Here is a 57,671-nt window from a genome sequence, read left to right on the forward strand (position 1 = left end):
TTAAAAGGAGATCAGGGTGACCAGGGAATCCAAGGAGAAAAAGGAGACCAAGGAGATCAGGGAATTCAAGGTATTCAAGGAGAAACTGGAGCACAAGGATTAAAAGGAGATCAGGGTGATCAGGGAATCCAAGGAGAAAAAGGAGATCAAGGAGATCAGGGAATTCAAGGTATTCAAGGACCACAGGGTCAAAAAGGAGACAAGGGAGATCAAGGTGATAGAGGAGTAACAGGAGCACAAGGCCCGCAAGGTCCACAAGGACCTCAAGGTCAACCTGGACAAAATGGTCAAAATGGTCAAAAAGGAGACAAAGGTGATCAAGGTGATAGAGGAGCAACTGGAGCACAGGGGCCTCAAGGTCCAGCAGGAGCAAAAGGTGATGCAGGTGACCCAGCAACTGATGATCAGACTTTAAGTTTATCTGGTACAGATTTAACTATTTCAGGTGGTAATACTATAGATATTAGTAGTATTGATACAGATAATCAAAGTATACGTAATTTGGGTTTTTCAGGAACAACGTTAACTGTAGGTATAGAAGATGGTTCTTCACAAACAGTTAGTTTGGCAGCATTAGCAGATAACCAAAGTATACGTAATTTAGGCTTATCAGGAACAACGTTAACCGTAGGTATAGAAGATGGTTCCTCTCAAACAGTTAGTTTAGCATCATTAGCAAATACAGATGATCAGTTTGATGATGAAGTTGATTTGCGTACACCAATTGATGTTGATGAAGGTGGTGAAGCATCTCCAACAGCAGAAACTAATGTGCAAGAAGTAATACAAGCAATTGCACCTATTACATCTAAAGCAGCACGTATATTTTACCCGCCTTCTGTAGAAGTAGATGTTGCAACAAATGGTACTAAGACATTAGATTTATATGACGAGTATATTAAGCAATATGGTACACCAACTATTGGTAGTGCAGGTGCACCATCAGCTTTACCAACATATACTAGAACAGAATTATACTACTATGTAACTTATGCAGATCCTACAGTATTTAATACAGGCACAATGTCTATTAATGCTAACGGAGTGTTAACATACACAGTAACTAATCAACCTACAGACTATAATACGTTAATTAACGTTGTATTTGTAGTAAAGTAAGCTAAAGCGAATAAAAACTTATCCTAGAAATTTGAAATCAATTAAAACATATAAATTTTTATTCGTTCTGCTACTTGGCTTGTTTTGCGCTAATGTAGTTAGTGCTCAATTTTTATTGCAAGCACCTAATAGTACAGACGAGAATAATTATAAATGGTATAACGCGGCAGATACAAGTACTGTTTTGGGTACAGACTTCTTCTATGAGGTGAGTCAGCCTGGAGTATATTTTGCAACATATGACGGCACATTGTGCGGTAAAAATGCAACTACCTACTTTATATTAACCGACTGTAACACTCCAGATAATGAGGTTACATTAGACGTGTCACCTAATGTGCCTCCGGGAGCAACAGTTAGTTGGTCTCCAATTTTAACAGGAGATCAAACAGCACCACAAGTAACAGCGACTAAAGATGTTATAAAATATGTGGCAACATTATTAAAAGCAGGTAACTCTGTTAAATTACCAAGTTTTACGGTAGTTTGTATGAGCGAAGCTAGTGATTTGCAAGACGATATTGTTTCTGTAGATGAAGACGATTCTATAGTTATAGATATCTTTGATAACGACAATGGGCTGCCTAATCCGGGAACCTTAACAACGTCAGACCCGGTAAATGGAACTGTTACCATTGATGATAACGGTACTCCAAACGACCCATCTGATGATATTGTTACGTATGTGCCAAACCCAGATTATAATGGTCCAGATTCTTTTACATACACTGTATGTAATACCTATGGAGATTGTAGTACGGCAACAGTAGATATTACAGTAGTACCTATTTTAGATACACAAGATGATGTTGTTGCAACTAATGAAGATGAGACAATTGTAATAGATAATTGGGATTTAAATGATAACGATTTACCAACAGATGGCACGTTTACAGTAACAGACCCAACTAATGGTACAATTATAGTAGATGATAATGGTACACCTAACGATCCGTCTGATGACGTAATAACATATACACCTAACCCAGGTTATATAGGTCAAGATACTTTTACATATACTATTTGTGATACACTTAGTAACTGTAGCACGTCTACAATAACAGTGATTGTTAATGAAGCAGCAATGACAGATTTAGATGCAGATAATGATGGTATTCTAGATAGTTTTGAAGATCTTAATTTAGATGGAGATAATGATCCAGCAACAGATGCAACAGATACAGACGGTGATGGTATTCCAGATTATTTAGATATTGATTCTGATGATGACGGTATTCCAGATAATGTAGAAGCACAAACAACAAACGATTACATACAACCAAGTGGTTTAGATGAAAACGGTAACGGTTTAGATGATGCATATGAAACAGATGGTAATTTAGGAATATTCCCTGTAGATACAGATGGTGATAGCTTACCAGATTATTTAGATGAGGATAGTGACAATGATGGTGTTCCAGATGTAATAGAAGCTAACGATACAGATAGTAATGGTATTCCAGATGATATATTTGTAGGCTCTGATAAGGATAACGATGGTCTAGATGATGGCTTTGAAGGAGCAACTACTATTGATGATGATAAAAACGATGAGATAGATGATCCTATAAATGACTTACCAAACTCAGATGGTGATGGAGAGTTAGATTATAGAGATACCGATGATGATGGTGATGGTATACCAACCATTGATGAAGATATTAATAAAGATGATGATTTTGCAAATGATGATGCAGATGGTGACGGAATTCCAGATTATTTAGATTTTCCAGAATCAGAAGAAGATGGTATAGAAATATTTAATGTAGTAACTCCAAATGGAGATGGTATACATGATGTACTTAAAATAACAGGACTAGAAAGATTCCCTAACAACACTCTTAGAATATATAACAGATGGGGAGTTCAAGTATTTGTAACCAAGTCTTATGATACTCAAAATAATAATTTTGATGGTACATCTCACGGTAGAGTTACCATAAATAAAGACAAAAAACTTCCGGTTGGTACGTATTTCTATGTGTTAGATTATACTACCCCAGCAGGTAAAACTAAACAGCTTAGCGGCTACATATATTTAAACAAATAGCATTAAGTTTATGAGCGCAAAAACAAAACAGTACAAACTAATAGTAGCAACTATGCTACTGTTAGCTCTTGGTACATTATCAGGTTGGGCACAGCAAGATGCACAATACACACAGTATATGTACAACACTATAAGTATAAATCCGGCTTATGCAGGTTCTCGTGGTCATATGAGTGTTGGTTTATTGCATAGATCTCAGTGGGTTGGCTTAGACGGTGCACCAAAAACGCAAACTTTTAATTTTCACACACCTTTAGGATATAGAGGTGTTGGAGTAGGTTTTTCTGTAGTTAACGATGTTATTGGTCCAACTTCAGAAACATATTTTGATGGTGATTTTTCATACACAATATATACTTCTTTAGAAGGTAAGTTGTCATTTGGTTTAAAAGCAAGTGCACATTTATTAGATGTTCGTTTTTCAGAATTAAACCAGGATAATAGTAATGGTGTAGATCCTACTCTACAAGAAGATATTAACAATAAATTTTCTCCTAATGTAGGAGCGGGTATCTATTACCATACAGAAAAATTTTATGTTGGTTTGTCTGCGCCAAGAATTTTACAGACGAAACATTTTGATGAGTCTTCTTTTTCTACTGCTAATGAGCAAATGAATATTTACTTAATGACAGGTTATGTTTTTGACCTTAATCCCAACTTAAAATTTAAACCAACAATATTAACTAAAGGAGTAAAAGGAGCGCCGTTACAGGTAGATGTTTCTGCTAACTTTATGCTTAATGATAAGTTTATTATAGGAGGAGCTTACCGTTGGAGTGCAGCATTTAGTGGTATGTTTGGTTTTCAGGTGTCTGAAGATTTTATGATTGGTTTGGCTTATGATAAAGAAACTACAGAGCTAGGAAGTACATCTTTTAATGATGGTTCTTTTGAAATAATGCTACGTTACGACTTTATAAAAACAAAGAAAAATTTAAAATCACCTAGATTCTTTTAACACATAATCTTAGTTTAAAACATACGAAAAACACTTTTACTTGTAAAGGTGTTTTTTCTTTTTTATAGTGCTCATAAATAACATAAAGGTCTTATTTTTGTAAGACTATGATTGAAGAACAGGTAATATTAGTTAACGAGCAAGACGAGCAGGTTGGTACTATGGGTAAAATGGAAGCGCATGAAAAAGCACTTCTTCATAGAGCATTTTCTGTTTTTGTTATGAATGATAAAGGGGAAACAATGCTGCAACAACGTGCATCAGAAAAATACCATTCACCATTATTATGGACAAACACTTGTTGTAGTCACCAAAGAGTAGGTGAGTCTAACCTAGAAGCTGGAAAAAGAAGGCTACAAGAAGAAATGGGTTTTGTTACAGAGCTTAAAGAGTTATTTTCATTTATATATAAAGCTCCTTTTGATAATGGTTTAACAGAACATGAACTAGATCATGTAATGATTGGTAAGTTTAATGCAGAACCCAATATTAATAAGGAAGAGGTACAAGACTGGAAATGGATGGCTCTTGATGATATTAAAAAAGATATCAGTAATAATCCAAAAAACTATACAGAATGGTTTAAGATAATTTTTGACCGTTTTCATAAATACACCCTGCAAAACCAATACTAGTATGAAAGTAAAAGTAAGTAGAAAAGCACATTTTAATGCAGCTCACAGGTTGCATAACAAAAAATGGGATGCAGATAAAAACAAAGCTGTTTTTGGTTTGTGTAGCAATCCTAATTACCATGGCCACAACTATGAGCTTATAGTTAGTGTAGAAGGAGAAATAGATCCAGAAACTGGTTTTGTTATGGATATGAAGGTTTTAAAAGACCTTATTAAAGAGAAAGTAGAAAACGCTTTAGATCATAAAAACTTAAATGTTGAAGTGTCAGATTTTAAAGAGCTTAATCCTACAGCAGAAAACATAGCTGTGGTTATTTGGAACAAGCTTAGACCAGAGATTGATGCCTCAAAAAATTTAGAAGTAGTATTGTATGAGACACCACGTAATTACGTAACATACTCAGGACAGTAAAAAATAATAAACCAAAACAACACATATATGTATCCGTTAAAATTTAATCCTATTTTAAAAGAAAGACTTTGGGGTGGTACCAAGTTAAGAGATGTTTTAAATAAATCTATAGAAAATGATATTACTGGAGAAAGCTGGGAGCTGTCTACGGTAAAAGGAGATGTTTCTGTGGTTTCTAACGGAGATTTAGCAGGTGCATCTTTACAAGAATTGATAAATACAAAAACTAATGACCTTTTAGGAAAAAGTGTTGCAGAACGTTTTGGAACAGAATTTCCTATACTAATTAAGTTTATAGACGCAAAACAAGACCTATCTATACAGCTACATCCTAATGATGAGTTAGCTAAAAAAAGACATAACTCTTTTGGTAAAACGGAGATGTGGTACGTTATGGATGCAGACCAAGACGCTGAGCTTATTGTGGGTTTTAATAAAGATGTAGCTAAAGAAGAGTACGCTGCAAGTATTAAAAATGATACGTTACTAGATTTATTAAATTACGAAAAGGTAAAAGAAGGCGATACTTTTTTTATTAATACAGGAAAAATACACGCAATTGGTGCAGGGGTTCTATTAGCTGAAATTCAGCAAACCTCAGATGTTACTTATAGAGTATTTGATTTTAACCGTAAAGATAAAAACGGCAATCTAAGAGAGCTACATACAGAACAAGCTTTAGATGCTATAGATTATACTAAAAAGGACGATTTTAAAGTGGCATACAATACACAGTCAAACGCTGTAAATACAATGGTAGATTGCCCTTACTTTAAAACTAATTTTATAGAGTTAACAGATAATATTAAGCAAGATGTAATAAATAGAGATTCTTTTACTATTTATATGTGTGTTGGAGGTTCTGCAACTGTAAAAAACGAATTTGGAGAAGCTGATTTAGTAAAAGGGGAAACTATTTTAGTCCCAGCACTTTCAAAATCTATAGAAATAATTTCTAGTGGGGCTAAGTTATTAGAAGTTACAATTTAATACTTAATCTAATATATTAAGGGTAAGAAACTCTTTGTATAAGTTAAATATGTATTTTTGCATAAAAATAAATACAAATGGCAAGCATTAAAGATTTAAAAAAAGATATCAATTTTGTTTTAGGAGATATTATTGAAGCAGTTTACTTTTGGGAAGCAACTTCAAACTCTAAAGATTCTAAAGAAGGTTCTAAAGTTATAGATTCTGCAATTGCTACTTTTGATGAGTTAATCGCAAAGGTAAATAAGAAAGACGTAGATAACAGAAGTAAGCATTTAAATGCTGTACGTAAAGAACTAGAAACTAAAGCTACAGAGTTAGTAGCAGAGGTTAACAAATTAGGTTAATTTTTACGATACTTATAGAATAAAAAACATCCGCCATTGGCGGATGTTTTTTTATGTTTATTTGTTAGCAGCTTTTACTTTGCTAATATGTTCCTTTAGCTCTTTACCGTATTTGGATACAGACACACTATCTGGTAGTGAATTGTAAATAGAGTCTAAATATTTTACGTTAACATCTGGTACTTCTGTTAATGCTAAATATGGTGCTACGTAAGACTCTTTATGGTTTAATGAGTAGTTTAAAGCATATAAATAACCACGCAAATTATTTTTAGATAACATTTTGTTTAAAGAATCTATAGCTTGTTCATTACCTTGTATACCTGGTAATTGTGCAGTTTGTGCTAAACGTAAAGCCTCAGCATTAAACTTAGATGCATTTTTTCTAAACTCTTCTAATTTTTCTTGTGACTTAGATCCTTCTATTTTAGCTTTTAAAGCAAAAGTATTCCAAGCAGTATTTATTGTAATATTTCCTGGTTCTCCAAAAAATGTAATTCTATCATTAAATTCAGAGTTGTCAGACTTGTCTAAATACAAGTAAAATATTTCAGGACTTTCTAACTCAGTTGTAAGCGTATAATTACCGTCGCCTTTAATTTGTAAAGAATCAACTGTAACTAAAACAGTATCATTCACTTTTTGCAAATACAATGTTCCTTTCTTAAGGCCTTTTACATTACCAGAAACAGTCATAGTGTTTTTAGTTGTAGAATTACAAGCAACAATGCTTATGCCAAGAAGAAACAGAAGAAAAAATCTATTCATTTTATAATTATTTAAGTGCAGCAAATATCACTAATTTTTCTTAAAAAAAGGTTAATGCTTTTTGTTTTGTGTATAACTTTTTAATTATAGGGCAGAGGCAACTTCCATAAGGTATGCACATAATAATGCACCTCCAGTACCAACTACATAACCAAAAACAGCAAGTAATACGCCAACAGATGTTAAAGATGGGTGAAACTCTGCAGCTACAATTGGTGCAGAAGCAGCACCACCAACATTTGCTTGGCTACCCACTGCCAAAAAGAAGTAAGGAGCTCTAATAAGTTTAGCTACTAAAATTAATAAACCAGCGTGTATGGCAATCCATATTAGGCCAATAACAATAAGTCCTGGGTTCTCTAATACTTTACCTAAATCCATTTTCATACCAATAGTGGCAACTAAAATATATATAAAAACACCACCTATTTTACTAGCGCCAGCACCTTCTAAATTTTTAGCTTTTGTAAAAGATAGTGCTATACCTGCTATTGTTGCCAATACTACCATCCAGAAAAAGCTAGAACCTAAAAAGGATAAAAAACTTTTTTTATCTGCTACAGCAGCAACATTATTTTCTAAATAAGAACTTATGTTACCACCTAAAAAATGAGCTAAACCTACTGCAGTAAATGCAAAGAAAAGCAACATCATATAATCTTGTGTGGTTGGCGTTCTTGTTATTTTTTCTGTAAAAGCAGTCACTTTTACTTTTAGTGTTTCTATGGCAGATGCATCTGCCTTTAACCATTTGTCAATTTTTGTGGTTTTGCCTACACCTAATAAAATAATGGCCATCCAAATGTTAGCTACTACAACATCTATAAGCACCATACCACCGTATTTTTCTGGGTTATACTGAAAAATTTCTAGCATAGCAGCTTGGTTTGCACCACCACCTATCCAACTACCAGCAATAGTAGATAGTCCTCTCCAAATGGCATCAAAATCGTTGCCGCCAACAGTTTCTGGAGAAAAAACTGATACAATTAATATAGCTATTGGCCCGCCAATAATAATGCCAACAGAACCTGTTAAAAACATAATTAAAGCTTTAGAACCTAGGTTAGTAATAGCTTTTAAATCTATACTCAATGTCATTAAAACTAAAGCTGCAGGTAACAAATACCTACTTGCCATATGGTAAAGTCCAGACTCGTGTTCTGTTATAACACCAGCATCATCTACTGTTTTCCAAGTTTCTGCAATAATACCTGTAGAAGTTAAAATTGCAGGTAGTAAATAACAAAGTAAAATACCAGGAACAATGGTGTAAAATTTACTCCAAAAGCCTGTTTTTTTAGCTGAGGTGTAAAAAACAAAACCTAAGCAAAGAGTTAATAATCCAAAAACAACTTTATCATCTGTAATAAGTGGTTCTAACATAAATAGTCTAGTTCTAAAAGGTGAGTTTTCTCAAATATACTTAAATTAAGATGTTTTGCTTTATAAAATGCGCAACTCCGTTCTCTGTGTTTTTAAGCGTTACGTGCTTAGCAATTGCCTTAACTTCTGATCTTCCGTTTTCTACAGCAACACCACAGCCTACGTGGGTTAGCATTTCCATATCATTATAATTATCACCAAAAGCAATTACCTCTTCTAAAGTTTCATTCTGTAATAACAATTCTATAGCAGATAGTTTAGATATAGTTTTAGGAGCAACTTCTATTAAAGTATCATTAGATCTGTAAAAATGTAGACTTTCTCCTAAGGTAGACGTTAAAACACTAAAAATAGCATCTGTAGTCTCTTTAGTACCCATTAGCATAATTTTATGTGCGCCAACTTTTCTTTTACTCCAGTTGCTTAAGGTTACTTTTGTATCTTCAAAAATAGGTTCTGCTTTGGTATGGTGAATTTCTTTTTGCACACGTTCAGAGTCTTCTGGTACGTACCATTCATCCATATAATACAAGCCCATTTTTACAGTGTGTTCTTCTGCAATTTTGTGTATGGTTTGCAATTCTTTGCTACTTATAAAGGTAGAAAACAGTTGTTTGTCATTATCTAGAACCAAAGCACCATTATAGCAAATAATAGGCAAGTTTTGTATGCCTAATCTTTCTTGTAAATAGCGCATAGATTTTGGCATTCTGGCAGAAACTAAAATTACTTTAAGGTGGTTTTTTATTCTGTTTATTTCTGATATGGTTACGTCAGAAACATCATTTTTTGTGGTAAGTAAGGTTCCGTCTAAATCAGAACACAAAATTTTATAAGTCATTATTATTGGTTCTCAAGTTTTTATTTAGATACAAATTTATCTATGGTATTAATAAGTTCGTTAGATATTTTATAGTCTTTTGATGTATAAGCTTCTTGGTTTTCAACTATAGAATTTACAACTTTTAAAACGTGATTCATTTTAGGAATAATTTTTAAAGTAGCTTTAGGGTGTGCGTCTTTTAATAATTGTGCATCGTCTGTACTAACTTGAAGGTCCGAATCGCCATTTAAAAGTAATACAGGAATCTGTAATTTTTTAATTTCAGTAGCAGGGTTTACTGTAGCCCATTCTTTTATAAATTTTTGATAAACTGGTTGAAAAACACTCATTAAAAGCGGGTTAACCTCTTTAATAGTATCAGTTTGTACTAACTCTTCAAATTGTTCTTTTGCTGCTTGGCCTAAACTTGGGTTTTGTGCTGTTAATTGTTCTACAATTGTTTTGTCAAAAGTTTTTCCTGGTCCGGCTAATGATATGTAAGAAGTAACAGCTTTATCATTACGAGCATTAATGGCTAATATACCAACCAAAGAACCTTGGCTATGCCCAATTATAGTAATGCCACTAAAGCGTTTGTCGTTTTTAAAATAATCTATAGCTACGTTAGCATCATCTACAAAACCTTTAAAGCTAATATCTTTTATGCTTTTTAAATTGTTAATGTTAGCAGATCTCTTGTCATAACTATAAAAAGAAATACCTTTAGTGTTTAAACTATCTCTAAGAGTTTTTATGTAACCAATTTGCATTGCTGTACCCACTTGGTTACCATTGCGATCTCCATTACCAGAACCTTGAATAAAAATTACAAGAGGTGTTTTCTTTTTAGAAGGAGCAACAGTTAAGGTGCCAGGTAAGCTAATGTCTCCGTTTTTTAAACCTAGTTCTTCAGTTTTTACTTCTTGAGCAAAAATTAGAATTGGGAATACTAGACACAGTATTAGTAGTTTTTTCATAATTACCTGTTTTTATCGCGCTCTAAAATTACCTTAAATAAACTTGAGCTATTCATAACAATAGAAGATTTTACTACCCAACCTTGTTTAGCTAATGTGTTTAATTCATTTTCAAAATCACTATCTGTATTGCGAAATTTGGTTCTTTGTCTAATAATTTTGTATTCCTTCATTTTCTTGTTGGCGTTTTGTTAGAGTTGGCTAAATATATTAATAAGCAGTTAACTACGTTTAAAATCCTTTCTTTTTTTCTTGTTAGGATTTTTAAATAGACGTTTAAAAAAACCATCTTTTTTGGTAGGATCACAGTCCAACAACTGTAAAACGGCATCTGTAGGTTTTTTAAATTTTGCTTTTGTTATGTGGTTAAAATCAGAATCTTTATTCATTTTTTGCAGAAATAAGGCAAAAGCAGGTAGTGCAGCATTTGCACCTTGACCAAGAGCTGTACTTTTAAACCCTATTTCATGGTTGTCTAATCCAACCCAAGTAACACTTACCAATTTTGGAGTTACACCTACAAACCAAGCATCTTTATTGTTTTGTGTAGTACCCGTTTTACCAGCAATATCATTAGTTAATTTGTAACTATTGCGTATTCTAGAAGCGGTACCAGAGTTAATTGTTGCTTTCATTAACTCTAACATAATCATATTAGTTTCATTAGAAAACGCAGCTTGCTTAGCAATTTTAGGTTCAAAGGTTTCTATAATAGAGTCTTTGCTAGTAGTAATTTGTTTAATTAAAAACGGAGTGCTGTGTTTGCCATTATTTGCAAAAGTGGTGTATGCTTTTGCAAGCTCGTTAATTTTAACTTCTGCTGTACCTAAAGCCAAAGAAGGTTGGTTAGGTAGTTCTGTAGAAATACCCATTTTTTTAGCTTGTTCAATTGTATTTTTTATTCCTGCTTTTTCTAAAACTTTTACAGCAACTGTGTTTACAGAGTTACTTAAAGCCTCTTCCATAGAGTAGTTAAGGAAAGTCTCATCTTTAGAGCCAGAGTTAGACGGGCTCCATTGTTTTAAATTTTTATATTCTACTTCTTGAGCAGAAAAGTAGGTGCAAGGGCCAATACCTTGTTCTAATGCTGTAGTGTATACAATTGGTTTAAAAGTAGAACCAACTTGCCTTTTACTTTGCGATATATGATCGTACTTAAAGTGTTTAAAGTTAACACCGCCAATCCAAACTTTTACTTCTCCGGTAGCAGGGTCTACAGCCAAAGAGCCAATATTTAAAAACTTACTATAATGTTTAATACTATCTATAGTACTTGCTTGTATTGTAATGTCTTTATCCCAAGTGGCTAAAGTCATTGTCTTTTTTTTATTTAAAGAGTCTAATATTTGTTTTTTAGGTAAGTCTAATGCTATTAATTTTTTATAGGGTAATGATTGCTTTACGGCCTTATTAATACTATTTTTATTGGTTAGCCAAGGAGCATTTTTGCCATAACTTTTTTCAAAGTCAGACTGTAATTTTTTCATATGCTCTTGCATTGCTTCTTCGGCCAATACCTGCATTTTATAATTTAAAGTAGTGTATATTTTTAACCCAGATGTATAAATATTTAAATCGCTACCAGCATTATTCTTTTCTTTTGCCCATTTTAACAATTGTTTTCTAACTTCCTCTCTAAAGTAAGGGGCAATACCATCATTATAATTATAGTCTCTATAGTTTAACTTTAAAGGTGTATTAATAAGACTATCTTTTTGTTTTTCCTTTAAAAAACTATTATTGTACATAGTTTGCATAACTAAATTTCTACGGTTAGTACTTTTTTTAGGAAAAACTCTTGGGTTGTAACCATATGTTGCTTTTAGCATACCAATTAAAGTTGCTGCCTCTGCAATACTCAGTTCTTTAGTATGTTTATTAAAAAATTTTAATGATGCACTTTCAATGCCGTGTGTATTATCTCCAAAAGAAACCTGATTTAAATAATGGTACAGTATTTCTTCTTTACTGTAAATACTCTCTAATCTACGAGCAACAAACATTTCTTTAAGTTTAGCAACAACTAAATTAAGCTTGCCACGTTTGGTTCTTGGATATAAGTTTTTTGCTAATTGCTGACTTATAGTGCTACCACCACCAGAAGATTTATCTTGCAATAGAATACTTTTAAAAGCTACCCTAAGCATACTTTTATAGTCTATACCGCTATGACTGTAAAAACGCTCGTCTTCAATAGAAACTAATGCTTCTGTTAAGTGTTTTGGAAAATCAGTAAAAGGAATTGGTTGCCTGTCTTGTAAATAATATTTGCCAATTAAAACACTGTCTGCAGAATAAACTTCTGATGCTTGTTGGTATTTTAAAGATGTTAACTCTTTTTTACTTGGTATTTTGCCCCAAACACCAATATAAACACTTGTTATAAATAGTAGAATAACTACTGTAAAAGCAAGTAATGCTATAATAGTATACCTTAAATATGGACTCTTTATTTTCTTTAATATCAAAATAGGATGTTTTTGTGTATAAGGATAAGTTAAAAAATTAAATGGAACTAAAAAATAACATTACTTTAAGTTACATTTTTTACTTTTGCCAAAAATTTAGAAGAATGAAAAAGATATGTATTTTGCTTTTTTTAGCAGTTCAGGTTTCCTTTGCTAACAATGTATTTTGGGGCAAAACAGGACATAGAACAGTGGGTGAGGTAGCACAAAAAGAATTGAGTAGAAAAGCTAAAAAAGCAATAAAAGAATTGCTAGAAGGTCAGGATTTGGCCTTTGTATCTAACTATGCAGATGAAATAAAATCTGACCGTGAGTTTAGAGCATATTTTCCTTGGCATTATGTAAATTTTCCTGCAGATAAAAAATACTCAGACATTACTCCGCCAGAGGAAGGAGACTTAATGGTTGGTATAGAAAAATGTGTATCGGTTTTAAAGGATGAAAAAAGTTCTAAAAAAGATAAATCTTTTCATTTAAGAATGTTGGTACATTTAATAGGAGATATGCACCAACCATTGCACGCAGGTCATGCAGAAGATAAAGGAGGTAATGATATACAAGTACGTTGGTTTAATGAAGGATCTAATTTACATCGTGTTTGGGATTCTGATATGATAGACTCTTACGGTATGAGTTATACTGAACTGGCTAATGCTTTACCTAAGTTAGATAAAAAACAAAAAGCAAAAGTACAAGAAGGTACTATTTATGATTGGATAGAGGAAACTCAAGATTTAGCTGAAGAAGTATATAAAACAGCTGAAGTTGGAGAAAAATTAGGATACAGGTATAGTTACCTTCATATGGCTACATTACGCAGTCAGTTAAATAAAGGTGGACTACGTTTGGCTAAGGTGTTAAACGAAATTTATAAATAATTTTAACGATTATTTAGTAGATATAACTATCTTTTTTTGACTTTTGGCATAACTGTTGCATTTTACTTATTGTAGTTGTATATGAGGACATTAGTAAGATCATCCAAACTTAGTAAAGGCAGTATGTAACTTAGATTAAACAAGGATAACCATAAAAAAAATCGGTTTTAATATATTTAAAACCGATTTTTTTTGTGCCTTATATATAAGGTATAAGCATATAATTATTTTAAGCTACAACCGTTTTAAGCTCATTTCTATATTCAGACGGATTTTGACCTGTGAATTTTTTAAATGATTTATTAAAGTGAGAAAAATTATTAAACCCGCATTCAAAACAAACCTCTGTAATACTCATCTTTTGTTCGGCTAGTAATTTAGATGCGTGTACCAACCTATATTCATTAGTAAATTGAATAAACGTTTTATTGGTAATTTTTTTAAAGTACCTGCAGAATGATGGTACCGTCATATTAACTAAATCTGCAATGCTATCTAAAGTAATTTCTTCTCTAAAGTTTGTTTTTACATAATTAAATATAACATTTATTCGGTCGTTGTCTTTTACCTCTGTCTTCATAGAAAAGCCCTCGGCATTTAAAAGAGTGTATTCTTTAGACTTGCCAAGTTCGTTTAATATGTTTAAAATGGATATTAAACGCTGAAAATCTGTTTGGTACTCTAGTACCTCAATCTTATCTCCAATTTTTAATTTAGTATTGCCATGAAAAGCAATACCACCTTTACAGGTATCTAATAAAGATTTAATGTTTCTAAGCTCTGGTAAGTTAAAAAAGTTATCTCCTAAAAAATTGGGTAGCATTTGTACAACAGTTTCGCTCTTGTTTTTTGTAAGTACATCTGTAAGTCCACAATGTGGTAAATTACCATCTATTAAAATTAAATCACCATCTGTGTAATAAGATATATGACTACCTATTTGTCTTTTGCCAGAACCACCATTTACATATACTAATTCTATTTCTGGGTGGTAATGCCACGTATTGTTCTTATTATTAGTTGCTTCATCAAACTTTTGGTATGTAAAAGAATGCCCAAAATCTGGTGCAATAGATTCAAAAATAGGTTTCTGGTTAGTCATATGTAAAAGTTTAAATGCAAAAATAGAATATCTATTTGTTTAAAAACACCTTTTAATTAAGTTTTAAGTGTTCTTGTATGTTAAATTAACGTCAATATACGGTTTATTTTTTATTATGGTTAAAATAGCATAGATATTGGAGAAAATAGAGGTAAAATAAACGGAATACCGCACATATATTTGCAGTGTAATTAATTACCAATCAAAACAAAAAGAATAATCCTAAAAAAGTAAACCTATGAAAACAATTTTTAAAATTTCCGCGTTAGTTCTGTTTTTGTTTGTGTCAACAGCAAGTTTTGCAGCAGAAGAATCTTCACTAGAATTAGTGACAAGAAAAGACTCTAAAGATTTAGTATTCAAATTTGAAGCAAGAAATCTTCAAACAGTTATAAAATTTGTAGATCAGAATTCTGCAGTATTTTATTCTGAACAAATAAGCGATAAGCCGGTTTACTCTAAAAAGTTTAATGTAGAGAGTTTAGAAGATGGAAATTACTTTTTAAATGTAGAGAATATGTTAAAAAAGGTTTCATACGCTATACACATCAAAAACGGAGAAGTTGTAGTAGATGATAAAAAAGAAGTTACTAAGCCAATTTTTCAGAAAAGAGGAGATTTAGTAGTAATGAGCTTTTTAAATAAAAATAAAGGTAAAGTTTTAGTTTCTGTATTTGATTTAGAAGGAAACGAAGTTTATACAGAAGTTTTTAATAACAAATTAAGAGTTGAAAAAGCTTTTAGATTTACTAATTTTTCTGAAGATGAATTTAGATTTGTTGTAGAAGTAAACAAAGATAGATACAGTAAATTAGTTAGCTTAGACTAGTTATAATTAAGTATTGTTGTGATAGATTAGGAGGCCTTGGAGCCTCCTTTTTTTTTGTTTATAGTTTTAAGTAGCAATATGCCCAATACATTAAAACAAATTGTAAAGGTATGCGCAATAATAATATATACCTTGGTATACCTGCAGCAGCTTTTTTGCTAGATAGCATATAAAAGTGTACCAACAAAAAAACACTAAGCATTGCAATTAAAGCATAAATAGCTATGTTTTTTGTAACATTATAAAAGAGACCTACGCCAATTAAAAATTCTATTATACCACTAATATATACTAGTTGTAAATGCTTTGGTAAATACCTGGGCATTATACGCATATACATTTTAGGTTTTATAAAATGCATAAAACCCGCAAGTATGTATAGGAGTCCCATTAAGTACAAATGCCAAGGATAAATCATAAATTTTAAAGGTATTTAGATAAATGTATTCTTTTTTTCTCTGGCAAAGCCATATTGCTAACGGCTAGTTTAATGGTTTCTTTGTTTTTTTCTTTAGCATACAGTAGCTTATAAAAATCTTGTATGGTAAGTTTGTTTGTAGACTGTTCTATTAACTTAAAAACATCACCAGTTTGCACACTACCTTCTTTTAAAATTCTAATGTAGGTGCCAGGTCTATTATGGTCTATAAATTGTTTTAAAATTTGTTGATTTCCAAAACGTATTCCTAATTTATAACAAGGTTCTCTAGGTTGTGATACTTGTACAAGTGCAGTGCCAATTTTATATATATCACCAATTCTAAGTGTAGTTTCATCTAAACCTTCTACACTAAGGTTTTCACCAAACATTCCCCAGTTCCAGTCTAAATTAGGGTATATGTTTTTCCAATAATCGTAAACATCTGCAGAAAATAAATAACAAGCCTTGTCTATACCACCGTGGTGTTTGCGGTCTATTACAGTGTCGTTAATAACATCTGTACTCAGTAATTGCAAGGGCGTAGTAGTTGGGTATTTATAAATTCCGGTTACTTCTTCTTTACCGTTCCATTGTATTTTGGTTGGTTTACCAAGGTTGGTTGCTACTACTTTCATCCTATAAAGATAAAAAACCATTGCATATAAATACTATGGTTTTTGTTAAGTAGTTGTAGTTGATGTAAAATTGAAGCTTATAAAAATTATTACAAAAATAAATTTCGGGTATAAATACTTTAAAACTTACTTATTTTTAAACCATCACTTAATAATAGTGATGTTTTTTTTGTTAAAAATGAAACCCTTTAAAAAGACAATCGTTTTTAAGATAGAATACTTACAAACATTTATGCAACAAACCACAAACCAATTAATTGCCGGCTGTAAAAAAAGAGATAGAAAATCTCAACTACAGTTATATACAAATTATTGTGATGCAATGTTTGCTATTGCTTGTAGGTATTTAAAGAACCAAGAAGATGCAAAAGATGCAATGCAAGAAAGTTTTATAAAAGCCTTTAAAAATATTAACAGTTACGAGTCAACATACACAATAGGAGCTTGGTTAAAACGAATTGTAATTAACCAATGTTTAGATGTGTTAAAAAAGCAAAAGTTAATTTTTGAAGATATAGATGATGTAGTATATGAGTTTGAAGAAGAATCTGATTGGTATTTTAATGATGAAATAACAAAAAAAGACGTGCTTAAAGCAATAGAGTCTTTAACAGTTAAATACAAGCTTGTAGTGCAGTTGTATTTAATAGAGGGTTATGATCATGAAGAAATATCACAAATTTTACAATTGCCAATAAAAACATCTAGAACACATTTGCGTAGAGGAAGATTGCAGTTGCAAGAATTGTTAAGTGAGACAAAAATAAAAACGAATAAAGAAATTATTCAGCAAAAATAAAGGAGATGAAAAATTTAAGAAACAGTTTTACTGAAGATGATTTTCCTAAAAAAGAATTACCAGTAACACATAGAGACGAGTTTTTAGAGAAGTTAGGTAATATGCCATCTGCAAAAAAGTATAATTATAGGTTTATGAAGATTGCGGCAGTATTTGTTTTACTTGTAGGATTGGCATTTGTGTTTGTGAAACAGAATGCTACAGATGATGAAGAAGAGGTAAATACAATACAAATTACGAAAGAACTTAAAAAAGTAGAAACAGAGTATTTAGCAAATATAGATACGGAATGGAAGAATTTTTTAGCTGTGGCCACAGATGAAAAACTAATACGCAGGTATAAACAAAAGTTGACACAGTTAGATGTGGATTACAAACAAATTTCCAAAGAATTTAAAGCCGATAAAAATAACCTTTTTGTGGTAGAAGATTTAATTAGAAATCTGCAAACGCGTCTAAGTCTGCTTAAAGACATACAAGAACATATAAAAATATTAAACGCAAAAAAAGATCAAAATGAAACAGCCATATAAAATTTTACTATTATTAATTTTAATTACAACAGGAGTAGTTAGTGCACAAGAGGTAGTTGTGTATAAAAAGGATTTTAATGCAGACAAGATTATGGATGTTATTGTGAACCTAACTGGCTCTGGAATTAAAATACAACAATCTGACGATGATTTAATACATATTAAATACTCTATTTACTTTGTAAATTATAGTAAAAGATTACAGAATAAAATTTTAGAAATGGGAAATTTCAAAATAAATGTAGAAGAAAAAAACTATCGCTTACTGATTAACAATAGAGGGAAAATAGGTGGTTGGGGGGGCTTTGCTTTTTATGATTTAGAAAGTTTTGTGAAAAGAGATACGAATAACAAGGACTTAAATATTTCTCGGAAGACAAAAGAAGATATTGTATCAGAAATTAAAATGAGGAATTCAAGAATAAGTCATTACTTTAATCAAGACGGTACTTTAACAAAAAATATAAAGAGAGCTAAATTTTTTAAGGCATCATTGGTATTACATTTACCTAAAAAAGTAATCTTAAGATTAACAACAGAATCTTCTGGTGTTTTTATAGATGGAATAAGTAACGTAGTAAAAATGAGAGTAAAAAGAGGAGATTTTAGGATGAGTTCTTTTGTAGATTCTGAAAGTAATTTAGAGATTGACGACGCTAATCTTTTTATAAATGAAGTTGTTGGAGGTAAGTATACATTTAATAATATAAGAAGGGGATTAATAGGTTCTATTGCTGAAGCAACTATTATATCTGAGTTTTCTAATTTAGAAATAGGGGAGTTGCAAAAAGGAAATACAATTAAAGATTTTAGTAGTGAGTTTAAATTTTACCATATATCTCCTAATAATAACAACTTTAATCTAGATTCAGATTACTCTAAATTAAACATATATGGTAAAAACGAGAATAATAATCTTATAAATGCTTTTAAAACTAAGGTTAAGGACGGTTTAAGTCCTGCAGCAAACTTTACGTTAAAGGACCAGAATATAAATTTAAAAGTGGCTAACGGTTTAATTTACTACCATAACTAAAAATAGAGTAGTAGTATAAAAAAATCCGCATTAAGTAATTAATGCGGATTTTTTATTTTTAAGCTTAGTGGTACATATTACTTTACCATCTCATAACTTCTTTTAATAAAGTTAGTAAGCTCTTCACCTTTTAATAATCCTTTAGACAAACGTGCTAAGTCTAAAGATTGGTTTATTAAACGTGTTTTTGTTTCTGGAGCGTCTGCAGTTAAAATTTCAGAAACCAATGCGTGGTTTGTGTTTACAATAAGGTTGTACATTTCTGGCATATTACCCATACCAAACATACCACCGCCACCACCGGTTTGTTGCATTTCTTTCATTCTACGCATAAACTCTGGCTCTGTAATTGTAAAAGGAGCAGCGTTGCTATCCATAGCTTCTAACTGTACAGTAAAGCTTTTATTGGTAATAGTTTCTTCTAACTCTTTTTTAAGCGTTTCTTTTTCTTCTTCAGATAGTTTAGAGATTTGCTCTTCATCTTTCTTAATAAGATTGTCTATGTGGTCTGCATCTACTCTTGCAAAAGAAATATTCTCTTTAGAAGTTTCTAATTTTTGCATTAAGTGGCTAATAATAGGAGAATCTAGTAATAAAACCTCGTAACCTTTAGCTTTTGCAGCTTCAATATAACTGTGTTGTGCTTCTTTATCAGATGCGTAAAGAACAACAAGTTTGTTGTCTTTATCAGTCTGTGTAGCTTTTAATTTTTCTTGTAATTCTTCAAACGTATAAAAAGAACCATCTACCGTTGGGTACAATGCAAATTTGTCAGCCTTGTCAAAGAATTTATCATCAGAAAGCATTCCGTATTCAATAACAATTTTAATGTCATTCCATTTAGCTTCAAAATCTTCTCTATTATTTTTAAATAAAGACGATAGTTTATCTGCTACTTTTCTAGAAATGTAAGACGATATTTTTTTAACAGCACCATCAGCCTGTAAGTAAGATCTAGAAACATTTAACGGAATGTCTGGTGAGTCTATAACACCACGTAACATTGTTAAAAATTCTGGTACAATACCTTCTACATTATCGGTAACAAAAACTTGGTTTTGGTACAGTTGTATACGGTCTTTTTGTACGTTTAAATCGTTTGTTAATTTAGGGAAATATAAAATACCTGTTAAGTTAAACGGGTAATCTACATTAAGGTGTATGTGAAACAAAGGCTCCTCAAACTGCATTGGGTAAAGCTCTCTGTAAAACCCTTTATAATCCTCTTCTTGTAAATCTGCCGGGGCTTTTGTCCAAGCTGGGTTTGGGTTGTTTATAATATTGTCTACCTCTTGTGTTGGTGCAGCATCTTCTTCCTTAGCATCTTCTGGCTTAGGTAAAGTTTCTGTACGCATACCAAACTTAATTGGTACAGGCATAAATTTGTTGTACTTAGTTAAAAGTTCACTAATCTTATTGTCTTCTAAAAACTCTGTAGAGTCATCTGCAACGTGTAAAATAATTTCTGTACCACGTTCTGTTTTATCTGCAGCCTCTAAAGTAAAGTTAGGAGAACCATCACAAGTCCAATGTGCAGCTGGCTCGTCTTTAAAACTTTTAGTTATAATTTCTACTTTATCTGCAACCATAAAGGCAGAGTAAAAACCAAGACCAAAATGACCAATAATACCAGAATCTTTAGCAGAGTCTTTGTATTTGTCTAAAAACTCTTCAGCACCAGAAAAAGCAACTTGGTTAATATATTTTTCAACCTCGTCTGCTGTCATACCAAGACCTTGGTCTATAATATGTATTTTTTTTCCTTCTTTATCAACCTTAATTTCTATAACAGGGTTGCCATATTCTACTGTAGCTTCACCTATAGAAGTTAAGTGCTTAAGTTTTAAAGTTGCATCTGTAGCATTAGATATTAACTCACGTAAAAATATCTCGTGGTCGCTATATAAGAACTTTTTAATAAGCGGAAAAATATTCTCAACGGATACATTAATTTTACCTGTCGCCATAATTAAATTGTATTTTTTATCCCTTTAAGGAAAACTGATTATTAATTTTTTATTCTGATAATGGTATGGCAAATAAAATACCAATTAGGTTAATTATGACAAACTGACACACTAGCTGTTAGATTTCAGTTTTTTTGGTTATCTTCAATTATTGCAAGTATAAATTATCATTATTTATATATTGCAGCCTTAAATATGGGTTTTACCCCTAAAAACTAGTTTTAAAGTAAAAATTATGTACAATTCAAAAATAATTGGCCTAGGTCATTATGTGCCAGAAAATGTAGTTACCAATGATGATTTATCTAAGGTAATGGATACTAATGATGCTTGGATACAAGAGCGTACTGGTATAAAAGAAAGAAGACATGTAGTTAAAGGAGACGGAGATACAACTACAACAATGGGCGTAAAGGCTGCTAAAGTAGCTATAGAACGTGCAGGTATAGATAAAGATGATATAGATTTTATAGTTTTTGCTACACTAAGTCCAGATTACTATTTTCCAGGACCTGGAGTTTTAGTACAAAGAGACTTGGGTATTAAAACTGTTGGGGCTTTAGATGTTAGGAACCAATGTTCTGGTTTTGTTTACGGTATTTCTGTTGCAGATCAATATATTAAGAGCGGAATGTATAAAAATGTTCTTGTAATTGGCTCTGAGTTACATTCTCACGGTTTAGATATGACAACACGTGGTAGAAGTGTTTCTGTAATTTTTGGTGATGGTGCAGGTGCGGCAGTACTAAGTAGAGCAGAGGATAACGATACAGGTATATTATCTACTCATTTACATTCTGAAGGGCAACATGCAGAGGAGTTATCTTTAATAGCACCAGGTATGGGTAAACGTTGGGTAACAGATATTATTGAAGATGCAGATCCTAATGATGAGTCTTACTACCCATATATGAACGGGCAATTTGTATTTAAAAATGCTGTAGTTCGTTTTAGTGAGGTTATAATGGAAGGCTTACAAGCTAATAATTTAGAAGTTTCTGATATTGATATGTTGGTGCCACACCAAGCAAATCTTAGAATATCTCAATTTATACAGAAAAAGTTTAAGTTGAATGATGACCAAGTGTTTAATAATATTATGAAATATGGTAACACAACGGCAGCATCTATTCCTATTGCATTAACTGAAGCTTGGGAACAAGGCAAAGTTGAAAAAGGAGATTTGGTGGTGTTAGCAGCTTTTGGTAGTGGATTTACTTGGGGTAGTGTAATTATTAAATGGTAATAATTACGTTAAGTATATAAAAACATAAAGCCCAGAGCAGAACTCTGGGCTTCTTTGTCATCGATAGGCTATACTAAACACTAACCATTAACTATAAAAATACAGCGTTATCAATGACCTTATCTTAAATGTCTTTTAATAACTATTTAGTTATAAGACGTTTATTTTACAATAAAGTTACATTCGTTAACAATATTTAACATTAAATTTTCAAAAAATGTCTAAAACCCTTGTTTTTGGTGCTTCGTTGAATCCGAATCGGTACAGTTTTCTTGCAGTGAAGAAATTAGTAGAAAAGAACATAACAACAGTAGCTTTTGGTAAAAATTTAGGGACTATTTTACGTGTTCAAATTAAAGATAATTTAACGGATTTTCAAAATGTTTTTACAGTTACTTTATATTTAAATCCATCTAGACAGGTAGAATATTACAACGATATCGTAAAATTACAACCAAAACGTGTCATATTTAACCCTGGAACAGAGAATCCTGAGTTTTATAAAACACTGAAAATGAATAACATAGAGGTTATTGAAGGGTGTACTTTAGTAATGCTGGCTACAAATCAGTATTAATTTATTAATTTTTATTTTTTTGTAAATAAAAATTACAAATAATATAAAATAGTTACTCTTCTCTATGATGGTTTTTTTTAATATCTATTTTTTACGTATTAACCATAGTCCAAAAAAGGTAAGTAGACCATTTAGTGGAAGCATTTCATAACCAACAACATACCCTCCAAATTGCTCTGCAGGAATGTTAGAAATTACTAAAATTAGTAAAACAGGTACAATTGCAACTAGCCAAGACCATTTATCTTTGATTTTGTGCTTTGTAAAGATCCCAAATGCAAATAAGCCTAATAAAGGACCATAAGTATATGTTGCTACAGTAAGTAAGCTATCTATTACATTACGGTCTAATATGTTTTTAAATATTATAATTACTATAATAAGTAAAACACTCATACCTACGTGTGTAACTTTACGTAGCTTTTTTTGTTGCAATTCTGGTTTTTTATCAATTCCTAAGAAATCTACGCAAAAAGATGTTGTTAAAGAGGTTAGTGCACTATCTGCACTACTATATGCAGCAGCTATTAAACCAAGCATAAAGGTAACAGCTATTGTAATTCCAAGTCCACTGTTTAAGGCTATTTCGGGGAAAAGTAAATCTGTTTTAGGAGCGCCAACACCACCAAGAGCAGGAGTTGTAATATTAAATTTATTGGCATATATAAATAAAAGAGCTCCTAGTAATAAAAAAATAAAGTTTACAACTACTAGTACCAGGCTAAAAGAAATCATATTTTTTTGTGCATCTTTTAGTGTTTTGCAACTTAAATTTTTTTGCATCATATCTTGGTCTAAACCAGTCATACAAATAGCAATAAACATACCGCCAAAGAACGATTTTACAAAGTGACTTTTAGCTAAAAAACTATCTGTAAAAAATATCTTATTGTACTGTTGTAGTTCGTCCGAGGATAATAAACTGCCAATGCTCATATCTAATTTATCAGTAATAAAATAAATAGATAAACCAACCGATGTTAGCATAAACAATGTCTGCAAGGTGTCTGTCCAAACAATAGTCTTTATTCCTCCTTTAAAAGTATAGATCCATATAAGTAGTATAGACAGTATTACGGTAACCTCAAAAGGAATATTTAAATCATCAAAAACAAATTGTTGCAATACTAAAGCAACTAAAAATAACCTAAATGAAGCACCTAATACTCTAGATACAAAGAAAAAGAAAGCACCGGTTTTGTAACTAACCATACCAAAACGTTCTTTTAAATACTCGTAAATAGAGGTTACATTAAGTTTATAATAAATGGGCATTAATAGGTATGCTATAACAAAGTAGCCAACTAAATAACCAAAAACTACTTGCATATAGCTAAACTGTGAGCCTTGTACCCAGCCAGGAACAGATATAAAAGTTACACCAGATAAAGATGCACCTACCATACCAAAAGCTACAACATACCAAGGGGATTGTTTGCCTGCTTTAAAAAAGTCTTCATTAGAATCGTTTTTACCGGTTAAGTAAGATATAAGTAGTAAAACTAAAAAGTAGCAACCTATTAGTAGCAATATGTGCGTAGATGTCATAAGTAGTAATTTGTGATTGCAAAGTACAAAAAGAAAAAATATCATCATAGCTATTAATGACACCTGAAAAACAAGAATAAATTGTAAATTTGTGTAGAAAAATAACAGTATGGAATTCTCTTCTAAATTGCTAGAAAATGCAGTGTATGAAATATCTCAGTTGCCAGGAATAGGCAAACGTACTGCTTTGCGCTTAGCTTTACATTTATTAAAGCAGCCTAAAGATCAAACTAGTGCCTTGTCTAGCAGTTTATTAAAATTAAGAGAAGAAATCAAGTTTTGTTCTAATTGCCACAATATATCTGATGTTGAGTTGTGTGAAATTTGTGCAAACCCAAAACGAGACGAATCTATTGTATGTGTTGTAGAGGATATTAGAGATGTAATGGCTATAGAGAATACAGGGCAATACAGAGGCTTGTATCACGTTTTAGGAGGTAGGATATCTCCAATGGAAGGTGTGGGGCCGCAAAATTTAACAATTGGTTCTTTGGTTAATAAATCTAAAGATGGTGTTATAAAAGAGTTAATTTTTGCTTTAAGTTCTACTATGGAAGGTGATACTACAAACTTTTATATTTACAAACAAATAGAAGGTATGGGCTTAAAAACTTCTACTATAGCACGTGGTATTGCGGTTGGTGATGAGCTAGAATACGCAGATGAAGTTACCTTGGGTAGAAGTATATTAAACAGGGTTCCTTTTGAGAATTCTTTAAAATTGGGATAGTTTAAATTAAAATAAATGCACAAAATTTAATTAAATGACGTTTTAATTAGTATTTTTGCAAAATTAAGTATATAAATTGCTTTTAAAATAGTAATATGTCAAAATTTGAATTAAAATTACCTCAAATGGGTGAAAGTGTTGCAGAAGCAACATTAACTACTTGGTTAAAAGAAGTAGGAGATACCATAGAGATGGATGAGGCTGTTTTTGAAATTGCCACAGATAAAGTAGATTCTGAAGTTCCTTCTGAAGTAGAGGGTGTCTTAGTTGAAAAACTTTTTAACGTAGATGATATAGTGCAAGTTGGACAAACTGTAGCTATTATAGAAATTTCTGGAGAAGCAGAAGTTACTACTACAACAGAAACTAGTGCAGCTGCGGTTGAAGAAAAAGTTGAAGATACACCAGAGGTTGCGGCTATAGAGAGTTCTATTGCTGTAGCTAAAGAAACTGTTGCAACATCACAAGATTTTAGCGATTCAGATAAATTTTATTCTCCTTTAGTTAAAAACATAGCAAAAGAAGAGGGTATTGCTATTGCAGAGTTAGATGCAATTACTGGTACAGGTAAAGAAGGTAGAGTTACCAAAACTGACATATTAAATTATGTAGAAAACAGAACAGCACCTAGTAGTAATGGTAGTGCTGCTCCAAAAAGTACGCCAGCACCACAGGCTACTCCAGCAAAGGCTCCGGCAGCAAAAGCAGCACCAGTTGTTGCATCTGCAGGAGATGAGGTTGTTCCTTTATCTCGTATGGGTAAATTAATTGCACAGCATATGACGGCTAGTATTGCTACATCTGCACACGTGCAAAGTTTTATAGAGGTAGATGTTACTAACCTAGTAAACTGGAGAAACAAAAATAAAAACGCTTTTCAGCAAAGAGAAGGGGAGAAACTAACGTTTACTCCAATATTTATGGAAGCAGTAGCATTTGCTATTAAAAAGTTTCCATTAATAAATATTTCTTTTGATGGTGAATCTGTAATAAAAAAGAAAAACATAAATATAGGTATGGCAGCAGCTTTACCAGATGGTAATTTAATTGTACCTGTAATTAAAAATGCAGATCAATTAAACCTAGTTGGTATGGCAAAAGTTGTAAATGATTTGGCAAACAGATCTAGAAGCAATGCTTTAAAGCCAGACGATATTCAAGGTGGTACATATACGGTAACAAATGTTGGTACATTTGGTAGTGTATTTGGAACACCAATTATTAACCAGCCACAAGTAGCTATTTTAGCTTTAGGAGCCATACGTAAAGTGCCATCTGTAATAGAAACTCCAGAAGGAGATTTTATAGGCATACGTTCTAAAATGTTCTTATCTCATAGTTATGATCACCGTGTTGTAAATGGTGCGTTAGGTGGTATGTTTATAAAAGCAGTAGCAGATTACCTAGAGGCTTGGGATGTAAATAGAGAAATCTAAAACAGCCACAAGCAATATAATACTATAAAATGCCCTGTTTTTTACAGGGCATTTTTTTTATACCTATTTTATTTTTTGTAAAAGTAGCTATTCATTTATCTTTGTGTTAAAACACAGTAAAATGGATTTAAAGTTAACACGCCCAATTTGTTTTTTCGATTTAGAAACAACAGGAATAAACGTGGCTAAAGATAGAGTGGTAGAGATTTCCATTTTAAAAATATATCCTAACGGAAATAAGGAAAGTAAAACGTGGTTGGTTAATCCAGAAATGGTAATTCCAGATGAGGTAATAGCAGTACACGGTATTTCTAATGAAAAAGTGGCAAACGAGCCTACTTTTGCAGCATTGTCTAAAGAAATTTATGCAATGATAAAAGATTGTGATTTAGGAGGATATAATTCAGACAGGTTTGATATACCTCTTTTAGCGGAGGAAATGTTGCGTGCAGGTGTAGATTTTGATATGAAAAATACAGTTTCTGTAGATGTGCAAACTATTTTCTTTAAAATGGAGAAAAGAACTCTAGAGGCGGCTTATAAATTTTATTGCGATAAAGAACTTACTAATGCTCATAGTGCAGCGGCAGATACCAATGCTACTTTTGAGGTTTTAAAATCGCAATTAGACCGTTATCCAGAATTGGAAAACGATATCAAAAAATTATCAGAATTTACAACACGTAAAAAGTTTGCAGATTTTGCAGGCTTTATTATTATCGACCAAGATGGTGATGCTGCTTTTTCTTTTGGTAAACATAAAGGTAAAAAGGTAGATGAGGTTTTAGAAAAAGAACCAGGTTATTTTGGTTGGATATTAAATGCAGATTTTCCATTGTATACAAAAAAGGTACTTACTCAAATTAAACTTAGTAAGTTAAATAATAAGTTAAGTTAAATAATGAGATTATTTTTTTTGCTCTTTTTTAGTGTTGTTAGCTTATCTGCACAAGAAATTTTAATAGATGGCACCATTTACAATGCTAAAACACAAGAGCCAATTCCTTATGTAAATGTTAGTTTTTTAAATACCTTAAAAGGTGCCTCTACAGATGAAAAAGGGTATTTTTTTGTTGATGTTCCTAACTCTTTTTTAGAAAAGCAAGTACACTTATCTTCATTAGGTTTTAAAGATACTATTGTAGCTGTTAAACAACTTGTAGCAGATAAAAAGTTTGGTATGGTAGAAGAGTCTTTTGAATTAGATGAGGTCGTTGTTGCTAAATCAATTGGAGATTCTTTTGTGTTAAACCCTATTGGTAGTTATGACTTAAAAAGTGGGTTTGCATCTTCTTCTACACCTTGGGTATTGGCAACTTACTACCCAAATATTGGAGCTTCAAAAAAATATATAAACAAGGTTACTGTATTTTTTCAGCAAGACGAGGGCTTTAAAAGAAGAGCATCTAAATTTAGAATTCGTGTTTATGCTGTAGACCCAGAGGCTAAAAAGCCAACTAACGATTTATTGCATAAAAGCATTATTTTAGAAACTTTTGCAGAAAACGATTTTGTTTCTATAGATTTATCAGCCTTTACTATAAAAATGCCAAGAGAAGGTGTTTATATTGGTTTAGAGTGGTTGTTTGTGCCATATAATTGGTATGCTATAAAGGGTAAAGATGCAATTAGTAATGAGTTAACTATAGAAGATAGGTTTGCTCCTACCTTTGGAGGTGTTTACAATAAAAACCAAAATTTTAAAGTTATGGTATATGGTATGGGTGAGTGGACAGATTTTAAAGTGAAGTCTAAAGATAATACTAAGCATTTAATACCAGCTGTAAGTCTAAAACTCTCTAAAGAGAAGCAATAAAAAAAGAAATTAAAATGAAGATAATTTGCATTGGTCGTAATTACACAGATCATATAAAAGAGTTGGCTAATGAAAAGCCTACAGATCCTGTCGTTTTTATTAAGCCAGACTCAGCCGTATTGCCTAAGGAACAAGATTTTTATATTCCAGAATTTTCTAATAATATTCATTATGAAGTAGAGGTTTTGGTTAAAATTAAAAAGGTAGGTAAGCATATAGAGCCTCAATTTGCACCCAACTATTATGATGAAATTGGGCTAGGAATAGATTTTACGGCTCGTGATCTTCAATCTAAGTTAAAGGAAAAAGGATTACCTTGGGAAAAAGCAAAGGGTTTTGATGGTGCAGCTGTAATAGGTAAATGGCTTCCAAAAAGTAAGTTTTCTTCCGTGGATGATATAAATTTTTCTTTACTAAAAAATGATAAAATCGTACAAAAAGGAAATACAAATTTAATGTTGTGGAAAGTAGATGAGTTAATCTCTTATGTTTCTCAATATTTTATGTTAAAAAAAGGAGATATCATATTTACGGGTACACCAGCAGGTGTAGGAAGAGTAGATGCTAATGATTATCTTTGTGGCACGTTGGAAGGAGAAGAAATGTTTACATTAAATATTAAATAAATGATTTATAGTCTTGATAAGTTGAATGAAATGGCGGAAGGTGATATGGATTTTATCAATTCTGTAGTATCTGTTTTTTTAGAAGAAGTGCCTGAAGATTTGGGTCTTCTTGAAAAAGCAATTGAAAGTAGAGACTATGAGCCAACCTACCAGTTGGCACATAAAATTAAACCTAATGTAGATTTGTTAGGTATGGAGCAGACTAGAGCTGCTGCTTTTGAAATAGAATCATTAGGGAAGCAACAAGGCGATTTTAATAAAATTGAAGAAGTTTTTAAAACGTTAAAGATTGATGTTTTGCAAGTTGTAACAGAATTAAAAAACGACTTTAGTTTGTAATGCTTGCCGAAATAATAACCATAGGAGATGAGCTACTTATTGGTCAGGTTATAGATACTAATTCGGCCTTTATAGGTAAAGAATTAAATAAAATTGGTGTTACAGTTTATCAAATAACGTCAATACAAGATAATAAGGAGCAAATTCTTTCTGCTTTAAAAGATGCTTCAAAAAGAGTAGATATTGTCTTAATTACAGGAGGTTTAGGTCCTACTAAAGATGATATTACCAAACATACATTGTGCGAGTATTTTAATGATACTTTGGTTCAAAATAACCAAGTATTGGCACACGTTGAAGAGTTGTTTAAGAAATTTTCTGACAAGCCAATTTTAGAAGTAAATAAACAACAGGCAAAAGTACTGTCTAAAGCTACGGTATTACACAATTTAAAAGGTACAGCGCCTGGAATGTGGATAAAAGACAATGATACTGTTTTTGTGTCTATGCCTGGTGTTCCTTTTGAAATGAGATATCTTATTACAGAAGAAGTTGTGCCGCGCATCATAAAAGAGTATAAAAGGCCGCATATAATACATAAAACATTTATAACCTACGGTGTAGGGGAAAGTGCTTTGGCAGAGCAAATAGAGGCTTGGGAAGACCAGTTACCTGTATTTATAAAGCTCGCATATTTGCCAAGTTTGGGTTCTGTACGCTTGCGTTTGTCTGGTACTGGAAAAAATAAAGATATTTTAGAACATGCAATAAAAGATGAGAGTCAAAAATTAATAGCTTTAATTGGCGATATAGTTTATGGCGAAGAAGGAGAGGATGTTTTAGAGGTTGCTACAGCAAAACTACTAACAGAAAAAGGAAAAACTTTAGCTACTGCAGAGAGTTTTACGGGAGGCAAAATATCAGAAATATTTACTTCTATACCAGGGGCATCAGCTTATTTTAAGGGAAGTGTGGTTTGTTATGCAACAGAAGTTAAAATTAATGTTTTAGGAGTTTCAGAAGCTTTAATTAAAGAGTATTCTGTGGTTAGTGAGCAAGTTGCAATAGCTATGGCTACAAATGTGCAAAAAGCGCTTAAAACCGATTTTGCAATTGCAACAACAGGTAATGCAGGACCAACAAAGGGAGATTCTAATGCAGAGGTGGGTACTGTTTATATTGGTATAGCAACTCCAACAAAAATATTTGCTATTAAAGAGCAATTAGGAGGTCAAAGAGAAAGAGTGGTAAATAAGGCTATTAATAAGGCTTTAGAGCTATTATATAAAGAAATATTAGGTTGTTAAATAGCAACATTTTAAGAGGTGGTAAAATAATTTTAAAAATTTGATGAAAAGAATTTTGTCTACCCAAAAAAAAGCTATAAATTTGCAGCCTGTTTAAAATAACACAAAATCTAGCATAATGTCAAAAGTTTGTGAAATCACTGGAAAGAAAGCAATGTTTGGAAATAACGTGTCTTTCTCTATTAATAAGACAAGAAGAAGGTTTGATGTAAATCTTTCCAAAAAACGTTTTTACATTCCAGAGGAAGATCGTTGGATAACTTTAAAAGTATCTACAAGAGCTCTTAAGAGTATCAACAAAAAAGGAATCTCTGAAGTATTAAAAGAGGCTAAAGCACAGGGGGTTATTAAATAATCTCTTTAAAAAATAATAAAGATGGCAAAGAAAGGTAACAGAATACAAGTTATTTTAGAGTGTACAGAGCACAAAGAGTCTGGGCAACCAGGTACTTCTAGGTACATTACCACTAAAAACAAAAAGAACACTCCGGATAGAATTGAGTTAAAGAAATTTAACCCAATTTTAAAGAAGATGACTGTTCATAAAGAAATAAAATAATTTAGATTTCCTTTAGTAAGGAAGTTGTTAAACTATAAAGTTATGGCAAAGAAAACAGTAGCAAGTTTACAGACCAGCTCAAAGAGATTAACTAAAGCCATTAAAATGGTAAAGTCTCCTAAATCAGGAGCTTACACTTTTGTGGAATCAGTTATGGCTCCAGAATTAGTAAGCGAGTGGTTAGCTAAAAAATAATATCAATATACAGTATTGATAATAAAGCTACTTTCATTAGAAAGTGGCTTTTTTTATTTTTATATCTTTGGTAAAATTACAGGATAAAAAATGAGTCTATTTAAAAATATATTTTCTTCAAAAAAGAAGGAAAGCCTTGATAAAGGTTTAGAGAAAAGTAAAAGTAGCTTTTTTTCTAAGTTAAGTAAAGCTGTAGCTGGTAAAACTAAGGTAGATGATGATGTATTAGATAATCTAGAAGAAATTCTAGTAACTTCTGATGTTGGAGTAGAGACTACCTTGAAAATTATAGATCGTATAGAGGCACGTGTTTCTAAAGATAAATATTTAGGTACAGATGAGCTTAATGTAATTTTGCGAGAAGAAATTGCATCACTTTTATCAGAAACTAATACTGGTAATGATACAGAGTTTACGGTTCCTAAAGGTGTAAAACCATATGTAATAATGGTTGTTGGTGTTAATGGTGTTGGTAAAACTACAACCATTGGTAAAATGGCTTATCAGTTTAAAAAACAAGGATTAAAAGTTGTTTTAGGTGCGGCAGATACTTTTAGAGCTGCTGCTATAGATCAACTACAGGTTTGGGCAGATCGTGTAGATATTCCTATTGTAAAGCAAAAAATGGGGAGTGATCCTGCTTCTGTTGCTTTTGATACGCTAAGCTCTGCTGTAACACAAAATGCAGATGTCGTAATTATAGATACAGCAGGGCGTTTACATAATAAGGTAAATTTAATGAATGAACTTACCAAAGTAAAACGTGTAATGCACAAGGTGGTAGAAGATACTCCGCATGATGTAATGTTGGTTTTAGATGGTTCTACAGGGCAAAACGCTTTTGAGCAAGCTAAACAGTTTACTAAGGCAACAGAGGTTACATCATTAGCAGTTACTAAGCTAGATGGTACTGCAAAAGGTGGTGTGGTAATTGGTATTTCAGATCAGTTTCAAATCCCAGTGAAGTATATTGGAGTAGGGGAAGGTATAGAGGACTTGCAAGTTTTTAATAAGTTCGAGTTTGTAGATTCTTTCTTCAATTTAAAAAAGTAATGTAAAAACCTCCATTTGGAGGTTTTTTTATTTTAAAACTGTTTGTAATGAAAAAGTATGTTTTAGTTGTTTTAGTACTGCTGGTTATTTCTTGTAAAAATAAAGTAGAAGATGCTAAAAAGGAGCTTGTTTTATGGCAGCCTTATAATGATTCTTTAGAAGTTGCAGAAAATGCAGAGCATACTAATCCTAGAATGCGTTACAAATTAATACAGTCTAAAGTAATAGACAAGAATGAAATATTTCTTCCTCTTTATCCTGAGGTTCAAAAATTATCCAACGAAGAATATAAAGCCTTAAAACCGCTTATTTTAGAACAAAATATCTACACGCTACGCAAGCATATAGATAATGGTGAGTTAACTTATGAGAAATTGGTTCTCTTTTATTTGTATCGTATATATAAGTATGAGTTGGATAATGCTACAACATTAAACACTATTGTAGCTTTAAATAAAGATGTAGTAATGCAAGCTCGCAAATTAGATGAGCTAAAGAAGAAAGGTGGTGAGTCTAATGTTGTGCACCCTATTTATGGTATGCCTATTTTGTTAAAAGATAATATAAATACTAAAGGAATGCTAACTACAGCTGGTTCTATAGCTTTGAAAAATAATGTCACAGATGATGCCTTTGTGGTAAAAAGATTAAAAGAAAACGGAGCTTTAATTTTAGGCAAGGTTAATTTAAGTGAGTGGGCTTATTTTTTATGTACAGGCTGTCCGGTAGGGTATAGTGCTGTAGGTGGACAAACATTAAATCCTTACGGTAGAAAAATTTTTGAAACAGGTGGATCTAGTGCTGGTAGCGGCACGGCAGTGGCGGCAAATTACGCTGTGGCTGCTGTAGGTACAGAAACATCGGGCTCTATATTGTCTCCTTCTAGTCAAAACTCGGTTGTTGGTTTAAAGCCTACAATAGGTTTTTTAAGTAGAACTGGTATTGTGCCAATTTCTAGTACCTTAGATACTCCTGGTCCAATGACTAAAAATGTGCCTGATGCTGCTATTTTATTAGATGCAATGAAGGGTAAAGATGCTGCAGATAGTAAATCTGTTAAAAAAGAATTAGGAGTGCTTTCTGCGCCTTTAACGGATAATAGCTTAAAAGGGAAGCGTTTTGGGGTGATTAAAAACTTGTTGTCTACAGATTCTATTTACAGAGCATCGGTAGATAAACTAAGAGAGCACGGAAGTATTATTGTCGAAATTACGCCTCCAGAAGTTTCAATGAGTGGTTTTTTAAGTATTTTGAATATTGATATGAAGCACGATTTGCCAACTTACATAAAAAATCAAACTAAAAATAAACTACCAATACAGGATATAAAATCAGCAGTAGCGTTTAATGCTAAAGACTCTGTTATAAAAATACCTTATGGGCAATCCTTATTTAGAGGTATTTTAGCAGATACCACTACAGTTGAAGAATTGGCTGTTATTGTAAGTAATTTAGAGCAAAGCGGAAGGCGTTATTTTAATGAGGCTATGGATGCTCATAATTTAAATGCAATTTTATCTATTAATAATTACCACGCTGGTTATGCGGCAGTAGCTAAATACCCTGCAATTACAGTGCCAATGGGGTATAAAAAAACAGGAGAGCCAATTAGTTTAACTTTTATAGCTAAACAATTTAATGAGGCAGAATTGTTAAGATATGCTGCTGGTTTTGAGTCAGCTTTTAAGGCGAGGCAAATACCAGAAAATTACAATTAGTTAATTAAATTATTTATTTTCTCCCACAGTATATTATCAAAACTAGATGGACCAAGTAATTCGTCATTAGCGGCATCACCCATACGTACAATAACTAAGTTTTTGCTTGGTATAACATATAATTTTTGATCGTCTTTGCCTAAACCGGCAATTAAATCATTTGGTGCATTAGGAATTAGTTTGCCAGTATACTCTTGTTCAGATGTTGGTAGTCTGTAAGAATCTTTTCCGTTTAACCACCAAAAATAGCCATAGGCTTTATTTAAGTTTTGAGATGTACTAGTCATTTCGTTAAAATATGTTTCAGATTTTAAAACAGAAGTTCCATTCCAATTTCCTTTATTTAGATTTAAAAGACCAAATCTGGCCATACTTCTGGCGTTGCTATAGTATAATTTAAAATAACCAAAAGGTAGCCAAGAGCCTTGCAAACCAGTCATATTTTTTAGTTTGTTATTAAAATAAGTATTAAAATTTTGCTGTGTGGCTCCTTCTATAATATTATGTGTAATAGTGTATGCTCCATTATGATAGTACCAAAATGTGCCTGGTAAATTTTTAAAAGTAAAACACTCTGGGTCTGTGCAGTTGTTGTTAGTTACAGTATAATCTAAACCAGTAGTCATTGTTAAATGATTTTTAACTGTAATGCTTTGTTCTTGAGTAGTTGTTAAAGAAGACCAGCCTGTACCTAAATAATTGCTAGATGGCAAATTAACATCTAAAAAACCTTCTTCAATAGCAATTCCGGCAGTAAAAGAAACTAATGTTTTTGCAGCAGAGTTCCATGCTAAATTAGAGTTTGCATCGGTATTATTACCATACCATTCAACTACAATTTTTCCATTTTCAAGTATTAAAAAAGCTTTAGTCTTATTGGTTTCTATAAAATCTAAAAGAGGTTGTAAGGCGTCTTCATTCCAATTTAAATTAGAAATAGAATTTGTTTGCCATTCATCAGAATTTATAGGAGGAAAGTATAGTTTATTAGAATCTATATTTTCAATAGCGGTGTCACTGTCTGTAGAACAGCCAAAAAGAAAACAAAATAATATTACTGTAACAAAGTATTTGCTGTTTTTCATTTACTGTATTTTTTGTTTTAGATAACATTAAAGGCTAATGGTTTAACGTAAAAATCATAAAATTAGTTCTATATAGGTGTCATTCCTTAAGCAAGTTGTATTTTTGCAGCCAATTTTAATAGATTATGCGCACAAAATCACTCAAAACAAATAAAATTAACGTAGTTACTTTAGGTTGCTCTAAAAACGTGTACGATTCTGAAGTACTAATGGGGCAGTTAAAAGCTAACGGTAAAGAGGTGGCTCATGAAGATGAAGGTAATATTGTTGTAATTAATACGTGTGGCTTTATTGATAATGCAAAAGAAGAGAGTGTTAACACTATTTTAGATTTTGTACAGAAAAAAGAAGCAGGTGAAGTAGATAAGGTTTTTGTAACAGGATGTTTAAGTGAGCGTTACAAGCCAGATCTAGTAAAAGAAATTCCTAATGTAGATGAGTATTTTGGAACTAGTCAGTTGCCTAGTTTATTAAAAGCTTTAGGTGCAGATTATAAGCATGAGTTAATAGGTGAGCGTATAACTACAACACCAAAAAACTATGCATATTTAAAAATTGCAGAAGGTTGTGATAGACCTTGTTCTTTTTGTGCAATACCGTTAATGCGTGGTAAGCATAAGAGTACGCCTATTGAAGATTTAGTTACTGAAGCAGAAAAATTGGCGGCTAAAGGTGTTAAGGAGTTGATACTTATAGCACAAGATTTAACATACTACGGTTTAGATTTATATAAGAAAAGAAACTTGGCAGAGCTTTTAGAGGCTTTGGTAAAAGTAGAAGGTATAGAGTGGATACGCTTGCACTATGCGTTTCCTACTGGTTTTCCAATGGATGTGTTAGATTTAATGAATAAGGAGCCTAAAATTTGTAATTATTTAGATATTCCTTTACAGCATATTTCTGATGCTATTTTAAAAAGTATGCGTCGTGGAACCACGCAGGCAAAAACAACAAAATTACTAAAAGATTTTAGGGCTACAGTTCCTAATATGACTATTAGAACTACTTTAATTGTTGGTTATCCTGGAGAAACAGAAGAGGATTTTGAAACCTTAAAACAGTGGGTAATAGATATGCGTTTTGAGCGCTTAGGTTGTTTTACTTATAGTCATGAGGAAAATACACATGCTTACAATTTGGAAGATAATGTGCCAGAAGAGGTAAAGCAAGATAGAGCTAACCAGATAATGGAAATACAGTCACAGATTTCTTGGGAGCTAAATCAGGAAAAGATAGGAGAAACTTTTAAGTGTATTATTGATAGAAAAGAGGGGAATTACTTTGTTGGTAGAACAGAATTTGATTCGCCAGACGTAGATAACGAGGTTTTAATTGATGCTACAAAGCACTATTTGAAACAAGGTGAATATGCAAATATAAAAATTACGGAAGCGGCAGATTTTGATTTATACGGAGAGCCAGCTTAATTTTAGCTTTATAGTATAAAAAAAGCCCTAGAAAATTAATTTTCTAGGGCTTTTGCTTTTTTTTAAGTCTTATTTTTCTTCAGGAGAGATTAATTTGTAAACCAAGCCTGCTAAAATAGCCCCTATTATAGGAGCTACCCAAAATAGCCATAATTGTGGTAAAGCACCATCTGTTTGTGCAAATAATGCCTGACTGGTACTACGTGCAGGGTTTACAGATGTGTTAGTCACAGGAATGCTAATTAAGTGTATTAGTGTAAGTCCAAGCCCAATAGCTAAACCAGCCATACCTTTAGGAGCTTTAGAGTGCGTTGCGCCAAGTATAATTATTAGAAACATAAACGTCATTGCAATTTCTGTAATTAATGCTGATGTCATATTGTACCCGCCAGGAGAAAACTCCCCAAAACCATTAGAGGCAAAGCCACCAATATTAAAGCCTTCTTTACCGCTAACAATAGCGTATAAAATTGCTGCTCCTGCAATACCGCCCATTACTTGAGCAATTATGTATGGGAAGAGATCTTTTTTATCAAACCTGCCGCCAACACATAACCCAATAGAAACTGCTGGATTTAAGTGGCAACCAGATATATGGCCAATTGCATATGCCATAGTTACTACTGTTAATCCAAAAGCAAGTGCAACACCTGCAAATCCAATTCCTAATTCTGTGTATGCAGCTGCTAATACAGCGCTACCACATCCGCCAAGGACAAGCCAAAGCGTACCAATAAATTCTGCTACTAATTTTTTCATTTTTGTTTGTTAATGGTTAATAAGTGTTTAATACCATAACAAAGCGTAAGAAAGTAAGTTGTAAAATATGGGGGGATTCACAAGTTACAAAAAAACGGAGCTAGTTGTATGTTAAGTTTTTATTCTGGTTTTTTACTTAACATTTTATAAGAAAACCAGCCAATTACAAGCATAACTATTCCCATAATAAGCCAAAGCCATATTTTATTTGTAAATAATGGTTCTTGAATTTTTTCTTCTTTTTTTGCAATTTCTGTTACTGAGCCAAGAGTTAAGCCTTTAATGTCTTCTGGCATTTTTATGTTTAGCTGTGCAATATCGTAATTTGGTGCGTAGGCACTTTTGTTACCATAGGTTAAATAATACGTAGCTGGTTCGGTAAACCTAGCTGTTAGTTGGTATTTGTAACCTTTGGCGTTTATATTATCTATTTTTAAAGGTTGATTATCAAAATTTAAAATAGTAACTCTTATTTTTTTTGAAAAAGTATTATCAAAAGTAAATGCGTTATTTTCAATAGATGATAATGTGCCAATTCTTAGAGTATTGTAGTTGTAAACGTACCCTTTTTCTGTTTTAACACTGTCTATTAGTTCCTCAATTTTTATAGGTCTGTAGTAGTCTATTTTATTGTTAACCTTTACGGTAATTTGATGTGTAGGTGCTTTTCTATCAAACGCAATATTTACTATTGTTTTTTTATTTTTTTTATCTTCAACTACATTAAAAGATTTTACTGTTCTGTCTGTAATATTAGCTGCTGTCTGTTGTTGGTGTTCTAATGTAGCTTTTTCTAATATTGGTTCTTCATCACTCTTAATGCCTATTCTAAAATAACTGAATTCCGCAGCAGGAAATGTAATGTCTGTAAAGCTGTAATTGGTTTGACTATTTTTTATGGCAACAATTCTATAGTCATCATATATTTTAAACCATTTTTTTTGGTGATGACTAGCTTCTACCAAAACTTTCCAATCAAAATTAGAATTCTCAAAATTTAGTTTTATGTGGTTAATAGCATCTTTAGAAGGTACTTTAAGTGTAAAATAATATACGCCATCTTTAGTGCTAGCATTTAGTAATTTATAATCTACCGTTTTTGTTTTTAGCTTAGGAGATGTGTAGTTTAACAGGTAGGGCGCTTCAATAGTATCATTTTTGGCTGTTATACCATAAATACGAATATCACTTAAGCGTTCCTGTGTATTAGAGAAAACAACGTCTGGCAGTGTAATTGTATGCCAGGTGTCTTTAATATTTTTAAGCTCAATTTTAGCATCATAATTTTGCATTTGACCGTAAAATGCAACTGTGATCAGTAAAAAAAATAGTGTGAATTTATTCTGCTTTTGTCTCATCAAAAATTTTGTTTTTGTACTTATTGTATAAAAATGAAACTCCTAAAATTAATAGCCCTAATATAACTAGGACAAGAGTTTTTGATATAGTGTTTAAAGATGCCAAATCTAAAAAGAATAGCTTAATTATGGTGATTCCAAATAAAATAATACCTCCAATACGTAAGTATTTAATTTTTTTCCAGATGCCTTTAGCTACCAAGAAGAAAGAATATAGCCCCCATAAAATGGTTAGCTCTAGTCCGTATGTTTGTTCTGCACCAGACAAATCTATCCAATTAATAAGTTCACTACTTAAAATCCAAAGTACAGTAATGTTAAGTAGTATAGAAAACGCAATTTTAAAGTTTATGCGCATAAAACTTTGCTTAGTGTAGCTGTAAGTACAGTGTACTATTAGTGCTATAAACGCATAAAGTATATACCTTACTGCAAGGTGCATACTTCCAGAGTTGTAATATTCAGACGGATCTAAATAGCTATCTCTTAAGTCACTTACAATAAGTAGACCAATTGTTAAAGAAATAAATAAAACAAGACTGTTAATACTAATGTTTGCAATACCTAATGCTCTGTTTTTTATCTTTTTAATATTTATGATACTTAGTATAGAAAAGAATAACAAGGTGTAGCATACAAGTGTTAGTATGCTAAAGCTATTAATGTCATAATTAATAGGGTTGCTATAAATGTCTGTTTTGTCTATTATAATTTTAGACTTATCTAGAGCTAAATTAAAGTAGTGTATTATTTCTACAAAGAAACTACTAAATGTTACTAACATTAATACTATTGGGGCAATGTAAGATAAAACGTTGTTTTTGGTATTGTGTTTTTTATTGGTTGTATAAATGAAATACAAAGAAGCAATGCTAAGTAAAGATCCTAATAAATTTACGTTTAATAGTGGAGTAACATTACCTACGTAATCACTATAATAACTATGATCTAAGTAGTAAGTGCCCCAATCTTGAAATAAGCTTAGTAGAGATAATATTATTAATGGATAAGAGATTTTCTTTAATATAGGAGCGCCTTTTGATGAGCCAATCCAGAAAAGTAAAGCGGCAATAGTAATCCACAAAATAGTAACGTAATTACCGTCTAGTTGTACAGGTACAGCAATGGTGATAAAAACAAACACCATACCTAATATAAAATATAAAAGCTTACTATCTGCTAATTTTTGTTTGTATAAAATAGTGCCAGCAATAAAATGCAACAACGCATTTGCAACCGTAAATAAGCCTAAATAACCGTTGTAATCTTGATTATAACTTAGTAGGTAAAAACCATAACCAAAAAAGATAAATGAGTTTACTAAAAGTATTAAAATAGAGCTAGGGTTAAAAGCATGGTTCTTTTTTATTTTATTAACTATAAATGTTGTGTAAAATATCAGGAAAAATATAAATAAGAATAAAAAGGCTTTTGTAAAGTAGTCATAATTATAGCTGAATAAAAACCACGAACCGTATATAAACCAGGTAAATATAAAAGCAGAGTAGAATAAGCTCTTCCAATCTTTTTTAAATGACAATGTTAAAATGCCTATGTTAATTATAGACATATATGTAAATAAAATTCCAACTTGTCCAGATCCACTACTAAGTAAAAAAGGAACAGCGTATGCCCCAACCAAGCCAATATGTGCAATTGCCTGTTTGTTGTAGTTAATAGCGGCAATAACTGTAAATACGGTGAGTAATACCATTATTGCAAAAGCGGGTATTTGCGAAAATATATCGTAAAAACTATAGGCAGCAAACGTTATAAAGTAGAGTATGGCAATAGAGCCACTTACTAAAACAGCACTGTAACTAGTGTATTTTTCTTTTAATTTAATTCCAAGACCAAGTAAACCTAGACCGGTTAAGTATCCTAAAATTATTCTTGTTAACGGACTAATTAAATTGTTTTCTATAGAGTATTTAGCACCAATTGCAACGCCTATAACAACTATTAGAATACCTATTTTGTTTAAAAGGTTTTCTCCAATAAATTTTTCAATATTAGATTTACCTTTAGATTTAGAGATTCTTTTTTCTCTAGGTTTTATATTTTGTTTAGGTTGTTTAGTTGCATTTTGCGGGGCAGTAATAGGGTCTTTATAAACATCTTTCGTCACTTCTATAACAGGTTCTTTTACTGTAGGCTTTTCTACTGTAGGTTCTGTAATAGGGGTAACTTCTGGTGTTGTAATAGTTGCAGGCTTTTCACTACTTTTTTGTTTAGGAATACCATCTTTTTTAAGTCGCTCTATTTCTTTGTGTAGGACCATTAGTTCTTTAGCAAAGTGTTCTTGCTTGCTTAAAAGAATTTCAAACTGCTTGGTTAGGTTATTTAAATATTCTTGGTCGTTTGCCATAAGCTGGTTCCTAAAAATTACGTGTTGTTATAGTAGCACGCAATGTAGCGATAACTATAGGTTGGTTTGTACCCCGTAAACAGTGAAATATAACAGTTTACAAATTTAATTGGTTATATACTATAACAAGTTTAAGTGTTAAATAGTATAATAGGTTATTTTTAGTTCTGCTTTTTTTGCAGGTTGTAATTGTAAAATTCTCTACCTAATTCTGCTAAAAATGGAATTCCCACAGTTTCATACTCGTAGTTATTGTCATTAAAAACGCCATTTTTATTTACTAGAATAGTTGCTGTTAGCATAAAACTAATATCGTTTTCTGTGTCTTCAATAAAAGCACAATCTGTTAGTGTACCATATGCGTAACCAACCTTATTGTATATCTTTATATTGTTTGGTATAGGGTCTTTTGTGTTACCAAACATAAAAAACTTTACATAACTGTCATAATAAGAATCACTAGTATAGCCAGCGTCTTTAGGAGTATTGCTCATTGCGTTTTTTAAAAATGCTATATCATCCAAGTACAAATTAAACTGTTGTTCTTTTGTAAATGATTCTGGGTAAATAACGCGTTGCAAAACTTGTTGCTGAGCTTCAATACTGTAAAAATTCTTCAAACTAAAATCAAAAGCCTCTTTTTGTAATATATTTTCTTTATCAATATAACCAATGCCTTTTTTAATCTTATTGAGGTTTAAAGGTAAAATAGGGCTGTTAATTATGGCTTTGCTGTTTGTTGTAGTGCTATCATTTAAATAAACAACCAAAGGTTTTGTGGTAACATTATCAGCATCTTCTGTAGCTAATCTATGAGCTATTCTAACATTTTCAATGCCCTTTTTTTTTAATTTTTTATTAATGTAATCCTGACCTAAAAACTCAAATAACCTGTTATAGGCTTCATTATCGCTAACAGCAAATATTTTAATTATTTCTTTGGCAAATGTTGTTTTAATAGAGTCTCCTTCAATAAAAAATTCGGTATCCTTAGTAAGATTGTCACTCTCAAATATTTTTTCTAAAGTTAAAATGGCAACCGGTAATTTAACAGAGCTAGCAGGGTAAAAATAGTTTTTAGGATTAGTATTAAAATCATAGTTTTTGGCTATATACAATCCGTTTTTTTTATTTATCTCGGTATATCTAAATTGTACTTCGTGTTTAGAAATACTGTCCAGAACCTTTTTTATATTATCACTTTTAGATGCTAAAAAATAGTCAATAGGGTGGTTTATTTTTTGCTGTTTTTCTTTACAAGAAAAAAGTAGCACTAGCGTACATATAATGAGTGTAAAATGTTTCATTCTGCAGTGTATAATTCTCCTCTATGTGGTTTTAAAGCATCTCTAACAGTAATCATTTCAGCCTCGTTAACAACCAAATAAGCAATACTATGCATATCTGTTAAAGCATTAAAGCCCGTAATGTTTAATTGTAAATTTTCTGCGGTAATAAATTCTTTTAAATGTATTTCATGGTGCTCTGCAGTTTTCTCTGCTGCAGGACCTCTAAAATCCCAAATAAGTTTTATTTTTTTAGACATTTAGTAATAGTTAATTTGGTGTAATAAGGGTAAAACTACTATTTCTTTATGAAAACAATGTAGTGTAAATCACATAAAAAAATACTTTTTTAAGGTCTAAAGGAGTTTTTTGATGTTAAAAATTAACTTTTTTTATTGTTTGATGCTAAAAAGTGTTAATCATTTTACAATAAATCTTGTATCGCAACATCTAATTGTTATTTTTGCGTGATGCACCAATTTATGCAACATACAAATAAGTTAGTTTTCTTGTTAGGAATACTTTATGGCACGTTAACACTTAGCTCTTGCCAAGGTGTTTTTGTTAGTGATAAAGATAAAGAAGCAGTAGCAAGAGTAGGAGAGAACTTTTTATACAAAGAAGACTTAGTAGATTTAGTGCCTAAAGGCACAGCTAAAGAAGATAGTATAACCTTAGTTACCAATTATATTAATAATTGGGCATCTAAGCAATTGCTTATGTCTAAATCTAAAGTAAACCTGTCTGAAGAGCAGTTAGCAGAGTTTGATAGGCTTGTAGCTAATTATAAAACAGATTTGTATACAGGAGCTTACAAAGAAGCTTTGGTACAGAAAAAGCAAGATACGGTAATTAGCAAGGAGGAGTTAAATGCTTTTTACCAAAAAGAGAAAGAAAATTTTAAACTAAACGAAAAAATTCTGCGTGTACGTTATGTAGAGTTACCACCACAGTTTATAAATAAGTCTGCGGTAATAGATAAATTAAAAGGTTTTACTGAAAAAGACCGAATGTATTTAGACTCTATTAGTGTACAGTTTAGAAAAGTTAACTTTAACGATTCTGTTTGGGTAGAGGCATCTAGGTTAACTAGCGAAATACCTCCTTTAACATCAGAAAATGAGAAGCAGTATTTAAAAAAATCACAATTTTTTGAAATGCAAGATTCATTAGGGGTATATTTGACAAAGGTTGTAGATATGTTAGATAAAAACGAACCTGCACCTTTACAGTATATTACACCTACAATTAAACGTGTTTTGCTTAACCGTAGAAGAATAGAATACTTAAGGAAACTAGAAGTAGATATTATAGATGAAGCTATTAAAAATAAGGAATTTGAGACATATGAAAAACAAGAATAACAACATTACTTTTTTACTAGCAATGTTATTAACTGTAAGCTTTACAGCTAATGCAATGCAAGAACAAGAGCAGGTTGAAGATGTTGTGCAAATAGCGCAAGACACTATAAAATCTAACTTTAAAAGAATAAAATTAGATGGTGTTTCTGCAGTTGTAGGAGATCATGTAATATTAGATTCTGATATTGAAAAAACATTGATAGATTTACGTAGTCAAGGTGTGTCTGAAGATGATGTAACTAAATGTGGTTTGTTAGGTAAATTAATGGAAGACCGTTTGTACGCGCACCAAGCAGTACAAGATAGTTTGTTAGTTTCTGATGATGAGGTAAATGCAACAAGTGAAAGGCAAATACAAGGTTTAGTAGGGCAAATTGGTTCTATGGACAAATTGCTTAAGTATTACAAAAAAGATTCTCAGGAAGCATTAAGAGAAGATCTTTTTAAAATAAATAAGCTAAGAATGTTGTCTGAAAAAATGCAACAAAAAATTGTAGCAGAAATAGAAATTACTCCAGAAGAAGTTAGACAATTTTACAAGAAAATACCAAAGGATGAGAGACCAGTTTTTGGTGCACAGTTAGAGATAGCACAAATTGTAAAACAACCAGAAGCTAGTGATGAAGAAAAACAAAAAGTAATAGACAAGCTTAATAAAATAAGAGAAGATGTTTTAGAAGGTGGTTCTAGTTTTAAAATTAAAGCAATTATTTCATCTGAGGATGAAGGATCTAGGTCTAATGGTGGTTTTTATAAAATTACCAAAGAAACGGGTTTTGTAAAAGAGTTTAAAGACGTTGCTTTTAGTTTGAAAGAGGGCGAAGTTTCTGAACCTTTTGAAACACAGTTTGGATATCACATTATATACTTAGAAAAAATTAAAGGTCAGGAAAGAGATATAAGACACATTCTTATGGCCCCTAAAGTATCTGATGAAAGACTAGAAGCAGCTAGGATAGAATTAGAGAAAATAAGACAGAGAATTTTAGATGGAGAATTAACATTTGCAGAAGCTGCTTTAAATTTTTCTGATCAAAAGGAAACAAAATTTGAAGGCGGACAGTTAAGAAACCCACAAGATTTTAGTACCAAGTTTGAGCTTACTAAAATGCAACCAGAGTTGTACAACCAAGTTAGAGATATTAAAGATAATGAAATCTCTATGCCAATTTTAGAGGTAGAGCAAAAAGGCGGTGCAAAAAAGTATAAGATAATGAAGATTACCAATAGGTATGACGAGCACGTAGCGGATTTTGCACAAGATTATATTAAAATTCAGGAATTAGCATTAACGCAAAAAAGAGTAGATGCTATACAAAAATGGATGGTAGAACATATTAATGATACCTACGTTAGTATTAATAAAGACAATAAAGATTGCGAGTTTAAAAATAACTGGTTTAAAAAATAGTAGAACTATATGTCTGATGTAACTGCTGTTAAAAATTTGGTTGAAAAACACCACGCACTAAAGCAAGAAATTGCCAAAGTAATTGTGGGCCAAGATGTGGTAATAGATCAAATTTTATTATCTATTTATACAGGCGGTCACTCTTTGTTAGTAGGTGTGCCCGGTTTGGCAAAAACCTTAATGGTTAATACAATAGCCCAAACTTTAGGTTTAGATTTTAAACGGATACAGTTTACACCAGATTTAATGCCTAGTGATATTTTAGGTAGTGAAATATTAGATGAAAAAAGAAACTTTAAATTTATTAAAGGACCAATTTTTTCTAATATTATATTGGCTGATGAAATAAATAGGACTCCGCCTAAAACACAGGCAGCACTTTTAGAGGCAATGCAAGAGAGGTCTGTTACAATAGCAGGTCAAAACTATAAGCTAGAGCTACCTTATTTTGTTTTAGCTACGCAAAACCCAATAGAGCAAGAAGGTACTTATCCTTTGCCAGAAGCACAGCTAGATAGGTTTATGTTTGCTATAGAATTACAATACCCATCTGTAGCAGAAGAAATAGAGGTTGTAAAACGTACAACATCAGATAATAAACCAACAATTAACGCTTTGTTTAGTGCAGAAGAAATTGTTGCTGTACAACATCTAGTACGTAGAATTCCTGTGCCAGATAATGTTGTAGAATATGCTGTAAAATTGGTAAATAAAACTAGACCAAATCTAGACACAGCAGAAGATTATGTAAAACAATATATAGATTGGGGAGCAGGACCAAGAGCATCACAAAATTTAATATTAGCAGCTAAAGCACACGCTGCTATAAACGGTAAGTTTTCTCCAGATATAGAAGATGTACAAGCTGTAGCAATTGGTATATTAAGACATAGAATAATTAAAAACTACAAAGCAGAGGCAGAAGGTATCTCTGAAGAGCAAATTATTGCTAAATTGTTCTAATAAAGAAAAATCAATTTCAAACGTTTTCGTAAACAATTTGATAAAATTTTAAGTAAAAAATGATGCATTCATTTTTACAAGTACTTTTTTTTGATTTTTCGGCAAAATAATAGTAATCGTTGCCAAATTTCTTCGTTTACCCTTTAGATTTTATTAATTTTGTGGAATTGCAATAAATTAAACTCAAAACTAAAAGGAATGGCATTTGACATTGATATGATAAAAGGGGTTTATGCCCGTATGGCTGAACGAGTAGATAAGGCTCGTGAAATAGTAGGAAAGCCACTTACACTTTCAGAAAAAATATTGTATTCTCACTTATGGGATGGTAATCCAAATACTAAATTTACAAGAGGTAAAGATTATGTAGATTTTGCACCAGACCGTATTGCTTGTCAAGATGCCACCGCACAAATGGCATTACTACAGTTTATGCAAGCTGGTAAGCCAAAAGTTGCAGTTCCTACAACAGTACACTGTGATCACTTAATACAAGCAAAAAGTGGTGCTGCACCAGATTTAAAGGTTGCTAATTCTACAAGTGCTGAAGTATTTAACTTTTTAGAGTCTGTTTCTAACAAATACGGTATTGGTTTCTGGAAACCAGGAGCAGGTATTATTCACCAAGTAGTTTTAGAAAATTATGCATTTCCAGGCGGAATGATGATTGGTACAGATTCTCATACAGTTAACGCTGGTGGTTTAGGTATGGTTGCTATTGGTGTTGGTGGTGCAGATGCTGTAGATGTTATGGCAGGTATGGCTTGGGAGCTTAAGTTTCCTAAATTAATAGGTGTTAAATTAACAGGTAATATTTCTGGTTGGACTTCAGCTAAAGATGTTATTTTAAAAGTTGCTGGTATCTTAACTGTAAAAGGTGGTACAGGTGCAATTGTAGAATATTTTGGAGAAGGTGCTAAAAACCTTTCTTGTACGGGTAAAGGTACAATTTGTAATATGGGTGCAGAAGTAGGTGCAACTACTTCTACATTTGGTTATGATGAGTCTATGGAACGTTATTTACGTGCTACAGACCGTAGTGACGTTGCAGATGCTGCTAACCAAGTAAAAGAGCATTTAACAGCAGATCCAGAAGTATATGCTAATCCAGAGCAATATTTTGATGAAATTATAGAAATAAACTTAGATGAATTAAGACCTCATTTAAACGGACCTTTTACTCCAGATTTAGCTACGCCAGTAGGTCAGTTAGGAGAAAAAGCAAAAGAAAATGATTGGCCTTTAAAAGTAGATTGGGGATTAATTGGTTCTTGTACTAACTCTTCATACGAAGATTTAACTAGAGCAGCTTCTATTGCTAAACAAGCTGTAGATAAAAAAATTAAGCCTAAATCAGATTTTGGTATCAACCCTGGTTCAGAACAAATTCGTTTTACTGCAGAAAGAGACGGTATTTTAGATATTTTTGAAAACTTAGGAGCAACAGTATTTACTAACGCTTGTGGACCTTGTATAGGTCAATGGGATAGAAGTGATGCTAAAGGAGATGAGAAAAACACAATTGTACACTCATTTAACCGTAACTTCTCTAAAAGAGCAGATGGTAACCCTAATACACACGCTTTTGTTGGTTCTCCAGAAATGGTTGCTGCAATAGCAATATCTGGTCGTTTAGATTTTGATCCAATGAACGATACATTAATTAACGAAGATGGTGAGGAAGTAAAATTAGATATGCCTTTAGGTATAGAATTACCTCCACAAGGTTTTGATGTAGAAGATGCTGGTTACTTAGCTCCAGATGCAGATGGTTCTGGTGTAGAAGTTAAAGTTTCTCCAGATTCTGAAAGGTTACAATTGTTAGAGCCATTTACTCCAATAAAAGACGAAAGTTTAATGGGGGCTAAATTGCTTATCAAAGCTTTTGGTAAATGTACAACAGACCACATTTCTATGGCTGGTCCTTGGTTACGTTTCCGTGGTCACTTAGATAATATTTCTAATAACTGTTTAATTGGTGCTGTTAACGCTTTTGGTAAAAAGACCAATTTTGTTAAAAATCAATTAACAGGTGAGTTTGCAGGCGTACCAGACACGGCACGTGCATACAAAGCAGCAGGTGTTAGATCTGTAGTTGTGGGTGATCATAACTATGGAGAAGGATCTTCTCGTGAGCACGCAGCTATGGAGCCAAGACATTTAGGTGTTGCAGCTGTAATAGTAAAATCTTTTGCACGTATTCATGAAACAAACCTTAAAAAGCAAGGTATGTTAGGATTAACGTTTGCTAATGAAGCAGATTATGATCTTGTGCAAGAAGATGATACATTTAACTTTGTAGATATAGCAGATTTTGCACCAGAAAAGCAATTAACTTTAGAGTTAGTGCATGCAGATGGTAGTAAAGATGTTATTAAGCTAAACCATACGTATAACCAACCTCAAATAGATTGGTATAGAGAAGGTTCTGCTTTAAATGTAATTAAAAAAGAAAACGCGGCATAAGCCAAGTTTGTTTTAATAAAAGGAAACTCCCGAAGTAATTCGGGAGTTTTTATTTTTATATGAATTTATCTTCATATTTTAGAGGTAACTATACAATATAAAATGAAAAAGAAAACAGTTTTTACTCTTTTAATAATGCTTCTTGTAGCAGCATTTTTTTGGACTCCCTTAGGGCATATGGGAAAAATTTTTTTAAATAAAATGGTAGCTACTGCACCATCTGTAATAGCAAAAGAAAATCAGAAAACAGTAACAGATTATGACTGGGTTTTAAAAGATGAAAATCACAACTTGTTTAATTTTAAAAAGTCTAAAGGAAATGTGATTTTTATAAACAATTGGGCATCATGGAAAGTACATTGTGAAGCAGAACTACAATCTATTCAGAATTTTTATAATGCTTATAAAGGCAAAGTAGATTTTTATATTATTACTAATGAAGAAAAAGACGTTGTAGAAGAATTTATGGCGTTAAAGAAATTTACTTTTCCAGTTACCTATTTAATTATTGATGCTAAGCACGCTGTAAATACAGAAAAAGTACCATCTAGTTATGTAGTAGATAAACAAGGCAATATTGTTATTTATGAAGAAGGAATCTCTAACTGGGATAATAATACGGTATACGAGACTATAGATAGACTTATAGCGGAATAGTAATGGCGATTACAAGAAAGAGAATATTCAATATTGTTTTTTATGTACTTATAGTTGCAATAGTATTTACACCATTGGGTTTTAAAGTTAAGGTGTTTGCAAACAGAATTTTTTCTGGCAGCGCAGCTAAAATAGAAGTTAAAGAGCAAGTTACATTACAAAATTACAATTGGAAATTTACAAACGCTAAAGGAGATGTTTATAATTTACAAGACTACAAAGGTAAAGTAGTTTTAATTAATTTTTGGGCTACTTGGTGTCCGCCTTGTGTAGCAGAAATGCCAAGCTTGCAAAAATTATACACAGATTATCAGGATAAGGTTGTTTTTGTGCTTCTAGCAAGTGATAAAGTGGCAAAGGTAAATGCTTATTTAAAAGAAAATAACTTCAGTTTTAATGTGTATTACTCTAACTATAAATTACCCAAAGAGCTAAACTATGATGTAATTCCCACTACATACATTTTAAGCAAGTCAGGGGAAATTGTAGTACAAGAAACAGGAGCAAAAGATTGGAACAGTACAAAAACAAGAGAAATATTAAATGAGTTATTAAACAATTAATTTAAAAACATAAAAATAAAAAGCGCTCTACTAGAAGCGCTTTTTTTGTGACCACGACTGGAGTCGAACCAGCACGTTCATAAGAACACTACCCCCTCAAGGTAGCACGTCTACCAATTCCGCCACGTGGCCAAATTTTGCAGGATACAAATATAACTATGTGGTATGTATAAATAAACTTTTTCATTTTATATTTTCAAGGCTATTTTTCTTGTATTTACACTATGTTAAGTAGTATTTTTAATGAATAGGTCTTATTTTTGAAATGAAGCTTTAATATAGTTTTTATGAGTGATAAAATATCGGTTTTTTGGTTTAGAAGAGATTTAAGAATAGAGGATAATACAGCATTACATTATGCCTTAAAATCTGGAAAACGAGTGCTACCTATTTTTATTTTTGATAAAAAAATTCTAAACGAATTGGATAATGACGATGCAAGAGTCACTTTTATTCACAAAACACTTTCAGATATTAATGCAAGTTTAAAAAAGCATAATGGTGGGGTATTTTGTCTACATACAACGCCAGAAGATGCGTGGAAAAAATTAACAGAAGATTACACTATTGAGAATGTTTTTTTTAATAAAGATTATGAGCCTTATGCTAAAGACAGGGATAGTAAAATTATATCCTTTCTAGAAGAAAAAAATATAAATGTATCTGTATATAAAGACAGTGTTATTTTTGAAGAAAACGATGTTCTAAAAAACGATGGAGATCCTTACACCGTATATACACCGTTTAAAAATAAGTGGAAATCTCTATTTAAGCCTAGCTTAATAGAAGAGAAAGTATGTGATTTTAAAGACAATTTATTAAAAATAGACCATAGTTTTCCTTCTTTAGAAGATTTAGGCTTTACAACTTCTTCTATAGAGGTACAACCTTATAATTTAGATCATTTAAGCATATATGCAGATAAAAGAGATTTTCCTTCTGATGATATAACAACGTACCTAGGCCCGCATTTGCGTTTTGGCACCGTAAGTGTACGTAAACTAATTAGAGGCTTAGATGGTTTAGAAAGTGTGTTTTTGAGTGAATTGGTTTGGAGAGAATTTTTCACTCAAATTTTATATCATTTTCCAAAAGTTGTCACTCAAAATTTTAGGTCTAAGTACGATGGTATAAAATGGCGTAACAATAAAGACGATTTTGAAAAATGGTGTTCTGGTAATACTGGCTATCCTATGGTAGATGCTGGTATGAGGCAGCTTAACCAAACAGGTTATATGCACAATAGAGTACGTATGATAACGGCTGGCTTTTTATGTAAGCATTTGTTAATAGACTGGCAATGGGGAGAAGCTTACTTTGCTAAAAAGCTTTTAGATTATGAGTTAGCATCTAATAACGGCAATTGGCAATGGGCTGCAGGTACTGGTTGTGATGCTGCTCCTTATTTTAGAATATTTAATCCTATAACACAACTTAAAAAGTTTGATAAAGATTTTAAATATGTTAGACAATGGATACCAGAGTTAGACGGTTTTAATTACCCAGAACCAATGGTAGAGCATAAATCTGCTAGAGAAAGAGCCTTAAAAGTTTATAAAGAAGGTATTGAAAATTAAGCGTTTAATTGTTTCTTTTTGTTAAAAAAGCGAAACAATTCAATATTCATAAAAATAAGTATTAGACCGTAAAAGGAATCTTCGACAGGAATAGTACCCATTCTAAAACCAATAGTTTCTGCATTGTTATACCAAACTATAGGAGACTCTAAAAAACTACCTGTTAGTATACCGTTACTAGCCATAAAAAAAGGAATAATTAATAAGTATGTTAGGTAATGGTAACTTAAGTTTATTTTTTTATAACTTAAATATGAAAGAAAAACAGCTCCTAAAACTGCTGTTGTAAATGTATAAAGTTTGTTGTAAAATAAAACAGCTATTAGTATTGATACAACAGTTAGTATAAAAGTAATATACTTTTCAGCTTTTTGTAGTGGATTATTTTTAACTAAATGCAGAAGTGCAAAATAAGTAAATACACATGCATATGGTATAGCTATAAAAAAAAGTATTTCTTCAATTGGTAATTCTCCTAAAAAAAGTCCAGTTAAGTAGCTTTTGTTAAATCCCCAAACTCCAATTGCAGTAAACCAATAATCCCATATAATAAAAAATAAAGCAACAGGTATAGACGCTTTAAAAAAAGAACCCCATTTTTTATAAAACGCGTGTTTTGGGTAAAAACTAGCAATAAATGGTATGCTTATACAGGCAATATTTATAAGTAGGTAGTAATAGGGTTTCATTAAGCTTTGTATTGTTTGTGATATTTTTTTGGAACATATAACATTCCAAAGCACTCTCCGTGTGCTTTACCTAAGTGTTTATGATGTACTTTATGCGCTTTGCGTAAACCTATTAAATACTTGTTTTTTGTTTTTTTAAACCATTTAAAACGTTGGTGTATAAGAACATCATGAATAAGAAAATATGCTATGCCGTAAAAAAGAATTCCAAGACCAATAAAGAACATAAAGTTTAGTTGTGGTCTAATACCAAAGAAAAATAATGCAATACTGGGGATTGCGAATATTACAAAAAACAAATCATTTTTTTCAAAAGGGTGTGGGTATTTAGGTTGATGATGATCTGCGTGTAAAATCCATAAAAAGCCGTGCATTACATATTTGTGGGTTAGCCAAGTTATAACTTCCATAACAGCAAATGTAACAACCGTAATTAGTATAAAAAGTACTATTTTCATTAATTGGGACTTATTGTATTTATATTTTTTAAAATTATTTTTTTATAGTTTACTGGTAATTTTGATGTTTCTAAATTATCCGTGATAAACTTTTTGTCTGCAGCAATTCTTGTGTTGTAGCCTAAGAAACTAGGAATGTTACTTTGTACTAAATACCTAACGTACCTTGCTTCTAGGTCATTTGGATATTTTTTAATGTAGCTCTCTAGTTCTTTTTTTCCTTCATTAAAGTAGGCTAGTTTTTTAAATGGCCAAATTGTAAATTCTGCTTTCTTCATTATGCAAGATGCAACGTACGGTGTAGCTAATTCACAATTTAAATCTTCGCAAGTTTTAATAAATTTTTTTAAATCATCATTGGTTTTAATTGTATGAAACTGACTTCTTACGCTATCTAAATTAGAACAATTTGTTGTTGTATTAAAAAGTAAAATCCAAAAGCAAAATAATAATTTCATCAACTAAGTTTTAAAGTACATCTAATAACCTATAAAGTTATAAGAATTTACTTTAAATAATATTAAATTTAAATCTAATATATGCCTTAGTTAATATTAAAAATTTTAGAGGGTTAGAGATGCGTATTCTACTATTCATAATACTACTAGTATCTGCTTTTTTAAGTTTTTTAAGTAGTTTAGAATAGTACTTGTAAGCTACAAAAACACCTAATCTGCTTTCTAAGGGTAGTTGAACTATGCCTTTGTAAGCTTCGGCAAAGTCGTTTTCTATATCTAATAAAATATGTTCTTTAGCAGTATGAGTAAGTGTATTTGTGTCTAACTCTGGAAAATATGATCTTCCTAATTCGTTTATATCATCTTTAAAGTCTCTTAAAAAATTTACTTTCTGAAAGGCAGATCCTAAGTACTGAGCAGATTCTTTTAAGTGATTAAACCTTGCGTTATCATTATTTACAAAAACGCGCAAGCACATTAGGCCTACTACATCTGCAGAACCGTAAATATACTCATTGTACTCTTCTCTGGTGCTGTATTCTGTCTTGTTAAGGTCAAAACGCATACTGGTTAAAAATGCATCTACATATTCTTGTAACTCGTATTTTAAAACCACTTCTTGAAAAGAATTTATTATTGGGTTTAAACTTATTTTACGAGTAAGCGACTTTCTGTATTCTTCTTCAAACTCATTTAAAAGTGTTTCTTGCTCATAGTCATGAAACGTGTCTACAATCTCATCTGCATACCTAACAAAACCATATATAGAATATATAGCGGGTCTAATAGAAGGTGCAAAAAGCTTAATACCTATAGAGAATGATGTACTATAGGTTGTGGTTATTAATTTACTACAATTAACGCTAGAGGAATCAAACAGAGCTTTCATTATTTACTGTGTTTTAAAATTAGTTCACTTACTACTTTGCCAGAGATTAATGATGGTGGCACACCTGGTCCTGGAACAGTTAATTGTCCGCAGAAATATAAATTATCTACTTTTTTACTCTTTAATTTAGGTCTTAAAATATGGGTTTGCATTAACGTATTTGCTAAACCATATGCATTTCCTTTATAGGAGTTGTAATCATCTTTAAAGTTATCTACACAATAAGATTCTTTAAATAGAATATCTTCTTTAAGACTTTGGTCTGTAAGTTTTTCTACTCTTTCTATAATCTGATTAAAGTAATGTTCTCTTAACTCTTTTGTGTCTTCTATATCTGGTGCAATTGGCACTAAAAATATTGCAGCTTCTTTGCCATCAGGAGCACTAGTAGCATCTGTTTTACTAGGGAAACTAGCATAGAACAAAGGCTTATTTGGCCATTCTTTAGTGTCATAAATTGTTTTAGCGTGCTCTTCAAAATCAGTATCAAAAAACAATGTATGATGGTTTACCGCTTCAATTTTTTTATTAAAACCTACAAAAAACAATAGGGCAGAAGGAGCAAATATTTTCTTGTCCCAATAACTTTCTGTGTATTGTCTGTATTGTTTTGGTAATAATGTTTCTGTATGGTGGTAGTCTGCGCCACTTAAAAGAATGTCACATTCCAAATAACCACTTTTACTATCTACACCTTTAACTTTTCCGTTCTCTATATTAATTTTTAAAACAGGACTATCTGTAATAGTTTTTACGCCTAAACTTTGTGCTAATTTTTGCATACCCTCTACAACTTTGTACATACCACCTTGTGGATGCCAAGTACCTAATTTAAGGTCGGCATAATTCATAAAGTTATAAAATGAAGGTGTATTGCTTGGTTTTGCACCTAAAAACAATACTGGAAACTCTAAAACTTTACGAAGCTTATCATTTTTTACGTAACCAGAAACCTGATTTTTTATAGTAAGTATAAACTCGTATAGCTTAGTAATTGTTTTACTATTTATTATTTCAAATAAATTTTCACCAGGGTTATATACAAGTTTCTTTATGGCAATATCATAATTAATGCGCGCTTTATTTATAAAACGCTCTAGTTGTTTGCCACTACCTGGTTCAATTTTTTCAAAAGTGTCTCTAGTTTCATTAAAATCCTCTGAAATAGAAATAGAGTCATTTTTACCAAAATAAATTTGGTATGCAGGATTTAATTGATCTAATTGGTAATATTCACTTGTTTTTTTACCAAAATCAGCAAAAAATTTATCAAAAACATCTGGCATCCAATAAAAAGTAGGACCAATATCAAAAACAAAACCATTTGTTTTTAGTTGTCTAGCTCTACCACCAGTTGTTGTATTTTTTTCTAGCATTGTTACATCATAACCAGCTTTTGCTAAGTAGCAACTAGCAGATAATGAAGAAAATCCAGACCCTATAATAATAACTTTTTTCATAAAGAGTTAACAAGTATCTTCCTAAGATACTATATGTTTTATAAATAATAATAAAAACCGGTGATTTTTTACATCACCGGTACAACAACCAAATTAACCTAACCAACAGGCTAATTTTATCTCAAATTAATGTGTGTCTGGAAATAAAACTTTATTTATAATATGTACAACACCATTACTAGCCTCTACGTCTGCAGTAATTACTTCACCATTATTATCTCCGGCATCTGTAATAAACACACCTCCTGTTAAGTTAACAGTTAAGTCTTGTCCTAATGCAGTTGTAATTAATTGTCCGTCTGTTAAGTCTGTAGATAAAACAGCAGCACCAGAAACAACATGGTATTTAAGTATGTCTGCTAATAATGCTTTTTCCTCATCAGTATCAAAATCAGCTAAAGTTGTATAATCTGGTCCTAAATCTTCAAATAAAGCTTCAAAAGCAGCATTACTAGGTGCAAAAACCGTAAATGGCCCTTCCATACCTAATAACTCAACCAAACCTGCATCTGCTTGTTGTAATGCGCCAACTAATAAAGATAAATCGTCTGTAGCAATAGCTAACTCTACAATGTTAGGTTGTAAAGCATCTACAATTGCTTGTGGTAATAATACTTTATCTATAATATGTATAACTCCATTTTTAGCCTCTATATCTGCTGTTGCAACAGCAGCATCTGTATCTGTAGCATCTTGTATAAATACACCATCAGTTAAATTAACAGTAATATCTTCTCCTTGCGCTGTAGCTATCATTTGTCCGTTACTTAAATCTGTAGACAATGCAGCCGTACCAGCAACTACGTGATATTTTAAAATAGTAGCTAACATTTCTTTTTCATCTTCAGTATCAAAATCTGAAAGCTCATTGTAGTCATCTCCTAATTCTTCTAACAAAGCAGCAAAAGCAGCATTAGTAGGTGCAAATACAGTAAAAGGTCCATCTGTTCCTAATAATTCTACTAAACCAGCATCTGCTTGTTGTAAAGCACCAACTAATAAAGATAAATCGTTTGTAGCTACTGCTAAATCTACAATAGTTGGTTGTTGGTCTGCAATAAAATCTACAGCAGCTTGTGGTAATAAAACCTTGTCTATTACATGAGCAACACCATTAGAAGCCATAATATCTACAGCAGAAATATTAGCATTAATATCTGATGCATCAGAGATAACAAAAGTACCATCGTTATCAACCACTTCAATTGTGTTATCTGCTAGAGCAGTACCAACTTCACCAGCAGCTAAATCTGTAGATAAAACTTTTGCAGGAACAACGTGGTATAATAAAATGTCTTTTAATAATTGTATTTCATCCTCAGTATCAAAATCATCTAAAGAAGTGTAATCGTCACCTAACATATCTAATAATGCTATAAAAGCAGTATCTGTAGGAGCAAAAACAGTAAAAGGTCCGTCTGAGTTTAAAGTGTCTACTAAGCCAGCTTTAATTACAGCAGCTTCTAAAACAGTTAAAGCATCACTAGCAACAACCACATCTACAAGAGTACCTAGGTTAATTGCGTCTATTACTGTTTGTGGTAATAAAACCTTATTTATAACGTGTACAATACCGTTTGTAGCATCTACATCTGCGGTAACTACTTGTGCATCTGCTTCTGAAGCATCACTAACAAATACGCCGTTATTTAGAGTAACAGTAACATCTTCTCCAGAAAGAGTAGTAATTACTTGTCCGTCTGTTAAGTCACCAGATGCAACAGCTGCGCCAGCAACTACATGGTATTTTAAAATGGTAGCAAGTAGTGCTTTTTCCTCTTCGGTATCAAAATCGTCCAAAGAAGAATACCCGTCTAAACTTGCAAAAAGAGCAGTAAAGGCATCATTTGTAGGAGCAAATACTGTAAAAGGTCCTGTACCACTTAAAGCACCAATAAGGTCAGAGTTTGGACTCTCATCAGATTTTGCAAGTGAAGCAACTAAAGAGCTAAGCACATCTGTTTTAGATGCCGTCTCTACAATGTTTAATTGAGATTCCATTTGCGGTGGAGTATCATCGTCATCATTACATGACGTAAAAGCAAATAAGAATAGAATTAATGCGGAAAAATAAATTTTAGTTTTCATTTTGTCTAACTTTTATAGTGTTAATCTTAGACAAATGTATTAAAATATTTGATAATGTCCAGTTTTTTTTAAAAAAAATTAGACAAAATTAAGTTTGATTCTTTTTTTAAGTTATTTTT

At 31.8% G+C, this 57,671-nt stretch carries 57 protein-coding genes and 1 tRNA gene; 34 read left to right on the top strand and 24 right to left on the bottom strand.

What is annotated here, in order from left to right:
• From Q4487_RS13840 to Q4487_RS13870, 7 genes are all read left to right on the top strand, one after another.
• Positions 1-1,119: hypothetical protein (locus tag Q4487_RS13840; protein ID WP_303544662.1), on the top strand; the 1,119-nt coding region annotated here is incomplete at its 5' end.
• A 31-nt stretch (positions 1,120-1,150) separates the two neighbouring features.
• Positions 1,151-3,169 carry a gliding motility-associated C-terminal domain-containing protein gene (locus tag Q4487_RS13845; protein ID WP_303544665.1) on the top strand — a complete coding sequence of 673 codons (2,019 nt, stop codon included), beginning with the start codon at positions 1,151-1,153 and terminating at the stop codon, positions 3,167-3,169.
• Positions 3,170-3,179: 10 nt separating this feature from the next.
• The gene (locus Q4487_RS13850; RefSeq protein WP_100895143.1) at positions 3,180-4,130 is read left to right on the top strand and encodes a type IX secretion system membrane protein PorP/SprF; all 951 of its coding nucleotides are present in this window, start codon (positions 3,180-3,182) and stop codon (positions 4,128-4,130) included.
• Between the two features lie 107 nt (positions 4,131-4,237).
• Positions 4,238-4,765 (top strand): isopentenyl-diphosphate Delta-isomerase, encoded by a 528-nt coding sequence (idi, locus tag Q4487_RS13855; protein WP_100895144.1) that lies wholly within the window; start codon positions 4,238-4,240, stop codon positions 4,763-4,765.
• Position 4,766: 1 nt separating this feature from the next.
• Complete coding sequence (locus Q4487_RS13860) at positions 4,767-5,177, top strand: 6-carboxytetrahydropterin synthase (RefSeq protein ID WP_303544671.1); 411 nt, start codon at positions 4,767-4,769, stop codon at positions 5,175-5,177.
• A 27-nt stretch (positions 5,178-5,204) separates the two neighbouring features.
• The gene (locus Q4487_RS13865; RefSeq protein ID WP_303544673.1) at positions 5,205-6,167 is read left to right on the top strand and encodes a type I phosphomannose isomerase catalytic subunit; all 963 of its coding nucleotides are present in this window, start codon (positions 5,205-5,207) and stop codon (positions 6,165-6,167) included.
• Between the two features lie 77 nt (positions 6,168-6,244).
• Complete coding sequence (locus tag Q4487_RS13870; RefSeq protein WP_100895147.1) at positions 6,245-6,514, top strand: hypothetical protein; 270 nt, start codon at positions 6,245-6,247, stop codon at positions 6,512-6,514.
• 57 nt (positions 6,515-6,571) lie between these two features.
• On the opposite strand, the gene Q4487_RS13875 is transcribed toward Q4487_RS13870, so the two are convergent.
• The 6 genes from Q4487_RS13875 to Q4487_RS13900 all read right to left on the bottom strand — a co-directional run bounded on the left by Q4487_RS13875 (position 6,572) and on the right by Q4487_RS13900 (position 12,936).
• On the bottom strand, positions 6,572-7,282 hold the full coding sequence (locus Q4487_RS13875; protein ID WP_303544677.1) for a DUF4369 domain-containing protein: 711 nt from the start codon (positions 7,280-7,282) through the stop codon (positions 6,572-6,574).
• A gap of 84 nt (positions 7,283-7,366) precedes the next feature.
• The gene (locus Q4487_RS13880) at positions 7,367-8,668 is read right to left on the bottom strand and encodes a DUF819 domain-containing protein (protein WP_100895149.1); all 1,302 of its coding nucleotides are present in this window, start codon (positions 8,666-8,668) and stop codon (positions 7,367-7,369) included.
• Between the two features lie 40 nt (positions 8,669-8,708).
• On the bottom strand, positions 8,709-9,509 hold the full coding sequence (locus Q4487_RS13885) for a Cof-type HAD-IIB family hydrolase (RefSeq protein WP_303544682.1): 801 nt from the start codon (positions 9,507-9,509) through the stop codon (positions 8,709-8,711).
• Between the two features lie 20 nt (positions 9,510-9,529).
• Positions 9,530-10,468: an alpha/beta hydrolase gene (locus tag Q4487_RS13890; RefSeq protein WP_303544684.1), complete on the bottom strand. Its 939-nt coding sequence runs from the start codon at positions 10,466-10,468 to the stop codon at positions 9,530-9,532.
• Between the two features lie 2 nt (positions 10,469-10,470).
• Positions 10,471-10,641, bottom strand: a complete 171-nt coding sequence (locus Q4487_RS13895; RefSeq protein ID WP_271081366.1) for a DUF4177 domain-containing protein — start codon at positions 10,639-10,641, stop codon at positions 10,471-10,473.
• Between the two features lie 48 nt (positions 10,642-10,689).
• The gene (locus Q4487_RS13900) at positions 10,690-12,936 is read right to left on the bottom strand and encodes a transglycosylase domain-containing protein (protein WP_303544688.1); all 2,247 of its coding nucleotides are present in this window, start codon (positions 12,934-12,936) and stop codon (positions 10,690-10,692) included.
• A gap of 104 nt (positions 12,937-13,040) precedes the next feature.
• On the opposite strand from Q4487_RS13900, the gene Q4487_RS13905 reads away from it, so the two are divergent.
• Positions 13,041-13,814: a S1/P1 nuclease gene (locus Q4487_RS13905; RefSeq protein WP_100896830.1), complete on the top strand. Its 774-nt coding sequence runs from the start codon at positions 13,041-13,043 to the stop codon at positions 13,812-13,814.
• A gap of 229 nt (positions 13,815-14,043) precedes the next feature.
• On the opposite strand, the gene Q4487_RS13910 is transcribed toward Q4487_RS13905, so the two are convergent.
• Positions 14,044-14,916: an AraC family transcriptional regulator gene (locus Q4487_RS13910; RefSeq protein ID WP_100895154.1), complete on the bottom strand. Its 873-nt coding sequence runs from the start codon at positions 14,914-14,916 to the stop codon at positions 14,044-14,046.
• Between the two features lie 238 nt (positions 14,917-15,154).
• Between Q4487_RS13910 and Q4487_RS13915 the strand changes: the two genes are divergently transcribed.
• A complete protein-coding gene (locus Q4487_RS13915) occupies positions 15,155-15,745 on the top strand; it encodes a hypothetical protein (protein ID WP_157811114.1) in 591 nt (196 codons plus the stop codon).
• Between the two features lie 58 nt (positions 15,746-15,803).
• Here the strand turns inward: Q4487_RS13915 and Q4487_RS13920 are convergent, their stop codons facing one another.
• Positions 15,804-16,163 (bottom strand): hypothetical protein, encoded by a 360-nt coding sequence (locus Q4487_RS13920; protein WP_100895156.1) that lies wholly within the window; start codon positions 16,161-16,163, stop codon positions 15,804-15,806.
• A 5-nt stretch (positions 16,164-16,168) separates the two neighbouring features.
• Positions 16,169-16,801 (bottom strand): MOSC domain-containing protein, encoded by a 633-nt coding sequence (locus Q4487_RS13925; RefSeq protein WP_303544692.1) that lies wholly within the window; start codon positions 16,799-16,801, stop codon positions 16,169-16,171.
• Positions 16,802-17,033: 232 nt separating this feature from the next.
• Here Q4487_RS13925 and Q4487_RS13930 point away from each other — a divergent pair, with 232 nt between their 5' ends.
• Genes Q4487_RS13930 through Q4487_RS13940 form a run of 3 tightly spaced genes read left to right on the top strand, consistent with a single transcriptional unit; the run spans position 17,034 to position 19,169 of the window.
• A complete protein-coding gene (locus Q4487_RS13930) occupies positions 17,034-17,600 on the top strand; it encodes an RNA polymerase sigma factor (protein ID WP_232732610.1) in 567 nt (188 codons plus the stop codon).
• 5 nt (positions 17,601-17,605) lie between these two features.
• A complete protein-coding gene (locus tag Q4487_RS13935; protein WP_303544699.1) occupies positions 17,606-18,133 on the top strand; it encodes a hypothetical protein in 528 nt (175 codons plus the stop codon).
• Positions 18,117-19,169 (top strand): hypothetical protein, encoded by a 1,053-nt coding sequence (locus tag Q4487_RS13940; protein WP_303544702.1) that lies wholly within the window; start codon positions 18,117-18,119, stop codon positions 19,167-19,169. The genes Q4487_RS13935 and Q4487_RS13940 overlap by 17 nt, the downstream gene beginning before the upstream one ends.
• Positions 19,170-19,246: 77 nt before the next feature.
• Here Q4487_RS13940 and htpG read toward each other — a convergent pair whose 3' ends face one another.
• Positions 19,247-21,136, bottom strand: coding sequence for a molecular chaperone HtpG (gene htpG, locus Q4487_RS13945; protein WP_100895161.1), 1,890 nt, complete (start codon positions 21,134-21,136; stop codon positions 19,247-19,249).
• Positions 21,137-21,371: 235 nt separating this feature from the next.
• On the opposite strand from htpG, the gene Q4487_RS13950 reads away from it, so the two are divergent.
• On the top strand, positions 21,372-22,382 hold the full coding sequence (locus Q4487_RS13950; protein WP_303544707.1) for a 3-oxoacyl-ACP synthase III family protein: 1,011 nt from the start codon (positions 21,372-21,374) through the stop codon (positions 22,380-22,382).
• Between the two features lie 217 nt (positions 22,383-22,599).
• Entirely contained in the window at positions 22,600-22,959 is a 360-nt protein-coding gene (locus Q4487_RS13955; RefSeq protein WP_303544710.1) for a CoA-binding protein, read from the top strand.
• A gap of 84 nt (positions 22,960-23,043) precedes the next feature.
• Here the strand turns inward: Q4487_RS13955 and Q4487_RS13960 are convergent, their stop codons facing one another.
• The gene (locus Q4487_RS13960; RefSeq protein WP_303544713.1) at positions 23,044-24,507 is read right to left on the bottom strand and encodes a sodium:solute symporter; all 1,464 of its coding nucleotides are present in this window, start codon (positions 24,505-24,507) and stop codon (positions 23,044-23,046) included.
• Between the two features lie 109 nt (positions 24,508-24,616).
• On the opposite strand from Q4487_RS13960, the gene recR reads away from it, so the two are divergent.
• The 12 genes from recR to Q4487_RS14020 all read left to right on the top strand — a co-directional run bounded on the left by recR (position 24,617) and on the right by Q4487_RS14020 (position 34,226).
• Positions 24,617-25,237: a recombination mediator RecR gene (gene recR / locus Q4487_RS13965; RefSeq protein WP_303544716.1), complete on the top strand. Its 621-nt coding sequence runs from the start codon at positions 24,617-24,619 to the stop codon at positions 25,235-25,237.
• A gap of 95 nt (positions 25,238-25,332) precedes the next feature.
• Positions 25,333-26,673 carry a dihydrolipoamide acetyltransferase family protein gene (locus tag Q4487_RS13970; RefSeq protein WP_303544719.1) on the top strand — a complete coding sequence of 447 codons (1,341 nt, stop codon included), beginning with the start codon at positions 25,333-25,335 and terminating at the stop codon, positions 26,671-26,673.
• Positions 26,674-26,794: 121 nt separating this feature from the next.
• Positions 26,795-27,571 carry a 3'-5' exonuclease gene (locus tag Q4487_RS13975; protein ID WP_100895167.1) on the top strand — a complete coding sequence of 259 codons (777 nt, stop codon included), beginning with the start codon at positions 26,795-26,797 and terminating at the stop codon, positions 27,569-27,571.
• A 3-nt stretch (positions 27,572-27,574) separates the two neighbouring features.
• A complete protein-coding gene (locus tag Q4487_RS13980; protein WP_303544723.1) occupies positions 27,575-28,489 on the top strand; it encodes a carboxypeptidase-like regulatory domain-containing protein in 915 nt (304 codons plus the stop codon).
• A gap of 14 nt (positions 28,490-28,503) precedes the next feature.
• Entirely contained in the window at positions 28,504-29,115 is a 612-nt protein-coding gene (locus Q4487_RS13985) for a fumarylacetoacetate hydrolase family protein (protein WP_303544726.1), read from the top strand.
• Positions 29,116-29,454 (top strand): Hpt domain-containing protein, encoded by a 339-nt coding sequence (locus tag Q4487_RS13990; protein WP_100895170.1) that lies wholly within the window; start codon positions 29,116-29,118, stop codon positions 29,452-29,454.
• Entirely contained in the window at positions 29,454-30,701 is a 1,248-nt protein-coding gene (locus Q4487_RS13995) for a competence/damage-inducible protein A (RefSeq protein ID WP_303544729.1), read from the top strand. Before Q4487_RS13990 ends, Q4487_RS13995 begins: the two co-directional genes overlap by 1 nt.
• A gap of 118 nt (positions 30,702-30,819) precedes the next feature.
• Entirely contained in the window at positions 30,820-31,056 is a 237-nt protein-coding gene (rpmB, locus tag Q4487_RS14000; protein ID WP_077400145.1) for a 50S ribosomal protein L28, read from the top strand.
• 21 nt (positions 31,057-31,077) lie between these two features.
• Positions 31,078-31,260: a 50S ribosomal protein L33 gene (gene rpmG / locus Q4487_RS14005; RefSeq protein WP_024481505.1), complete on the top strand. Its 183-nt coding sequence runs from the start codon at positions 31,078-31,080 to the stop codon at positions 31,258-31,260.
• Positions 31,261-31,302: 42 nt separating this feature from the next.
• Complete coding sequence (locus tag Q4487_RS14010) at positions 31,303-31,455, top strand: DUF4295 domain-containing protein (RefSeq protein WP_072304899.1); 153 nt, start codon at positions 31,303-31,305, stop codon at positions 31,453-31,455.
• A 90-nt stretch (positions 31,456-31,545) separates the two neighbouring features.
• Entirely contained in the window at positions 31,546-32,508 is a 963-nt protein-coding gene (gene ftsY / locus Q4487_RS14015) for a signal recognition particle-docking protein FtsY (protein ID WP_100895172.1), read from the top strand.
• Between the two features lie 47 nt (positions 32,509-32,555).
• The gene (locus tag Q4487_RS14020; RefSeq protein WP_303544750.1) at positions 32,556-34,226 is read left to right on the top strand and encodes an amidase family protein; all 1,671 of its coding nucleotides are present in this window, start codon (positions 32,556-32,558) and stop codon (positions 34,224-34,226) included.
• On the opposite strand, the gene Q4487_RS14025 is transcribed toward Q4487_RS14020, so the two are convergent.
• On the bottom strand, positions 34,223-35,311 hold the full coding sequence (locus Q4487_RS14025; protein ID WP_303544753.1) for a serine hydrolase: 1,089 nt from the start codon (positions 35,309-35,311) through the stop codon (positions 34,223-34,225). The genes Q4487_RS14020 and Q4487_RS14025 overlap by 4 nt on opposite strands.
• A 125-nt stretch (positions 35,312-35,436) precedes the next feature.
• On the opposite strand from Q4487_RS14025, the gene rimO reads away from it, so the two are divergent.
• Entirely contained in the window at positions 35,437-36,738 is a 1,302-nt protein-coding gene (gene rimO, locus Q4487_RS14030) for a 30S ribosomal protein S12 methylthiotransferase RimO (protein WP_100895175.1), read from the top strand.
• A 69-nt stretch (positions 36,739-36,807) separates the two neighbouring features.
• On the opposite strand, the gene aqpZ is transcribed toward rimO, so the two are convergent.
• The 5 genes from aqpZ to Q4487_RS14055 all read right to left on the bottom strand — a co-directional run bounded on the left by aqpZ (position 36,808) and on the right by Q4487_RS14055 (position 42,769).
• The gene (gene aqpZ / locus Q4487_RS14035; RefSeq protein ID WP_303544757.1) at positions 36,808-37,497 is read right to left on the bottom strand and encodes an aquaporin Z; all 690 of its coding nucleotides are present in this window, start codon (positions 37,495-37,497) and stop codon (positions 36,808-36,810) included.
• 119 nt (positions 37,498-37,616) lie between these two features.
• The gene (locus Q4487_RS14040) at positions 37,617-38,855 is read right to left on the bottom strand and encodes a DUF3999 family protein (RefSeq protein ID WP_303544760.1); all 1,239 of its coding nucleotides are present in this window, start codon (positions 38,853-38,855) and stop codon (positions 37,617-37,619) included.
• A complete protein-coding gene (locus Q4487_RS14045) occupies positions 38,836-41,223 on the bottom strand; it encodes a DUF2339 domain-containing protein (protein ID WP_303544763.1) in 2,388 nt (795 codons plus the stop codon). The genes Q4487_RS14040 and Q4487_RS14045 overlap by 20 nt, the downstream gene beginning before the upstream one ends.
• Before the next feature lie 161 nt (positions 41,224-41,384).
• Positions 41,385-42,530 carry a serine hydrolase gene (locus Q4487_RS14050; RefSeq protein WP_303544766.1) on the bottom strand — a complete coding sequence of 382 codons (1,146 nt, stop codon included), beginning with the start codon at positions 42,528-42,530 and terminating at the stop codon, positions 41,385-41,387.
• Positions 42,527-42,769: a hypothetical protein gene (locus Q4487_RS14055; RefSeq protein WP_100895180.1), complete on the bottom strand. Its 243-nt coding sequence runs from the start codon at positions 42,767-42,769 to the stop codon at positions 42,527-42,529. The genes Q4487_RS14050 and Q4487_RS14055 overlap by 4 nt, the downstream gene beginning before the upstream one ends.
• A 222-nt stretch (positions 42,770-42,991) precedes the next feature.
• On the opposite strand from Q4487_RS14055, the gene Q4487_RS14060 reads away from it, so the two are divergent.
• From Q4487_RS14060 to Q4487_RS14085, 6 genes are all read left to right on the top strand, one after another.
• On the top strand, positions 42,992-43,873 hold the full coding sequence (locus tag Q4487_RS14060) for a peptidyl-prolyl cis-trans isomerase (RefSeq protein WP_303544770.1): 882 nt from the start codon (positions 42,992-42,994) through the stop codon (positions 43,871-43,873).
• Positions 43,857-45,284 carry a peptidylprolyl isomerase gene (locus Q4487_RS14065; protein WP_303544773.1) on the top strand — a complete coding sequence of 476 codons (1,428 nt, stop codon included), beginning with the start codon at positions 43,857-43,859 and terminating at the stop codon, positions 45,282-45,284. The genes Q4487_RS14060 and Q4487_RS14065 overlap by 17 nt, the downstream gene beginning before the upstream one ends.
• Before the next feature lie 9 nt (positions 45,285-45,293).
• Positions 45,294-46,247 (top strand): MoxR family ATPase, encoded by a 954-nt coding sequence (locus tag Q4487_RS14070; protein WP_303544776.1) that lies wholly within the window; start codon positions 45,294-45,296, stop codon positions 46,245-46,247.
• A gap of 198 nt (positions 46,248-46,445) precedes the next feature.
• Entirely contained in the window at positions 46,446-48,713 is a 2,268-nt protein-coding gene (locus tag Q4487_RS14075; RefSeq protein ID WP_100895184.1) for an aconitate hydratase, read from the top strand.
• A gap of 102 nt (positions 48,714-48,815) precedes the next feature.
• The gene (locus Q4487_RS14080) at positions 48,816-49,370 is read left to right on the top strand and encodes a TlpA disulfide reductase family protein (RefSeq protein WP_232732612.1); all 555 of its coding nucleotides are present in this window, start codon (positions 48,816-48,818) and stop codon (positions 49,368-49,370) included.
• A 2-nt stretch (positions 49,371-49,372) separates the two neighbouring features.
• Positions 49,373-49,933 carry a TlpA disulfide reductase family protein gene (locus tag Q4487_RS14085; RefSeq protein WP_303544780.1) on the top strand — a complete coding sequence of 187 codons (561 nt, stop codon included), beginning with the start codon at positions 49,373-49,375 and terminating at the stop codon, positions 49,931-49,933.
• A gap of 48 nt (positions 49,934-49,981) precedes the next feature.
• Here Q4487_RS14085 and Q4487_RS14090 read toward each other — a convergent pair.
• Positions 49,982-50,065 (bottom strand) — tRNA-Leu (locus Q4487_RS14090).
• A 155-nt stretch (positions 50,066-50,220) separates the two neighbouring features.
• Between Q4487_RS14090 and Q4487_RS14095 the strand changes: the two genes are divergently transcribed.
• Positions 50,221-51,510 carry a deoxyribodipyrimidine photo-lyase gene (locus tag Q4487_RS14095; RefSeq protein ID WP_303544783.1) on the top strand — a complete coding sequence of 430 codons (1,290 nt, stop codon included), beginning with the start codon at positions 50,221-50,223 and terminating at the stop codon, positions 51,508-51,510.
• On the opposite strand, the gene Q4487_RS14100 is transcribed toward Q4487_RS14095, so the two are convergent.
• The 6 genes from Q4487_RS14100 to Q4487_RS14125 form a co-directional block, all read right to left on the bottom strand.
• On the bottom strand, positions 51,507-52,199 hold the full coding sequence (locus tag Q4487_RS14100; protein ID WP_100895187.1) for a lycopene cyclase domain-containing protein: 693 nt from the start codon (positions 52,197-52,199) through the stop codon (positions 51,507-51,509). The two genes, Q4487_RS14095 and Q4487_RS14100, sit on opposite strands and share 4 nt — an antisense overlap.
• A complete protein-coding gene (locus Q4487_RS14105; protein ID WP_100895188.1) occupies positions 52,199-52,657 on the bottom strand; it encodes a sterol desaturase family protein in 459 nt (152 codons plus the stop codon). The genes Q4487_RS14100 and Q4487_RS14105 overlap by 1 nt, the downstream gene beginning before the upstream one ends.
• Complete coding sequence (locus Q4487_RS14110) at positions 52,657-53,115, bottom strand: hypothetical protein (protein ID WP_100895189.1); 459 nt, start codon at positions 53,113-53,115, stop codon at positions 52,657-52,659. Before Q4487_RS14110 ends, Q4487_RS14105 begins: the two co-directional genes overlap by 1 nt.
• A 52-nt stretch (positions 53,116-53,167) precedes the next feature.
• A complete protein-coding gene (locus Q4487_RS14115) occupies positions 53,168-54,004 on the bottom strand; it encodes a phytoene/squalene synthase family protein (RefSeq protein WP_100895190.1) in 837 nt (278 codons plus the stop codon).
• On the bottom strand, positions 54,004-55,464 hold the full coding sequence (locus tag Q4487_RS14120) for an NAD(P)/FAD-dependent oxidoreductase (protein ID WP_303544794.1): 1,461 nt from the start codon (positions 55,462-55,464) through the stop codon (positions 54,004-54,006). The genes Q4487_RS14115 and Q4487_RS14120 overlap by 1 nt, the downstream gene beginning before the upstream one ends.
• Before the next feature lie 126 nt (positions 55,465-55,590).
• On the bottom strand, positions 55,591-57,552 hold the full coding sequence (locus tag Q4487_RS14125) for a fasciclin domain-containing protein (protein ID WP_303544798.1): 1,962 nt from the start codon (positions 57,550-57,552) through the stop codon (positions 55,591-55,593).
• Positions 57,553-57,671 lie beyond the last annotated feature (119 nt).

This window comes from Cellulophaga sp. 3_MG-2023 (assembly GCF_030546975.1).
In the GTDB taxonomy this organism is placed as follows: domain Bacteria; phylum Bacteroidota; class Bacteroidia; order Flavobacteriales; family Flavobacteriaceae; genus Cellulophaga.

Excerpts from the sequence above, each read along its gene's own strand:
- Q4487_RS13850 (WP_100895143.1), top strand. The coding sequence starts at position 3,180 with ATGAGCGCAAAAACAAAACAGTACAAACTAATAGTAGCAACTATGCTA.
- idi (WP_100895144.1), top strand. The coding sequence starts at position 4,238 with ATGATTGAAGAACAGGTAATATTAGTTAACGAGCAAGACGAGCAGGTT.
- Q4487_RS13860 (WP_303544671.1), top strand. The coding sequence starts at position 4,767 with ATGAAAGTAAAAGTAAGTAGAAAAGCACATTTTAATGCAGCTCACAGG.
- Q4487_RS13865 (WP_303544673.1), top strand. The coding sequence starts at position 5,205 with ATGTATCCGTTAAAATTTAATCCTATTTTAAAAGAAAGACTTTGGGGT.
- Q4487_RS13870 (WP_100895147.1), top strand. The coding sequence starts at position 6,245 with ATGGCAAGCATTAAAGATTTAAAAAAAGATATCAATTTTGTTTTAGGA.
- Q4487_RS13875 (WP_303544677.1), bottom strand. The coding sequence starts at position 7,282 with ATGAATAGATTTTTTCTTCTGTTTCTTCTTGGCATAAGCATTGTTGCT.
- Q4487_RS13880 (WP_100895149.1), bottom strand. The coding sequence starts at position 8,668 with ATGTTAGAACCACTTATTACAGATGATAAAGTTGTTTTTGGATTATTA.
- Q4487_RS13885 (WP_303544682.1), bottom strand. The coding sequence starts at position 9,509 with ATGACTTATAAAATTTTGTGTTCTGATTTAGACGGAACCTTACTTACC.
- Q4487_RS13890 (WP_303544684.1), bottom strand. The coding sequence starts at position 10,468 with ATGAAAAAACTACTAATACTGTGTCTAGTATTCCCAATTCTAATTTTT.
- Q4487_RS13895 (WP_271081366.1), bottom strand. The coding sequence starts at position 10,641 with ATGAAGGAATACAAAATTATTAGACAAAGAACCAAATTTCGCAATACA.
- Q4487_RS13905 (WP_100896830.1), top strand. The coding sequence starts at position 13,041 with ATGAAAAAGATATGTATTTTGCTTTTTTTAGCAGTTCAGGTTTCCTTT.
- Q4487_RS13910 (WP_100895154.1), bottom strand. The coding sequence starts at position 14,916 with ATGACTAACCAGAAACCTATTTTTGAATCTATTGCACCAGATTTTGGG.
- Q4487_RS13915 (WP_157811114.1), top strand. The coding sequence starts at position 15,155 with ATGAAAACAATTTTTAAAATTTCCGCGTTAGTTCTGTTTTTGTTTGTG.
- Q4487_RS13920 (WP_100895156.1), bottom strand. The coding sequence starts at position 16,163 with ATGATTTATCCTTGGCATTTGTACTTAATGGGACTCCTATACATACTT.
- Q4487_RS13925 (WP_303544692.1), bottom strand. The coding sequence starts at position 16,801 with ATGAAAGTAGTAGCAACCAACCTTGGTAAACCAACCAAAATACAATGG.
- Q4487_RS13930 (WP_232732610.1), top strand. The coding sequence starts at position 17,034 with ATGCAACAAACCACAAACCAATTAATTGCCGGCTGTAAAAAAAGAGAT.
- Q4487_RS13935 (WP_303544699.1), top strand. The coding sequence starts at position 17,606 with ATGAAAAATTTAAGAAACAGTTTTACTGAAGATGATTTTCCTAAAAAA.
- Q4487_RS13940 (WP_303544702.1), top strand. The coding sequence starts at position 18,117 with ATGAAACAGCCATATAAAATTTTACTATTATTAATTTTAATTACAACA.
- htpG (WP_100895161.1), bottom strand. The coding sequence starts at position 21,136 with ATGGCGACAGGTAAAATTAATGTATCCGTTGAGAATATTTTTCCGCTT.
- Q4487_RS13950 (WP_303544707.1), top strand. The coding sequence starts at position 21,372 with ATGTACAATTCAAAAATAATTGGCCTAGGTCATTATGTGCCAGAAAAT.
- Q4487_RS13955 (WP_303544710.1), top strand. The coding sequence starts at position 22,600 with ATGTCTAAAACCCTTGTTTTTGGTGCTTCGTTGAATCCGAATCGGTAC.
- Q4487_RS13960 (WP_303544713.1), bottom strand. The coding sequence starts at position 24,507 with ATGACATCTACGCACATATTGCTACTAATAGGTTGCTACTTTTTAGTT.
- recR (WP_303544716.1), top strand. The coding sequence starts at position 24,617 with ATGGAATTCTCTTCTAAATTGCTAGAAAATGCAGTGTATGAAATATCT.
- Q4487_RS13970 (WP_303544719.1), top strand. The coding sequence starts at position 25,333 with ATGTCAAAATTTGAATTAAAATTACCTCAAATGGGTGAAAGTGTTGCA.
- Q4487_RS13975 (WP_100895167.1), top strand. The coding sequence starts at position 26,795 with ATGGATTTAAAGTTAACACGCCCAATTTGTTTTTTCGATTTAGAAACA.
- Q4487_RS13980 (WP_303544723.1), top strand. The coding sequence starts at position 27,575 with ATGAGATTATTTTTTTTGCTCTTTTTTAGTGTTGTTAGCTTATCTGCA.
- Q4487_RS13985 (WP_303544726.1), top strand. The coding sequence starts at position 28,504 with ATGAAGATAATTTGCATTGGTCGTAATTACACAGATCATATAAAAGAG.
- Q4487_RS13990 (WP_100895170.1), top strand. The coding sequence starts at position 29,116 with ATGATTTATAGTCTTGATAAGTTGAATGAAATGGCGGAAGGTGATATG.
- Q4487_RS13995 (WP_303544729.1), top strand. The coding sequence starts at position 29,454 with ATGCTTGCCGAAATAATAACCATAGGAGATGAGCTACTTATTGGTCAG.
- rpmB (WP_077400145.1), top strand. The coding sequence starts at position 30,820 with ATGTCAAAAGTTTGTGAAATCACTGGAAAGAAAGCAATGTTTGGAAAT.
- rpmG (WP_024481505.1), top strand. The coding sequence starts at position 31,078 with ATGGCAAAGAAAGGTAACAGAATACAAGTTATTTTAGAGTGTACAGAG.
- Q4487_RS14010 (WP_072304899.1), top strand. The coding sequence starts at position 31,303 with ATGGCAAAGAAAACAGTAGCAAGTTTACAGACCAGCTCAAAGAGATTA.
- ftsY (WP_100895172.1), top strand. The coding sequence starts at position 31,546 with ATGAGTCTATTTAAAAATATATTTTCTTCAAAAAAGAAGGAAAGCCTT.
- Q4487_RS14020 (WP_303544750.1), top strand. The coding sequence starts at position 32,556 with ATGAAAAAGTATGTTTTAGTTGTTTTAGTACTGCTGGTTATTTCTTGT.
- Q4487_RS14025 (WP_303544753.1), bottom strand. The coding sequence starts at position 35,311 with ATGAAAAACAGCAAATACTTTGTTACAGTAATATTATTTTGTTTTCTT.
- rimO (WP_100895175.1), top strand. The coding sequence starts at position 35,437 with ATGCGCACAAAATCACTCAAAACAAATAAAATTAACGTAGTTACTTTA.
- aqpZ (WP_303544757.1), bottom strand. The coding sequence starts at position 37,497 with ATGAAAAAATTAGTAGCAGAATTTATTGGTACGCTTTGGCTTGTCCTT.
- Q4487_RS14040 (WP_303544760.1), bottom strand. The coding sequence starts at position 38,855 with ATGAGACAAAAGCAGAATAAATTCACACTATTTTTTTTACTGATCACA.
- Q4487_RS14045 (WP_303544763.1), bottom strand. The coding sequence starts at position 41,223 with ATGGCAAACGACCAAGAATATTTAAATAACCTAACCAAGCAGTTTGAA.
- Q4487_RS14050 (WP_303544766.1), bottom strand. The coding sequence starts at position 42,530 with ATGAAACATTTTACACTCATTATATGTACGCTAGTGCTACTTTTTTCT.
- Q4487_RS14055 (WP_100895180.1), bottom strand. The coding sequence starts at position 42,769 with ATGTCTAAAAAAATAAAACTTATTTGGGATTTTAGAGGTCCTGCAGCA.
- Q4487_RS14060 (WP_303544770.1), top strand. The coding sequence starts at position 42,992 with ATGCAACATACAAATAAGTTAGTTTTCTTGTTAGGAATACTTTATGGC.
- Q4487_RS14065 (WP_303544773.1), top strand. The coding sequence starts at position 43,857 with ATGAAAAACAAGAATAACAACATTACTTTTTTACTAGCAATGTTATTA.
- Q4487_RS14070 (WP_303544776.1), top strand. The coding sequence starts at position 45,294 with ATGTCTGATGTAACTGCTGTTAAAAATTTGGTTGAAAAACACCACGCA.
- Q4487_RS14075 (WP_100895184.1), top strand. The coding sequence starts at position 46,446 with ATGGCATTTGACATTGATATGATAAAAGGGGTTTATGCCCGTATGGCT.
- Q4487_RS14080 (WP_232732612.1), top strand. The coding sequence starts at position 48,816 with ATGAAAAAGAAAACAGTTTTTACTCTTTTAATAATGCTTCTTGTAGCA.
- Q4487_RS14085 (WP_303544780.1), top strand. The coding sequence starts at position 49,373 with ATGGCGATTACAAGAAAGAGAATATTCAATATTGTTTTTTATGTACTT.
- Q4487_RS14095 (WP_303544783.1), top strand. The coding sequence starts at position 50,221 with ATGAGTGATAAAATATCGGTTTTTTGGTTTAGAAGAGATTTAAGAATA.
- Q4487_RS14100 (WP_100895187.1), bottom strand. The coding sequence starts at position 52,199 with ATGAAACCCTATTACTACCTACTTATAAATATTGCCTGTATAAGCATA.
- Q4487_RS14105 (WP_100895188.1), bottom strand. The coding sequence starts at position 52,657 with ATGAAAATAGTACTTTTTATACTAATTACGGTTGTTACATTTGCTGTT.
- Q4487_RS14110 (WP_100895189.1), bottom strand. The coding sequence starts at position 53,115 with ATGAAATTATTATTTTGCTTTTGGATTTTACTTTTTAATACAACAACA.
- Q4487_RS14115 (WP_100895190.1), bottom strand. The coding sequence starts at position 54,004 with ATGAAAGCTCTGTTTGATTCCTCTAGCGTTAATTGTAGTAAATTAATA.
- Q4487_RS14120 (WP_303544794.1), bottom strand. The coding sequence starts at position 55,464 with ATGAAAAAAGTTATTATTATAGGGTCTGGATTTTCTTCATTATCTGCT.
- Q4487_RS14125 (WP_303544798.1), bottom strand. The coding sequence starts at position 57,552 with ATGAAAACTAAAATTTATTTTTCCGCATTAATTCTATTCTTATTTGCT.